This is a genomic window from Lentibacillus persicus (assembly GCF_900112705.1).
Lineage (GTDB): Bacteria > Bacillota > Bacilli > Bacillales > Amphibacillaceae > Lentibacillus > Lentibacillus persicus.
The window spans coordinates 57672-115342 of sequence record NZ_FOMR01000004.1 but is presented as its reverse complement, the minus strand read 5'-3'; the positions used below and the strand labels follow the sequence as shown (position 1 = coordinate 115342).

Genomic DNA, 57671 nt, shown 5'->3' with positions numbered 1-57671 from the left:
ATATGGTTGCATTTTTAATCAATGTGTCATGGGGAACGGAGTATATTCCGCCCATATTAAATATTTTAAAAGAACACAATGTAAAAGCGACGTTTTTTATCGAAGGCAAATGGGCACTGGAAAACTCGGATTACGTAAAAATGATCCAGGAGCAGGGGCATGTCATTGGAAATCATGCTTACAATCATCCTGCGATGTCACGTCTTTCGGCTGATGCTATTGTCGAGCAGCTCAGTAAAACGAATGAAATTTTAGAGGCGATCACAGGTGAAGCACCTGGGTGGTTTGCTCCTCCAAGCGGGGATTATAATGAACAGGTTGTAAAAGCAGCGGCTGAACAGAAAATGGGAACGATCCTATGGAGCGTTGACACAATTGATTGGAAGAAACCTTCCGTATCTGTTATGATGAACCGAGTAAATGATAACATACATCCTGGAGCGACATTGTTGATGCACCCGACGCCTTCAATAAAAGAAGGACTTGGGGATTTAATAAAGGAAATTAAAGGAAAAGGTTACAAAATTGAAACACTTAATACGCTATTAAGCGCTGAAAGATGAACAAAATTGGACATTTAGGGACAGTCAGCTGCCGTTCTTCGGCAGTGTACTGTCCATTACATGCGGGATGAAAATATAGCTGATGATACATGCTGGGAGGAATTACATTGGTAGAAAAGCATACGAGTGATAACGGGCTGCGAATCGTTTTGGAAAACATACCCGCCGTCAGATCCGTAACAATTGGAATTTGGGTGAAAACAGGTTCGCGAAATGAAACTGAGGAGATAAATGGCATTTCTCATTTCATAGAGCATATGCTTTTTAAAGGGACTGAAAAAAGAAATCCTCAAGAGATTGCAGAAGCTTTTGATTCGATTGGCGGTCAAGTCAATGCCTTCACCTCAAAAGAATATACCTGTTTTTATGCAAAAGTGATGGACACGCATAAAGAGCAAGCGTTAGAAATATTGTCCGACATGTTTTTTAATTCATCCTTTGATGAAAAAGAAATGGAACGGGAGAAAAATGTCGTTCTGGAAGAGATTAAAATGTACGAAGACACACCGGATGATATTGTCCATGATATTTTGGCACGTGCATCGTTCGGTGATCATCCTTTAGGATTTCCGATCCTGGGTACAGAAAAGCAGCTTCAATCATTTACCCCTGAAACATTGAAAAACTATGTAAAAGCTCGCTATACACCGGATAATGTCGTTGTTTCCGTTGCCGGTAACGTGGATGATACCTTTATTAAGACGGTTGAAAGCTACTTCAGTGATTTTGAACAAAACACAGGCAAAATTGAAGTTGAACAACCGGAATTTGTAGGAAAGCAAATTGAACGGCAAAAGGATACAGAACAGGCTCATTTATGTCTAGGTTTTAACGGGTTGCCATTGGATAATGAAAACATTTACAGTATGACGATCGTTAATAATGTACTTGGCGGGAGTATGAGTTCACGTTTGTTTCAGGAAGTCAGGGAAAAACAAGGTTTGGCATATGCCGTCTTTTCTTACCATGCCTCATTCCTTGATAATGGATTATTAACTATTTATGCCGGCACTGGGAAGGAACAGCTGCCACAATTAAGAGAGACGGTTAAACGAACAATCGATGACTTGGTACAACACGGTTTAACTGATAAAGAATTAATAAACAGTAAAGAACAGCTGAAAGGCAATTTAATGCTAAGTTTGGAAAGCACAAGCAGCAGGATGAGCCGAAATGGCAGGAACGAATTAATGTTAAATAAACACCGTTCACTTGATGATATGATTGCAGAAATTGATGCGGTAAATCATGCTAAGATTCAGCAAGTAATTGATTCGGCTTTCACCCACGCACCATCAAGCGCACTGATAGCACCTGAAACTGTTGGGCAGGTATAATGATGGTGTCACAGAGCATATAATGTCCATAGCAGTATTATTTCACCGGTTGAAAGCTGAGAGTCAGTGATTAGATGGTTATTTTTCCCGGAAGAGGCTCACAGGAGGTGGTTTTATCAGGTATAAGGAAATCAGTTCCAAAGAGATCGTTGATATTAACCAGGGGACGCGCCTCGGAGTGCTCGGGCAGACAGACCTTGAGATTGATGAAAGAACCGGTCAGATCGAATCATTCGTTATTCCGAATTATAAATGGTTTGGTTTAAAAAAAGAAGGTGCTGACGCAAAAATCAGATGGCGGTCCATCCGAAAAATCGGTGAAGATATGATTATGATTGAATCAGGTGAATAATTTCAAAGGCTGGGATCCTATTATTAGGATGCCGGTTTTTTTTATTTGGTAATCACCAACTGATAATAAACACATAAACTATTTTGAAAACCGATTTAGAAGATGGTTACGGAGGGATATGTCAGCCATGGCACAACGAATTGCTGTAATTGGCGGAGATGCTCGTTACTTGGAGTTGATACGGCAGCTGCAGATACTTCCTGATATTGCTGTTTCATTGGTAGGTTTCGATAAATTGGAGCAGGGATTTACAGGATTGAAACAAACCGATTTTGCCGATTTGCCTCTGCAAGATCTTGATGCCGTTATCTTGCCAATCACGGGCACCGACCAAAAAGGGTACGTGGAAACGGTTTTTTCCGACCGATCCATTCAGTTAACGAAAAACTGGTTTAAGAAGCTGAAAAAGAATTCGATTGTTTTTACCGGGATTTCCAATGATTTCTTGGATGGTTGTGCAAATGAGGCTGAAGTTGAGTTAATGCCGCTACTCAATCGCGACGATGTGGCAATTTATAATTCAATTCCAACAGCTGAAGGTGTCATAATGATGGCCATTGAACATACCGATTATACAATTCATTCATCCCGCGTAATTGTGGTTGGATTTGGCCGTGTTGGGAACACGGTCGCGAATAAATTTGCAGCGCTTGGGGCCAAAGTGTCAGTTTGCGCTCAAAGTATTATGGACCTGGCTCGAATTACAGAATTGGGTCACACCGCCATCCCACTTGATCATTTGAATAAATATACGCAAGACTGTGATTTACTAATTAATACTGTACCTGCTCCGGTTATTAAGCGGGATTCTATAAGGCAATTGCCAGGTCATGGCATTATTTTTGATTTGGCCTCAACGCCTGGAGGAACTGATTTTGAATACGCCCGGCAGCGCGGCATAAAAGCAATACTTGCTAAAAGTCTGCCTGGCATAGTCGCTCCAAAAACAGCAGGTAAGATTTTGGCTGATGTCATTAAACAATTATTGGTTGATAAACCTTAAATCCATTAAATGGAAGGAGACGATATGATGGGACTCGAAGGAAAACGGATAGGTTTTGGTGTGACGGGTTCGCATTGCACGTATGACCAAGTATTTCCGCAATTGAAAAGGTTAATGGATACGGGGGCAGAAGTGATACCGGTTGTTTCTTATACTGTACAAAACACAGATACAAAGTTTGGTAAAGCAGAAGATCATGTAGCTAAAATTGAATCAATTACGGGAAAACGCGCAATTAAGACGATTCCTGAGGCTGAACCGCTTGGGCCTCAGCTTCCGCTTGATTGCATGGTTGTTGCACCATTAACTGGCAATTCTATGAGCAAACTTGCAAATGCCCTGACTGATACACCGGTTTTGATGGCGGTTAAAGCAACAATTAGAAACCAAAATCCGATAGTGCTGGGGATATCCACAAACGACGCGCTTGGTTTAAATGGTGTAAATTTAATGCGGTTAATGGTAAGCAAATATTTTTACTTTATTCCATATGGTCAGGATAATCCGTATAAAAAGCCCAACTCCCTTGTGTCAGATATGAACTTGCTGCCTGAGACAATTGAAGCGGCATTAAATGGTCAACAACTACAACCCGTGATTATTCCTCATATTAATGATAATATGGTAGAATAAATGAAAATAATCTTATTGGGGAGTGTCTTACAGAATGACAGAAAATAATGCAGTTAACGTTGCAGTAGTTGGTGCTACTGGAGCGGTTGGAGAAAAAATCATTGAAATACTCGAGAAAAAAAATCTGCCAATTCGTGAGCTTAAGCTTTTGTCGTCCAGTCGATCAGCCGGAAAAAAACTCATCTATAAAAGTCAGGAAATTACAGTGGAGGAAGCAAAACCGGAAAGTTTTGATAATATAGATATAGCTTTATTCTCGGCAGGCGGATCAATTTCCAAAAAATTTGCACCTGAAGCTGTCAAACGTGGCGCAGTCGTTGTGGATAATACAAGTGCATTCAGAATGGATGAAACCGTCCCGCTGGTTGTGCCTGAAGTTAATGAAACAGATCTTCAGTCCCATAATGGAATTATTGCCAATCCAAACTGTTCAACGATTCAAATGGTTGCCGCACTAAAACCGCTTCAGGAAGCTTTTGGCTTATCACGTGTGATTGTGTCGACGTATCAGGCAGTATCCGGGGCAGGAAATGAAGCTAACCAAGAATTAGAAGAACAAACAAAACAATATTTAAATAATGAGGAAATGAAAGCTGAACTTTTGCCGGTTAAAGGAGATGAAAAACATTTTCCAATCGCCTTTAACGCCTTACCGCAAATTGATGTATTTCAGGAGAACGGTTATACATTTGAAGAAATGAAAATGATCAATGAAACGAAGAAAATTCTTCATGCACAAGATTTGCCGGTAGCAGCAACATGTGTCAGGCTTCCTTTCTTCACCTCACATGCTGAAAGTGTCTATGTAGATGTTGAAAAAGATGGTTTGAACGTTGAAGATTTATGGAATGTATTAGAAAGTGCAGAAGGTGTGACGCTTCAAGATAACCCGGCCACACAGACATACCCGACACCTTTAAGCGCCCAAAATAAAGATGACGTGTTTGTGGGACGTATACGTAAAGATCTTGATAATGACCACGGTTTCCATTTATGGGTGGTATCTGATAACCTTGTCAAGGGTGCTGCCTTGAATACAATTCAAATAGCAGAACGCCTAATCGAAAATAAGTGGCTTTAAGATAGAGGTGACATGATGCAGCACATATTAGTCCAAAAATTTGGCGGCACATCTGTTCAATCGGAAGAAAATCGCAGCCACGTTATGCGGCATATAAAAAACGCGCTTATGAATGATTATAAAATAATTGTTGTCGTATCCGCGCTCGGGCGAAAACCTGATCCATACGCAACAGATTCCTTGCTGGATCTGGTTGATTTTCCCAAAAATTATAATTCCAGCCGTGAATTGGATATCCTTATGTCCTGCGGCGAAAAGATTGCCTCGGTTGTTTTATCAAATGAACTGAAGAAAAACCATATACGTGCTTCAGCTTTAACTGGAGCCCAGGCGGGTTTTATAACCAATGATGATTATAATGAAGCAAAGATAAAAGAAGTAAGGCCCGAGCGTGTTTTTGAAGAATTCAAAGAACATGATGTTGTGGTAGTAGCCGGCTTTCAAGGACAGACTCCTGATGGCGATATTACGACCATTGGCAGAGGGGGGAGCGATACTACCGCTGCTGCCATAGGTGCTGCTGTCGAAGCCGACCGGATTGAAATTTTCACTGATGTAAACGGAATTATGACGGCTGATCCAAATATGGTGTCAGAGGCCAGACCGCTTGACATTGTGACTTACACAGAAATAAGCAATCTTGCTTATCAGGGCGCAAAAGTGATTCACCCGAGAGCGGTTGAAATTGCAATGCAGGCAAAAATCCCTATGCGTGTCAGGTCGACTTACATTGAAGATGAGGGGACCTTGATTACAGCCTCCCGAGTTCAAGAACTTGGGACAGATATTCCTGATAGGCTGATCACCGGAATAGCCCATATGTCATCGATCACACAAATAAGTGTCCAGACAAAGGACGAAACAGAAGGTCTGCAGTCTGAAGTTTTTAAAGCAATGGCTGAAGCCGGAATTTCAGTTGACTTTATAAATATCTCACCTACCGGGGTTTTGTATACAGTGCCCGACTCACAGAGCGATAAGGCTGTTCGCATTTTGAAGACGATGGGTTTCTACCCGGAGACAACGAGCGATTGTGCTAAAGTTTCAGCTGTAGGTGCAGGCATGACGGGCGTCCCGGGCGTCGCTTCTAAAATAGTTCAATCATTGACAGACGCAGGTGTTCAAATCCTCCAATCAGCAGACAGTCACACAACAATCTGGGTGCTGATTCACGAAGATGATCTTAAAACCGCGGTCAATGCATTACACGATGTTTTCGCTTTAAACACCCCTGAGGGGAAACTTGTGTAGTTACTGAACAATTCGTGTGGGGTAAGATGAAACGTCATTCAACAAAGCGATTTTTCTTTGTTAAATGGTAGTTAAACTTACCCTGGTATTTACGATTATGAATGCATATTTAAAAAAGAAAGGTGTTATGCCATGGACTTTGGTAGCGTGTTAACAGCGATGGTAACACCATTTGATGTGGATGGCGGGATTGATTTTGACAAAACTGCGGATCTTATTGAATATTTGATCCGGAATGGAAGCGAGGGTCTGGTTATCGGTGGCACAACCGGTGAGTCCCCGACGCTTACTTCAGATGAAAAAATTGCCTTATTCAAACATACGATCAATAAAGTAAATGGTCGTATTCCGGTCATTGCGGGAACTGGCAGTAATAATACGCATGCATCGATAGCGCTGACAAAAAAAGCTGAAGAAGCTGGTGCGGATGGCATCATGCTGGTCACACCGTACTACAATAAACCTAGTCAGGAAGGGCTTTTTCAGCATTTTTCAGCCATTGCTGAGAACACAAACTTGCCCATTATGCTTTATAACATCCCCGGACGTTCAGTGGTAAAAATGAATGCGGAAACAATTGTTCGTTTGAGTCAAATTGATAATATTGTTGCCATTAAAGAAGCAAGTGGTGATCTGGATTTGACCTCTGATGTTATTGAGCATACGACGGACAGCTTCAGTGTGTATAGCGGTGAAGACAGCAACACACTCCCGATGCTTGCCGTCGGAGCCGATGGTGTTGTATCTGTTGCTTCGCATATTGTTGGTCAGGAAATAAAAGAGATGGTTGACACTTTTCATTCAGGAAACACCGCAAAAGCCGCTTCGTTACACCGAAAGCTTCTTCCTGTTATGAACGGGTTATTCGCTCAGCCTTCTCCATCACCAGTTAAAACAGCGCTGAACATGAAGGGGATAGATGTAGGTGGTGTCAGGCTTCCATTAATACCACTTACTGAATCAGAACAAGAAGCTTTGAGAAATATAATAAACGTATGATGATTACCGGCTGAGATTGCCGGTATTTTTCTTGTCGTTATTGTTAATGACCTGCTTGATCCATTAATTCCTTTTGCATGGTTTTTGCATGTCTGGTTCATACTAGTTTATATAGCTTGCTCAGATAGATATGGAAAAGTATGAAGAAAAGGAGTGCCCTACATGGATAAAGAACCATCAAAAAAAGACAATCAAAATCAGGAACAGGGTGATCAAGCCAATAATTCATCTTTAGTTCAAAAGATTCAGCAACTAGGTCAGTCAAATGTTGCTCAAGCACCTGATTCCAATATTCACGTGCTGTCGATTATCGGACAGATAGAAGGACATGTTCAGCTGCCTGCGCAAAATAAAACAACGAAATATGAACATATGCTGCCACAGATTATTGCTGTTGAACAAAATCCCAAAATTGAAGGGTTGATTATTTTGTTAAACACGGTGGGCGGTGATGTGGAGGCAGGGCTTGCGTTATCTGAAATGATTGCTTCTATGTCAAAACCGACCGTTTCAATCGTATTAGGTGGCGGACATTCCATTGGCGTACCAATTGCTGTTTCAGCCGATTACTCGTTTATCGCACCGACAGCAACGATGACAATCCACCCTATACGGCTGAATGGTCTTGTTATAGGTGTTCCTCAGACATTTGAATATATGGATAAAATGCAGGATCGTGTCATTGATTTTGTCGTTCGTCATTCAAATATGCCGGAAGATAAATTTAAAGAGTTAATGTTTGCCAAAGGCAATTTGACTAGGGATATAGGGACTAATGTGATTGGAACCGATGCTGTGGAGTATGGGTTAATTGATGGGGTCGGCGGAGTCAGTAAGGCGATGATGAAAGTTAATGAATTGATAAACAACAACCAAGGACCAGAAAATCAGGTGATACAATGATTCTGTACACACCATTGTCAGAAACAGACATTTTCCCATCATCAGATAAGGATTTTCAAAAAAGGCAATGTGCATCCCATAACGGCAGACAAGTATACGTCGAAGAGACCCAGGACGGTCAGTATCAATTGCTCCAGCTCCTGTCGACGGATCCACAGGATTTTATGAATCCGGATTACACCCCCGGTACTATGCTGAGGTAACGCGAATCGATAATAACTGTGCTATAATGGTATTAAATGCTAAAATTAAGCTTCCGGCAACGATAACCTTTCGTATTAAGAGCATCTTTATCCTGAAAAGTAGTTAAGTTACCCCCCTGTCAGTATCCGGCAGGGGTTGACTTGACGCTTAAAAGTCGCGATTTTTGAAAAGGAAGGCTTATCGTGTTGTCATGCTGCATATGAGCGAGGTGAATTAAGTGGCTAAGAAAAAAAGAAGAAAAAAAAAGAACCAGCTAAATAAAAAAGTTAAATATGAGTTGCTGGGTCTTTTGTTTATTTTTCTTGCTATTTTTGGCAGTGGAGCCAGCGCTATCAGTGATGGGGTCATACCTGGCGGACTGGAACATATATTTAGATTTTTTCTTGGAATCTGGTATTTTATAGCATCTATATTTTTGCTTATCACGGGTATAGTGTTAATGGTTAAACGCCGGTATCCTGACTTTTCCAACAAAAAATTGATAGGCTTTTATATTCTTTTTACCGGCGTGTTACTGCTTACCCATATCCAAACATATGAAAGACTTTTGCTTTCATCTGAAGAAACATCGATTCTCTCAGCAACGTGGGACCAGTTTTTTGCCTATGTGGATGGCAGTGGTGATGGGCTCCAAACCGGTGGTGGCATGATTGGCGGTTTACTGTTTACATTTTGTTACTATTTATTTTCGTCTGTAGGTGCCAAAATAGTTTCTGTGTTTTCGATTTTAATAGGTATTATATTTATGACCGAATTTTCACTTGGTGAATTCTTCTCCAAAAGTGGTAAGCGTTTGGGGAATATGATAACTTCAACGAAAAAGCGTCTGAGCTATTCCCGGACAAGCAATTCACCTGATGATGAGGTAAAAAATGCCGAAGTGTACGTGCCGCAGGAGGAAATTAATCATAACGAACCTGTGATCCAGGATTTTACTGATGTAGCATATTCTTTCAGTACACATGATACCGAGAATGATAATCAAAACACTGAGGAAACAAACAATGAAAATCCGGAAGCAGAAACAGAAACGAAAGGAGAACAAGGCAATCCGCTGCCTATGACAGAAGCCGAGAATCATGAGTATGAACTCCCGTCACCGAGCTTGCTTGCTGAACCCGCGCAAAGTTCACAACACCAGGAAAAATCAAAAATTCAAGCCACAGTAAGGAAGCTGGAACGCACATTTGACAGTTTTGGTGTTAAAGCAAAGGTTACAAAAGTACACGTCGGCCCGGCTGTCACGAAATATGAAGTGTACCCGGAGGCTGGTGTTAAAGTAAGTAAAATCGTTAACCTGCATGATGACCTGGCACTGGCCCTGGCCGCAAAGGACATTCGTATTGAGGCGCCAATTCCGGGCAAGTCAGCAGTCGGCATTGAAGTTCCAAACCAGGAAATCGCACAAGTTTCGTTGCGGGAAGTGCTGGATACATCTACGCCAAGTCAATCTTCAAAACTATTATTTGCGCTTGGTCGGGACATTTCAGGCGATGCCATCGTATCTGAGCTGAGCAAAATGCCGCACATGCTTATTGCGGGGGCAACCGGAAGCGGTAAGAGTGTTTGTGTCAATGGTATTATAACGACTATATTGATGCGTGCTAAACCGCATGAGGTCAAAATGATGATGATTGACCCGAAAAAAGTGGAATTAAATGTGTATAATGGTATTCCACACTTATTGACACCGGTCGTTACTGATCCGAAAAAGGCGTCGCGGGCTTTGAAAAAAGTAGTTGCTGAGATGGAACGCCGATATGAATTGTTTTCAGAAACAGGCACGCGCAATATTGAAGGGTATAATGAATATATTCGAAAATATAACCAAACAGTTTATGAGGAAGATGAAAAGCAGCCAAACCTCCCTTATATTGTTGTATTAGTAGACGAGCTGGCAGATTTAATGATGGTGGCGTCAAATGATGTTGAGGATGCTATTACGAGACTTGCACAAATGGCGCGCGCTGCCGGTATTCATTTAATTCTTGCAACTCAGCGGCCGTCAGTGGATGTTATTACCGGTGTGATAAAAGCAAATATTCCATCGCGTATAGCGTTCAGTGTTTCTTCAGCGACAGATTCACGAACGATTCTTGATGCTGGGGGAGCAGAGAAACTGCTTGGTCGCGGTGATATGCTGTTTATGCCGGTGGGCTCGTCTAAGCCTACAAGGGTACAAGGAGCGTTTTTATCGGATGAAGAAGTTGAACGGGTTGTTGATCATTGTATTGATCAGCAAAAAGCTTCTTATCAGGAAGAAATGATTCCTGAGGAAACGAATGAAACAGTGTCAGATGTCGATGATGAGCTGTATGATGATGCGGTACAAATGATTACTGAAATGCAAAGCGCAAGCGTTTCAATGCTGCAGCGAAGGTTTCGAATCGGCTATACAAGGGCAGCACGCTTGATTGATGCGATGGAAGACCATGGCATAGTCGGCCCTTATGAAGGCAGTAAGCCGCGTACTGTACTTGTATCCCAGACAAATGAAGAAAGAACGTCATAACGCTGCTATTAACCGGGTCATTCTAAAGAATGCCCGGTTTCTTTAAAGTTAGTATTCAATCTATCTAAAGAACTATTACTTTTAAAAAAATTAAGGAAGTTTACCTATATCTATTTATTTATATAGTAGAACGTGTTATATTTATCTCGAACTACTAAATAGTCATACGTCAGATGTCAGATCTCTAACGTGCCGGGACATAACTAACAAATCAAAGATTAAAGATTCATAAGGGGGGCATCATGTCGTTGCGAATCGATTCACGCCATTTATACTTACAGGTTATTGATCAAATTAAACGCGATATTAAAAGTGATAAGTACAAAACGAAACAAAAGCTGCCTTCTGAATTTCAGCTGTCAAAAGAACTAGGTGTCTCCCGTGCCACACTCCGCGAGGCTCTCCGTATTCTCGAAGAAGAGAATGTAGTGACTCGACGGCATGGTGTCGGTACGTTCGTCAATCCTAAGCCAATTCTTTCTTCAGGGATTGAACAATTAAACAGTGTTACATATATGATTGAGCAATCGGGCAAAAAGGCAGGGTCGCAGTTCCTCTCGACAGAATCTTTAGAAGCAACGGAAGATGAACAGCTTAAATTTGCGCCCAAGGAAATTTCTTCGTTGGCAAGGATTGAACGCGTGCGAACAGCGGATGGTGAGCCCGTGGTTTTTTGCATTGATAAATTGCCGGAAGGCACTATCCCCCTAGACCGTGTTCATAAAGCGGATTCAATTTTCAAATTAATGGAAGAGTTTTCAGGCAAAGAAATCTCTTATGCCGTGGCCTATATAGAGCCTGTTGGTTATCATGAAAGAATTTATGAAATTTTAAATTGTGATCCCGAACAGTCATTATTGCTTTTGAAGCAGATGCATTACACTGACGATGACGAACCAGTGCTGTATTCAGCAAATTTCTTTCGGCCCGATATATTCAGTTTCCATGTTTTAAGAAAACGTATGTAAAGGGTTTCACACTTTGATTAGAGGAGGTGATAGCTACTATTTAAAAATGGTGGTGCTGCAAGTTTTTATTTGGCTTTATTTATCTTAATGAGGGGGTATATGACCGTGAAAAATCGTAAATTATTGTTTTTGTTTGCCATCTTCTTGACGCTTGGGATGCTTTTGGCAGCTTGTGGAGGCGGCGATGATTCAGAAGGGGAAAACGCGGATTCCGAAAGTGGTTCAGACAGTGAAAGCAATGAAACAACCGAAGCCAGTGAAGAATCAACAGACTTTTCATCAGCAATGGTAACGGACGTTGGCGGTGTAGATGATAAATCGTTTAACCAGTCTGCCTGGGAAGGACTGCAGGCATGGGGAGAAGAACATGGCCTGGAAGAAGGCGAAGGGTTTGATTACGCACAATCCAACGATGACTCTGACTATCAGCCAAACTTAAATCGTCTTGTGCGTGAAGATTTCAATATGGTTTTTGGCATTGGTTATAAGCTGGAAGATGCTATCAGTGAGGTGGCCGGTCAATATCCTGATACTAATTTTGCTATTGTTGACTCAGTAGTTGAAGGTGACAACATTGCCAGCATTACATTCGCCGATCACGAAGGGTCTTTCCTTGCAGGTGTCGCAGCTGCAAATAAAACAAATACAGATAAAATTGGCTTTGTCGGTGGAACGGACTCTGATTTGATTAATAAATTTGAATCCGGATTTGTAGCAGGTGCAAAGACAGTTAATCCTGATATCGAAGTTGAAGTCCAATATGCCGGCGCTTTCGATGCTCCAGATGATGGTAAGCTCATTGCCTCGAACATGTACAATAATGATATTGATATTATTTACCATGCTTCAGGGGCTACCGGGAATGGCGTATTTGCACAAGCCAAAGACATTAAAAACAATGACGCTGAGCGCGAAATCTGGGTTATTGGTGTAGACCGGGACCAATATGAAGAAGGTGCCATAGGTGATCAGAATGTTACATTGACTTCTATGATTAAACGTGTTGATAATTCGGTTCAGCAAGTAAGCAATATGGCGATGGATGGTGAATTCCCTGGCGGGGAAGTCCTGGAATTCGGTGTGGAAGATGAAGGTGTTGGATTGGCAGACACTAACGAAGAAGCTTACACTGATGATATTGCTCAGCCGGTTGATGAATGGAAACAAAAGATCATCGACGGAGACGTAGAAGTGCCTCAAACACATGATGAACTGGATGAGTATTTAAACTCTCTATAAACCCTATAGAAAAAGGCTGGTATAGGCCAGTCTTTTTCTTCTGAGGTAAGAGCCGTACATTTGAAATTTTCAAATGAAAGGCAATTCTCAGCCCTTTTCATTTGGAAATTTTAATTTGACAGCCTGATATATAACACCTGGCTGGAACCAAAGGAGTGATCACTCGTGGATTATGTAGTTGAAATGCTGGATATACGCAAAGAATTTCCCGGTGTTGTGGCAAATGATAATATAACACTGCAATTGAAAAAAGGTGAAATTCATGCCTTGCTCGGAGAGAATGGTGCCGGAAAGTCGACATTGATGAATGTTCTTTTTGGCTTGTATCAGCCTGAGAAGGGTGAGATACGGGTGAACGGCAAGCCGGTAAAAATCACTGATCCCAATATTGCAAATGAGCTTGGAATTGGAATGGTCCATCAGCATTTTATGCTTGTGGAACCGTTTACTGTGACACAAAACATCATATTGGGAAGTGAACCGACAAGGTATGGAAAAATCAATATAAGAAAAGCAGAAAGAGAGGTTCAGGAGCTGTCAGACAGGTATGGACTTAGGGTTGATGCCACTGCAAAAATCAGTGACATATCAGTTGGTATGCAGCAGCGGGTTGAAATACTTAAAACGCTTTATCGCGGTGCAGAAGTCCTGATCTTTGATGAACCAACTGCAGTTCTGACACCGCAGGAAATTGTCGAATTAATGGATATAATGCGTTCGCTGACAGCCGAAGGGAAATCGATTATTTTAATTACGCATAAATTGAAAGAGATAATGCAAATTGCTGAACGATGTACAGTAATCCGAAAGGGTGAAGGGATCGATACGTTAGATGTGGCTGAGACGTCCGTAACTGAACTCGCTTCACTGATGGTCGGAAGAAATGTCAGTTTTAAGGTAGAAAAAGAGCCTGCTGTTCCAAAAGAAACAGTGTTAAAGATTGAAAACCTGAATGTAAAAGATAAGCGGAAAGTTGAAATGGTCAAGGGCATGAATCTTGAAGTGCGTGCCGGTGAGATTCTTGGTGTAGCAGGTGTTGATGGAAATGGACAGTCAGAACTGATCGAAGCTATTACAGGCTTGCAAAAATCAGACGCCGGCAAAATTTTGCTGAATGATAAAGATATTACAAATTTTTCTCCGAGAAAAGTGACAGAAAGCGGTGTTGGACATATACCTCAGGACCGGCATAAGTACGGATTGGTGCTTGATTATTCTGTGGGTGAAAACATGGTCCTGCAGACGTATTACAAGAAACCTTACTCCAAATATAAAACACTTAATTATAATGAAATTTATAAAAAAGCCGCGGAACTGATTGAAGAATATGATGTACGAACACCGAGTGTTTATACCAGCGCAAGCTCGTTATCAGGCGGTAATCAGCAAAAGGCGATTATCGGCCGTGAGGTTGATCGCTCGCCGGACCTTTTAATAGCAGCCCAGCCAACAAGAGGATTGGATGTCGGGGCGATTGAATTTATTCATAATAAACTGATTGAGGAGCGGGATAAAGGGAGAGCTGTTTTGTTAATTTCGTTTGAATTGGATGAAGTTTTGGACTTAAGTGACAGGATTGCTGTTATGTTTGACGGCCAAAATGTCGCCGAAGTAAAACCTGAAGAGACCGACGAAAACGAACTAGGGCTGTTAATGGCAGGAAGCACGAAGGAGAAAGCAGGTGATCAGGGGTGAACACCAACAGACTTTTTAATATACTCGTGCCGCTCATATCAGCACTCATCGGTTTAATTGCAGGTGCTCTGATTATGCTTGGTTTTGGGTATAATCCCATAAAAGGCTATGCAGCATTGTGGAATGGTGCCTTTGGTGACATCTATTATTTTGGAGAAACAGTCAGACAGGTGACACCATACATATTTACAGGATTGGCCGTTGCATTCGCTTTTAGGAGCGGGCTGCTAAACATTGGTGCGGAAGGTCAGGTTATTGTAGGCTGGCTTGCTGCAGTATGGATTGGGACGACCGTTGAAGCGCCGATGATTATTCATCTGCCGCTGGCGATTATTGTTGCCGGCTTAGCAGGAGCTATATGGGGATTTATTCCTGGTCTTTTGAAGGCGACACGTGGGGTCCATGAAGTAATTGTGACGATTATGTTAAACTATACGGCACTTTATTCGGCCAATGCCATCGTGCGAAATGTGCTTTCTGATAACGAGGATAAGACCCCTGATGTTGCAGGTACAGCTTCACTTGCATCAGAATGGTTTCAGAATATGACGTATTTTTCACGGATGCATTATGGTATTTTTATTGCTTTATTTGCAGCTGTTATTATGTGGTTCATTATCGAACGGACAACATTGGGGTACGAGCTCAAATCAGTTGGTTATAATGAACATGCATCGAAATATGCTGGTATGAGTGTCAAACGTAATATTATTTTGTCGATGGTTATTGCCGGTGCGTTTGCCGGGTTGGCTGGCGCTATGGAAGGCCTTGGAACTTTCGGCTACATGTCTGTGCAATCCGGTTTTAACAATCTTGGATTTGACGGGATAGCCGTGGCATTGTTAGGGGCTAACACAGCTATTGGTGTAGTGCTTGCGGCTATATTGTTCGGATCACTTAAGGTTGGTGGCTTAAATATGCCGACTGAAGCTGGTGTGCCGACTGAATTAGTTGATATCATTATTGCATTGATTATATTCTTCGTTGCATCCGGTTATATCATTCGCTGGGCTATACTTCGCTTTAAAAAGGAGGAGAAATAAATGGGATTTGTTGATCTATTACAGTCGATTATTCCACCAGCCCTTTTCTTTTCAGCGCCATTGATCTTTACAGCTTTGGGCGGAGTATTCAGTGAGCGGTCCGGCGTTATTAATATCGGGCTGGAAGGTCTGATGGTTATGGGTGCATTTGTCGGTATCGTGTTTAATCTCGCATTTGCGGATGTATTTGGCGCTTGGACACCGTGGGTATCGATAATTGCCGCGGCGATTATATCGGCAATATTTTCACTTATTCATGCTGTGGCTGCTGTTTCATTTCGCGCCGACCAAGTCGTCAGTGGTGTAGCGATAAACTTTTTGGCGCTTGGCTTGGGCGTCTTCCTGACAAAGCAATGGTATGGAAAAGGCCAAACAGATATGGTATCACAGCAATTTTTCACGCGTGACATCCCACTGCTTTCCGAAATACCGATAATCGGGGAGATATTTTTCCAGGGTATTTATTTAAGTTCTTACTTGGCGATCGTTTTGGCAATTGTTGCGTGGTATGTTCTGTATAAAACACCATTTGGCCTCAGACTGCGTTCTGTAGGCGAACATCCCATGGCAGCTGATACGAATGGTATAAGTGTTTACAAAATGCGCTACATTGCTGTGATTTTATCCGGAGCTCTCGGAGGTCTCGGCGGTTCAGTATTTGCTTTAACAATAGCGTTAAACTTTTCACATGCTACGATCGTAGGGCAAGGATTTATGTCGCTGGCAGCCGTCATTTTTGGAAAATGGCATCCACTCGGCGCAATGGGGGCTGCACTATTCTTCGGTTTCGCACAGAGTTTGAGTGTCATAAGCGGAGGTGTACCGGTCCTTGAAGATGTGCCACAAGTATTCCTGCTGATTGCACCGTATGTCTTAACAATTCTTGCTCTAGCAGGGTTTATCGGACGTGCGGAGGCACCAAGAGCCAATGGGGAACCATATATAAAAGGCACACGATAAATGGGCCATTATAATAAAGAACCTGAGTTGCTCAATGATTATGCAACTCAGGTTTTTGCTATAATATTAGGAAGATGATCCACACTATATAAGAGAATTGACCAGTACGGATTATAAGGGAGGATTCCGAATGCAAGAATTTCGTGAAAAAACGATAAGTAAAAATGGCATTAACTTTCATTTTGTACCGACTCAAAAATTTAAAACAATTGCCATTACTGCTAAGTTCAGGGCGCCTTTATCACGTGAGACAATCACACGTCGTGCATTAATCCCTCATGTTCTGCAGCAAGGAACACAAACCTATCCTGACCGTGTCGCGCTTCAACAAAAATTGGATAGTTTGTACGGGGCCCTCTTGTCCATGAATGGTACAAAAAAAGGCAATTACCATATCACAACAATACGCCTTGAGACAGCTAATCAGAAATTTATTTCGAACGAAGCTTCAATTATGGATGAGGCAATCGCATTGTTTAAGGAAGTTATTCTTAATCCGAAAAGTGAAAATGGTTCTTTTCCCGAAGCAACGGTTACAAGAGAAAAAGCAACACTGAAGCAAAAAATTAAAGCTGTTGCAGATGATAAAATGCGGCTGGCTAATATGCGGCTACTTGATGAAATGTGCAGTGAGGAACAGTATAAATTGCACGTTCAAGGGTACGAAGAAGATCTGGAAACCATCACACCTGACAATTTATATAGCTGTTATCAGTCAATGGTGCAAAACGATACACTCGACATTTATATATCGGGTGATATAGACCCTGATACGATTGAGAGTAAAATAACGGGTTCCTTTGTCCGCCGGGAAACTGAAACTTCGATTCCAAAGGAAGAATCAGCCAGTCCGAAAAATGAACCTAAAACAGTAATTGATAAACAGGACGTACAGCAGGCTAAACTTCATCTAGGGTACCGGACAAATATAACATACGGCGATAAAGATTATTTTGCGCTGCATGTTTTTAACGGATTACTGGGAGGATTTCCAAGCTCTAAATTATTTATCAATGTGAGAGAAAAGAACAGTCTTGCTTATTATGCTGCATCAAGATTCGAAAGTCACAAGGGGTTATTATTTGTTTTCAGCGGCATAGCGCCTGAAGATTATCAGCAGGCTCGCGAAATTATCGTTCAGCAGGTGGAAGCCATGAAAAACGGAGATTTTACCGAAGGCGAATTGAATGACACGAAAGAATTGGTCATTAATCAAATGCTGGAAACGACTGACAATGCAAAAGGAATAATCGAGCTTATGTACCAACAGGAAGTGGGAGGTAAAGAGCTGCCATTTAATCAACTGACCGACGGAATAAAAAAAGTCAGTAAGGAAGACGTCATAAAGGTGGCGGAAAAACTGGAGCTTGATACAGTTTACTTAATGACAAGGGGTGATAAGAATGAATAAACACTCATATGAGCATATTGAAGAAATGATTTATAAGGAAAAATTACCGAATGGACTTTCGGTGTATTTGCTGCCCAGACCTCAAATGGCAAAAATATACGGGTTATTCACGACTGATTATGGATCAATCGACCAGACATTTACACCAATTAATGGGAAAGAGCGTATTACGGTCCCTGAAGGCGTGGCTCACTTTCTGGAACATAAGATGTTTGAAAAAGAAAATCGTGATGTCTTTGCCGATTTCAGCAATCAGGGAGCGTCAGCAAATGCCTACACTTCTTTTACAAAAACGGCATACTTATTTGCGAGTACGGACCATACAATGGAAAACATTGAGACATTGCTCGATTTTGTTCAGGATCCATACTTCACGGATCAATCAGTTGAAAAAGAGAAAGGCATTATCGCGCAGGAAATTGAAATGTATAACGATCAGCCGGACTGGCGCGCTTTAACCGGCACATTGAAGGCCATGTTCCATCATCACCCTGTCAGAATTGATATTCCGGGCACTGTTGATTCAATTAACACAATTACAAAAGATGATTTATATACGTGTTATAATACGTTTTACCATCCGGAAAATATGACGCTGTTTATTGCAGGTAATTTTGACGTCAAGCAGATCATGAAGATGATTGAAGAAAATCAGGCATCAAAACACTTTCCGAAAGTGGAGAAAATCGACCGGTCCTACCCACAGGAACCCGATTCAGTTTTTGAAAAAGACAAGACAATTAAAATGCCTGTATCAATTCCAAAATGTACAATCGGCATAAAAGAGTCATCTTCGGAGCTTACTGGCGAAGATTTTTTAAAAAAGGATTTACTGCAGGATATGATTGCTGATTTTTATTTTTCAAAAGGCGGACCGTTTTATCAGCAGCTTTATGAAGCGCAATTGATTGACGCAAGCTTTTATTTTGATACAAACCTTGAAAAAAATTTCGGCTTTACATTAATTGGCGGGAACACAAGTGAACCGGAAAATTTTGCAGCTAAAGTGCGGGAATTGCTTGAAACCACAAAAAGGACTGAGTTCACTGATGAAGAAGTCGATCGAATGAAGAAAAAGAAAGTGGGTCAACTATTAAGGTCGATGAATTCACTCGAGTATATTGCGACTAAATTTACACATTATAATCTGGCCGGTGTGGATTTTTTAAAGGCTGTACCGTTTATTCAGTCATTAACACGTGACGACTTTAACACATTTGTCCAAAATTGGATAAAGAATGACCGTATTGCAGTAAGCAAATTAGTAAATGAGTAGGGGATTAAAATGGGGAGAAACGTTCTTATTATTGGTGCCAGCGGGGGCATCGGCTCAGCTGTTGCCAAACAGCTTGCCGGGGACAACTATCAATTGATATTACATTATAATCAAAATAAACAAGCAATGTTTGAAACCCGCACCAGGATAAATGAGGAAGCCATATTAATGGCGATACAAGCAGACTTAAGTGAGCCCGGAGGTATTGATGATCTTATCAGTGAGATGGTATTTCCTGTGGATGCCATTATCTTTGCCGGCGGAACTGCGCACTATGGGTTGTTTCAGGAGATGGCGGAAACAGACATGGACACAATGCTTGCACTTCATGTGAAAGCACCATGGCTGATCACAAAACGATTACTGCCGGCAATGGTTCAGAAAAAACAAGGAAGAATTATTTTTATCACGTCTGTGTGGGGAGAATCGGGCGCAGCTAATGAAGTCGTTTATTCGTCGGTAAAAGGTGCTCAAAATAGTTTTGTTAAAGCACTGGCAAAAGAAACAGCTCCCTCAGGTATAGCTGTCAATGCCGTCAGCCCAGGATTTATAGAAACGAAGATGAATGAAGTACTGCAAACAGAGGAAAAAGAGCAGATTATTCATGATATCCCTGCCAACAGGGCGGGGACCCCGGAAGATGTTGCTCATACAGTCGGTTTTTTGATGAGCGAACATGCTGACTATATTCACGGTGAAATCATTCATGTGAGCGGTGGCTGGCGTTCATAAATAAATAAAATGCATAATTGACCGTTAAAAGCAGATACTATCCATGAAAAATATTTGAAGGAGGCAGATTCAAATGTCCGTTCTTGATAATTTTGATTCATGGAAAGCATTTCTCGCTGACAGACTGCAACAGGCGGAGTCTCAAGGAATGGGCCAGCAAACCATCTCCAATATGGCATATGAAGTAGGGGATTATCTGGCATCCAATACAAGTGCCAAAAATAGCGAAGAGGCTGTTTTACAAGAAATTTGGAATGCCGGATCTGAAGAAGAAAGACACGCTCTTGCCAGCGCAATGGTAAAACTTGTACAAAACCAGGGAAACTCTTAAGTTACGGATAAGATGAAGAAGCTGTTCATAAATGCAGCTTCTTTATTTTTTGCTGTTTATGACAGTAATCTCTTTTTTTCGCATGTAAAATACTTTATGATAGATATATATGAGTCGAATACAGCATACATGTAAAAGGGGTTTACTATGGAGAAAACTGAATGGTACCTTGAATATGAGATACAACATAATCGACCAGGATTGCTGGGTGACATTTCTTCTTTATTAGGAATGCTTTCAATTAACATCATCTCGATCAACGGTGTAGCAAAGTCACGAAGAGGTATGCTGCTGCTCGCAAAAAAAGAAGAACAAGTTCAGCGCTTGAAATCAATTATGCAAACAATGGATACAATCCGTATAACAAAAATGCGAAAACCGAAACTACGTGATAAACTTGCAGTAAGGCATGGTCAATATATTCAGAGTGAAGGCGATGATCGAAAAACATTCCGGTTCGTTCGGAATGAATTGGGAATATTAGTGGATTTTATGGCAGAGCTATATAAAAAGGAAGGGCATAAACTGATAGGGATCCGGGGGATGCCCCGTGTTGGAAAAACCGAATCAGTTGTTGCAGCGAGCGTCTGTGCCAATAAAAGATGGCTGTTTGTATCAAGTACTCTGCTTAAGCAAACAATCAGAAGTGAGCTCATTAAAGGGGAGTACAGCAACGACAACTTATATATAATTGATGGGATCGTTTCAGCACGACAAGCTAATGAAAAGCATTGGCAGCTTATTCGCGAGATAATGCAGCTTCCTGCCGTCAAAGTGGTTGAACATCCTGACATTTTCGTCCAAACGACCGATTATAAATTGGATGACTTTGATTATATTATCGAACTCCGAACTGATGAAAATGAGGAAATTACATATGAACCGATTAATCATTTTGGTCAGGAAGATGATCTCTCAATGTTTGACTTTTAGCAGACAGGAAGCTGCCTGCAGAAAAGAAGTGCTGCAATAAGCCAAGATTTTAAATGGACGGTGTTATGCATGGGGATTGGTGAAAGACTAAAAGAAGCTAGAGTAGAACAAAATATGTCTTTGGAAAGTTTGCAGGAGACAACAAAGATTCAGAAAAGGTACCTCGAAGCAATTGAACAGGAAAATTTTAAAATATTGCCAGGGACTTTCTATGCCCGTGCGTTTATTAAAGAATATGCCGCAGCAGTTGGTTTGGACCCTAATGGAATACTTGAGGAATACCAGGAAGATCTGCCGCAATCAGAGGAAACTAATGCGGCACAGTATGCTCATATTCAAAGGTCACGAAAAGATGAAAGACCAAGAAAAACACCCTCAATATTTTCATTTTTTCCGACTGTCATTGTGGTATTACTGATAATAGGAATCATTTTTGTCGTATGGTATTTTTACCAGGGATCAGTGGGTGAAGACAATACAGAACCTGCGACAACACAGGAGGATAATGAAGTCATCCGAGATTCGGGTAACGGAAGCCAGGAAGAGGAACAAGCTGATGAGAACGCTGCTGAAGACGAAGAAAATACTTCCCAGTCAGAGAATAGCGACGAGGCAGGTAATGCGTCTGAGCAACCGGAACCTGAGTTTGTGGTGGAAGAAGAGGGTGCTGGCGAGGCGCCTGAGTCCACATTGACGCTTGAAAACGCAAGCAGCAACACTAAAGCCACTATAACAGCGTCAGGAGAATCTTGGCTGGAGGTTGAAAATGGCGAGGGTGAAAGTTTGGAATCAACCATGATCACTGCTGAGAATTCGCCAATTGAAGTGGATTTATCTGAAGCTGACAGGGTATGGTTTAAAGTCGGAAATGCGCCCGTAATTGATATATCAATTGATGGTATCTCATTGGAATACCCTGTTGACGCAGAAGAAGAAGTGTTTCAGAAGATCTGGGTCAATATTAACCAAGCTGACGAATAACGAATGAACTCACTGCCCTTCCTACTCAGGGAAGGGTTTTATATGCAGGAGGGTGAAGTGTTGAACGTACCAAATAAAATTACATTGTCACGCATTATTTTAATTCCGGTTTTTATCATTTTACTTACGGTTCCGTTCGATTGGGGCGAATGGGAGATTGGTGAGAACGTTTTACCCTTTTCCCACTTTGCTGCAGCTTTACTGTTCATAATCGCCGCAGTAACCGATTGGGTTGACGGGTATTATGCGAGGAAATATAACCTGGTCACGAATTTGGGTAAATTTCTTGATCCGCTTGCCGATAAACTGCTTGTTGCTGCTGCGCTCATTTTACTTGTAGAGCAAGGAGCTGCTCCTGGATGGATAGCGATCATTATTATAAGTCGGGAATTCGCTGTAACAGGGCTCAGGCTTGTTGCTGCGGGTGAGGGAATTGTGCTTGCTGCAGGAAGTATGGGGAAATTAAAAACAGCTACGCAAATGATAGCAATAGCGTTGTTGCTGCTCCATAACTTCCCGTTTTCCTTTGTAAGTCTGCCGGCCGGACAAATCGTGCTGTATGCCGCGTTACTATTTACAGTATTATCCGGGTATGACTATTTCGTTAAAAATTGGCATGTAATGAGGGATTCGAAATAATGAAAAATGTTAAAGCTGAAATTGTAGCAGTTGGCACCGAATTGTTATTAGGACAAATTGCTAATACGAACGCGCAATGGATTTCTGATGAGTTGGCTTCAATTGGGATGAATGTTCACCACCATGCGGTCGTCGGGGATAATCTTAAGCGTGTTGAAAACCAGTTTCGAGTATCACAAGAGCGTTCGGATGTCATTATTATTACAGGCGGGCTAGGCCCGACGGAAGATGATTTGACCCGTGAAGCCTTTCAAGAAATAACACGTACGCCAATTATTGAACATAAACCATCGATGGATAAAATCGAATCTTTTTTTGAAGAGCGGAAAATTGCCATGACACCAAACAATCGAAAGCAGGCCCGCGTTTTTGCTGGTTCTGACGTGATTGAAAATCAAACCGGAATGGCACCGGGAATGATGATCTCACATGAGGGTAGGACTTGGATATTTTTGCCAGGTGTGCCCCGGGAAATGAAGCGAATGATGCGAGACAGTGTGCTGCCATATTTTAAAAAACAGCACGGAGCGGGAAGTGTCATTAAATCGGTCATGCTTCGCTTTATAGGTATTGGGGAATCAACGCTTGAACACGAGTTAAGTGATTTAATCAAACAGCAGACCAATCCGACAATCGCTCCTTTGGCACAAAATGAAGGTGTCGCCATCAGATTGACTGCCAAGGCTGATTCGGACGATGAGGCGGCAGCGATTATTAACCGCGCGAAAAAAGAGATTCTGAAAAGGACCGGGCATTATTATTACGGTGATGATGATGAGACGTTAACTGAAAAGGTTTTTAATTTAATGCAAAAAAACAATTTAACAATTGGTGCGGCTGAGAGTCTGACGGGAGGTCAATTCACGGACAAACTTACTTCTGTTCCGGGCGCTTCAAAGGTCTGCAACGGCAGTATTGTCTGCTATGATGCCAAAGTGAAAGAAAATGTGCTGCGCGTTTCATCCGATATTATAAAGCAACAGGGTACAGTCAGTGAAGCATGTGCGCTTGCGATGGCTGAAAATGTCCGTTCATTGCTTGATGCAGATATTGGTATCAGTTTTACTGGTGTGGCAGGACCTGAGTCATCTGAAGGCCAATCACCAGGAACCGTTTTTATTGCTGTGCACGATCAATCAGGAAAACGGCTGGCAGAGAAGTTCAATTTTCAGGGCGATCGTCAGGCGATACGCAGACGGACCGTTTTAAAGGGTTATGAACTTTTATTTAAATTGTTAAATTAAATCTATCGGAGCATAAATATAGAGGAAATTAAATTTTTTCGTTCCATTAGAATGGAAAAGCGCTTAATTGATTTAAAAAACGGGGGAAAACACGGGAACGTTTATTCGCTTTTTGCTTGGCAAATGTATAAAAAAAGAGTATGATGAAACTAGTTCATTTATTATAGGAGGTTAACGCTTTGTCAGATAGAAAACAAGCTTTAGATATGGCGCTGAAACAAATTGAAAAGCAGTTCGGTAAAGGGTCAATTATGAAATTGGGTGAACAGGAAGGTCAAAAGATAGCTTCCATTCCAAGCGGATCACTCGCTTTGGATGTTGCGCTGGGAATTGGCGGCTATCCAAGAGGGCGTGTCGTCGAAATTTATGGACCGGAATCATCTGGTAAAACGACGGTTGCCTTGCATGCAATTGCAGAGGCCCAACAACAGGGCGGACAAGCTGCGTTTATCGATGCCGAGCATGCTTTGGACCCAACGTATGCAAGAGCGCTTGGTGTGGATATTGAAGAACTTCTTTTGTCTCAGCCGGATACTGGGGAACAAGCGTTGGAAATTGCTGAAGCGCTGGTTCGAAGCGGTGCTGTTGATATTATCGTAGTGGATTCAGTGGCAGCTTTGGTTCCTAAAGCGGAAATCGAAGGCGAAATGGGCGACGCACACGTTGGACTGCAGGCACGTTTGATGTCTCAGGCTCTCAGGAAATTATCAGGTGCGATTAATAAGTCCAAAACAACAGCTATTTTTATTAACCAGATACGAGAAAAAGTTGGTGTGATGTTCGGTAATCCTGAGACTACTCCAGGCGGACGAGCTTTGAAATTCTACTCATCTGTCAGATTGGAAGTACGCCGTGCTGAAACGCTTAAACAAGGCAATGAAATGGTAGGGAATAAAACGAGATTAAAAGTCGTGAAAAATAAGGTTGCTCCTCCTTTCAAACAAGCAGAGGTTGATATTATGTATGGTGAAGGGATTTCCAAAGAGGGCGAAATTCTTGATATCGGTTCTGATCTTGATATCGTGCAAAAAAGTGGTGCCTGGTATTCGTACAATGGCGAAAGACTCGGACAAGGACGGGAGAATTCCAAGCAATTCCTTAAAGAAAATGAGAGTACGAGAAAGGAAATTCAACAAGCAGTTCGCGGGCATTATAATCTCGATGAGACCCCGGAGGAAGAACCGGAAACGGAAGAAGCCAATCAAGACAGCCTGGATGTTTGATTCCTCATATAAAAATCCTTCGCCTATTTAGGTGAAGGATTTTTATATGAGCTGTTTTTTGTGTAGAGTGCTAGTTAACTACTCCGTACAGGATGTGAACTGCGACACAGTGAAAATTTTTCTTCTGATTTCACTTAGTGCTATCCCATCGCTCCGAATATACACGTAGGTGCTCGTCGTGTTGCAAGTGATCTCGGTGCAGCAAGCACTCCTCGCAACTCGCAGCGGACTCAGTGGATGTTTTGCTCGTCGCTTTCCGCGGGCGGCTGGTGAGACTTCGCGTGCGATAACACGTGAAGTCTACCTATGCCACTGCTCCCGAGTGTTTATATAAGGAAGGATTGTTACGATTTCTTGACATTGGTGAAAGGTAACAGTAAAATTAAATTGTATAATTTCTATTATATTATACACTAAGTTATTTATTAGTGCGTGTTCAAAAGGACTTGAAAAGACGGGCTGAACCTGCAAACTTTTAAATGTGGGTTGCTGCCGATGCTTTATTTCGCCGAATTTTGAACAACCTCTATTATTAAACACTGTACATGCCGACAATAATGAATCACTTGTACAATTTTATAGCAATAGGAGGTGAAATCATGGACAATCCCTTAATCATCTCCATTTTGCTTGCCGTAATCCTGATCGTCGGTATTGTTGTTGGTTATCTGATCCGTAAATCTATTGGAGAAGCTAAAATATCGAGTGCTGAAAATTTAGCCAAACAAATAGTGGATGAAGCACATCGAAACGCAGATGCTGCCAAAAAAGAAGCACTTCTTGAGGCGAAAGACGAAAACCACAATCTTCGCCAGCAGACTGAAGAAGACTTACGCGAACGGCGATTGGAAGTTCAAAAGCAGGAAAATCGCCTGATGCAAAAAGAAGAAACTTTGGACAGAAAAAGTGAAACACTTGATCAGCGAGAAACTATGCTGGAAGGAAGGGAAGAATCGCTAACAGAAAAACAACAACAAATTGAAGAAATGGAAAGCAAAGTGGAAGCGATGCTTAATGAGCAGCAAACAGAGCTTGAGCGGATTTCCGGTTATACGACCGAGCAGGCCAAACAGGTTATATTAGAACGGGTCGAGCAAGAGGTCAATCATGAATCAGCTCTAATGATCAAAGAAGCTGAAAATCGTGCGAAAGAAGAAGCGGACAAGAAAGCTAAAAGCATTCTTTCACTGGCCCTGCAGCGTTGTGCCGCAGATCATGTTGCGGAAACAACCGTATCAGTTGTCAACCTGCCAAATGATGAAATGAAGGGACGTATCATTGGTCGAGAAGGACGCAATATACGGACACTGGAAACATTGACTGGTATAGATTTGATTATTGATGACACACCAGAAGCAGTCGTGTTGTCAGGGTTTGATCCTATCCGCCGTGAGATTGCCCGTATGGCGCTTGAAAGACTCGTACAGGATGGTAGAATCCATCCAGCCCGCATTGAAGAGATGGTTGACAAAGCTAGACGTGATGTTGACGAGTACGTTCGTGAGGTGGGAGAAGAAACGACTTTTGAAGTTGGTATACACGGACTCCACCCTGATTTGGTCAAAATACTTGGCCGCTTAAAATACCGGACAAGTTATGGTCAGAATGTGCTTAAACACTCTACTGAAGTGGCCTATCTATCAGGACTGCTTGCTGCAGAGTTAGGTGAAGATGAAACACTGGCAAAAAGAGCCGGCTTGCTTCATGACATTGGGAAAGCAATTGATCATGAAGTAGAGGGAAGCCATGTTGAAATTGGCAAAGAACTTGGAGTCAAGTACAAAGAGCATGAAGTTGTTGTCAATTCGATTGCTTCACACCACGGTGATGAAGAAGCAACTTCCATTATATCAGTGCTGGTTGCAGCAGCCGATGCGCTATCAGCTGCCAGACCTGGCGCAAGAAGTGAAACATTGGAAAATTATATTAAACGTCTCGAGCGCCTGGAAGAGATTTCAGAATCATTTTCCGGTGTTGAAAAATCATTTGCTATTCAGGCTGGCCGGGAAGTTAGAATTATGGTTAAGCCTGATGAGATTAATGACATCGATTCTGTCCGGATTGCGCGGGATATCCGCAAACAAATTGAAGGTGAACTTCAATATCCGGGACATATTAAGGTTACTGTCATTCGTGAAACACGGGCAGTTGAATATGCAAAATAAGCGAAAAAGCGGCTGCGAAGTCGCTTTTTTGCTTTACAGAGATAAGTGGTTATGTAACACTGTCAATACTTTAATAGGATAGGGTGAACACAATAATGAATATACTATTTATCGGGGATGTGACAGGCTCCCCAGGAAGAAATATGATTGAGACCTACTTGCCAAAACTGAGAGAAAAGTACCGTCCCGGGATGACTATCATTAATGGGGAAAACGCAGCAGCCGGCAAAGGTATCAATAAAAAGATATACAAACAGTTTTTGGAATGGGGCGCGCATGTCATAACCATGGGTAACCATACATGGGACAAAAAGGAAATCTTTGAGTTTATTGATGACGCGAACAATTTAGTACGGCCTGCCAATTTTCCGGAAGGTACACCTGGAAAAGGGATTGTATATATTAACATAAACGGAACTGAAGTAGCTGTAATAAATGCTCAGGGGCGCACCTTTCTTCCTGCGATTGATGATCCGTTCCGCAAATTGGATGAGTTGGTCGAAACAGCCAGAAAGCGGACAAACATCATTTTTGTTGATTTTCATGCCGAAGCAACCAGCGAAAAGCAAGCAATGGGCTGGTATTTGGATGGAAAAGTAAGTGCAGTGGCGGGGACACATACACATACTCAAACGGCGGACGAGCGTATTCTGCCTCAGGGCACCGCGTATATTACAGATGTCGGTATGACAGGTCCGTACGATTCAATACTGGGTATGGATAAAGAAACCGTTATGAAAAAGTTTTTAACAAGTCTGCCTGTACGTTTTGAAATTGATAAAGAGGGTAGAACACAATTGAATGGGCTAGTTATATCAATTGATGAAAATACAGGAAGCGCTTACAATATTGAGCGCATATTAATTAATGATGATCATCCTTTTATGGAGTGATGATTAAAAAAGCTGGGATAAGCAGTGTTCCTTTGCTGAATATTTGAATGTTTAGAATTATTAGTGCATAATAAGGTAATAAGCTAACATCTCCAAGAATATAGTAGCATTAGAACTACAATAGTAATTTAAGGAGGTACTAGTAGTGGAAGTATTAAAAGTGTCAGCAAAATCAAACCCAAATTCAGTAGCAGGTGCACTTGCAAACGTTTTACGCGAAAGAGGTTCGGCGGAGATACAGGCTATTGGGGCCGGTGCATTGAATCAGGCCGTAAAGGCGGTCGCCATTTCCCGAGGGTTTGTGGCACCAAGCGGCGTGGATTTAATCTGTATTCCGGCTTTTACCGATATTATGATTGAAGATGAGGAACGGACAGCAATTAAATTAATTATTGAACCGAGATAATTGGCAATTATTCATTTTTAGTGTTGTGCACTTGCACAGCACTTTTTTATAATGCTTAGAATCTGGAAGTTCGGGTCATGCTGATAAATTAAGGTGTTTTTTCAATTGGGACCGTGAAAATACGGTAATATGACTCATGTATTGTTTAATTTTGTGTCAGCATTTATAATAAAATAATGTATGGAAATAAACACTAACGAAATTTTACCATAGAGATGAAAGGAGTCTGGTTATGAACGAACAGCAGCGAAAACAGCAATCACAAATTAAACAGACCGACAATCCGGCGGACATAAAATCCGATTCGGCTAATATTGAACGGCTGAAAAGCACAACCAGCGATGATTTGATTGCTAAATATTTTGAAACCACGTATGAACCGCCGAACTTGAGTAAAGCCAGAAAACGAGGTCGTGATGATGTAGCGGTGCATTATGATTTTGGCATTCCGGAAGATATGGAGAATATCGGCGAGGGCAAAAAATTTTTGATTCGTACATATGGCTGTCAAATGAACGAACATGATACAGAAGTAATGGCAGGGATTCTCTCTGAAATGGGATACGAATCGACGGATAATAAAGAAGAAGCGGACATTATTTTACTGAACACATGTGCCATCAGGGAAAATGCCGAGAACAAAGTGTTTGGTGAAATTGGTCATCTGAAAGCTCTGAAAAGAGAGAATCCGGATTTGATTCTTGGTGTATGCGGCTGTATGTCCCAGGAAGAGAAAGTGGTCAACCGCATCCTGAAGAAACACCCGCAAGTAGATCTGATTTTTGGAACGCATAACATTCACCGTCTGCCGCACCTCGTTAAAGAAGCGATGTTTGGTAAAGAAAAAATTGTTGAAGTATGGTCCAAGGAAGGCGACATCATTGAAAATCTTCCAAAGGCACGTAAAGGCAAAACTAAAGCATGGGTTAACATTATGTATGGCTGTGACAAGTTCTGTACTTACTGTATAGTGCCTATGACGCGCGGGAAAGAGCGCAGCCGCCGTCCTGAAGATATAATCCAGGAAGTGCGCCACTTGACTGCTCAAGGTTATAAAGAGATTACACTGCTGGGGCAGAATGTCAATGCTTATGGCAAAGACTTTGAGGACTCGGATTACGGTCTGGGCGACTTAATGGATGATCTGCACAAGATTGATATTCCGAGAATCCGTTTTACGACGTCGCATCCACGTGATTTTGATGATCGTTTGATCGAAGTGCTTGCCAAAGGAGGCAACTTGCTTGATCACATTCATTTGCCTGTACAATCCGGAAGCAGTGAAGTGCTGAAGAAAATGAACCGAAGATATACGAGGGAAGATTATTTAGAACTTGTGAGGAAAATCCGAAAAGCCATGCCTAACGCAACCCTCACAACTGATATTATCGTCGGTTTTCCGAATGAAACAGAAGAACAGTTTGAAGAGACGATGTCACTGGTGGAAGAAGTTGGCTTTGAAGCCGCATTTACGTTTATTTATTCACCGCGTGAAGGAACACCAGCTGCACGTAAACAGGATGATGTGCCTGAAGAAGTGAAAAAACAACGTCTATATCGTTTAAATGAACTTGTTAATAAACAATCTGCTGAATCAATGAAGCAATATAAGGATAAAGTTGTGCCAGTTCTTGTTGAAGGCGAAAGCAAGAAAGACCCGGATGTTCTGGCCGGTTATACAGAACGCAATAAGTTGGTTAACTTTAAAGGTCCAAAATCAGCCATTGGAAAAATTGTGGATGTTAAAATAACTGAAGCCAGAACATGGTCGTTAAATGGTGTTATGGCAGAAACTGCAGCTGAGGTGAAATAATATGGCAGAGTATACACGACAAGAAATATTGGATGAAGCAAAAAAGTTGGCTAATATGCTTGCAAACACAGAAGAAATTGATCGTTTTAAACAAGTGGAAGCCAAGGTTAATGATAATAAAAAGGTACAGCAGTTAATACAGAAAATAAAAACATTGCAAAAACAGGCTGTTAATTTTCAGGCGTATGGGAAAACAGAGGCGCTCAAAAACGTAGAAGAAGAAATTGACCGTCTTCATGCAGAAGTCGATGCCATTCCAGTTGTCCAGGAATTTAAAGAGACTCAAGGCGTTGTAAATGATGTGCTTCAGCTTGTATCCGGCACCATATCCCGTGAAGTTACCAACGATGTCATCACTTCTACCGGCGGTGACCTTCTTTCAGGTGAAACCGGGACGAATTATGAAAACAATTCATCAAGCAAATAGCAGATGGTATCTAACGACCAGGCAGGGTAATTCCTGCCTGGTTTTTTCACGACTGAATATCTTCGCTCCCGTAAGTTAAATTCATTATGCACTTTAGGTATTTGTCTTGCATAAACTGACTATGAGAAAAAGGAGGTAGCGAAGATATGTCATTTCTTGATCACGAATATAGAGAAATTATTACGAAAGCAGTGTGCGGCAAAGGAAAGAAATTTACGCAGGCAACCCATCATATCTCATCGTCACATAGGCCTTCCAGTATCCTCGGCTGTTGGGTAATAAATCATTTATATAACGCAAAGAAAAAATCTGAGGATACTGTTGAAATCCATGGCAGTTATGATGTTAATATTTGGTATTCATATAATGATAATACCAAAACAGACGTCGTTACTGAGCGTGTCACTTATACTGATCATGTTCCGCTGACTGTTAAAGATGATAAATGTATTAACGATGATTATGATGTCATTGCAAAAGTAGTTCAACAGCCAAACTGTCTGGAGTGTGAAATTGCCGGTCATGGGAATAAAATTGCTGTAGAAGTTGAACGGGAATTCGTCGTGCAAATTATTGGGGAAACTAAAGTAGCTGTGAGAGTTGACCCTAAAGGCTATAAATTTGATGACGACGATGACTGGGGCTTTGATATTACCGACGACGAACTTAGTGATGTCAAACCGGATTTTGTGCACAGAACAGGTAAGGATTAGAAGATTACGAGAGGTCATACTCTCGTAATTTTTTTGCACAACGATTCATTTTGTTCATTCGTCGATATTCTCTAAAATATGCTATAATGAAACAATATATCGCATGTTTTTTGGAGGATTATTAATGGCTAAATACACACCAATGATGGAGCAATACTTGAAAATTAAAGCTGAGCAGAAAGATGCATTTCTATTTTTCCGGCTTGGTGACTTTTATGAAATGTTTTTTGATGATGCCGTCCAGGCCGCCCGTGAATTGGAAATAACTCTGACAAAACGTGATGGCGGCGAGGAAGGATCGATACCCATGTGTGGTGTGCCCTACCATTCCGCAAGCAATTATATAAAGAACCTTATAGAAAAAGGCTATAAAGTCGCTATCTGTGAGCAGATGGAAGATCCAAAAGCAGCTAAAGGTGTTGTGAAACGGGAAGTCGTTCAGTTAATAACGCCCGGTACAGTGATGGAAACGAACATGCTCAAGGAACGGGATCATAACTATCTTGCCAGTCTTTCATATTTTGATGACGACTCGTTCGTTATTGTATATAATGATCTTTCGATTGGTGAAAGTAATATTGCACTCATAACTGATGGTTGGGATGCTGTGTTCCATGAATTATACAATCAGCCGGTTAAAGAAATGGTCGTGTCATCTGACTTGCCTGAATCATTCCAGCAGGCTTTACGTGAAAAATTAAACATGACCTTGTCTTTTCAAGACGAGATAACATTTCATGCAGAATACCGGGAGCTGTGTGATGATTTAGATGATGAGCGGCTTGTTAAAGCTTTCAGCAGGTTGCTCAATTACATACAAAACACCCAGAAACGATCGCTTGATCACTTACAGCCCGCTAAAGTAATAAAATTGGATTATTTTTTATCATTGGATATGTACTCTAAGCGGAACCTTGAACTAACCGAGACGATTATGAAAAAAAGCAAGCACGGAAGTTTATTATGGGTTCTCGATAAAACCGTAACGGCAATGGGTTCACGTACGTTGAAGAAATGGCTCGATCGGCCATTGTTAAGCAAAGCGGAAATTGAACAGCGATTTGACGTTGTTGAAGGTTTTTTGAACGACTTTATGACGCGTGACGATCTTAGGGAAGCTTTAAAATCAGTTTATGACCTGGAAAGGCTGGCAGGACGTGTGGCATATGGCAATGTTAATGCCCGTGATTTAATACAACTGAAACAATCACTGGAAAAAATTCCTGAAATTAAGCGTATCTTAAATCAGTTTGACCAGACAGGTATTCAGGAACTGGCAAACAGTCTGACGTTCCCGGAAGAACTTGTGAGCTTGCTTGATTCGAGTCTCAAAGATGACCCGCCGGTATCAATTAAAGAAGGTGCCATTATCAAGGATGGCTACCATGAGAAGCTTGACACTTATCGCGAAGCTTCCGGGAATGGAAAACAGTGGATTGCCGAATTGGAACAGAAAGAGAAGCAGGAAACAAATATTAAATCGTTAAAAATCGGCTTCAATCGAGTGTTTGGCTACTATATAGAGGTGACAAAAGCTAATTTGCATTTGCTTCCGGAAAACAGGTATGAACGAAAACAAACCCTTACAAATGCAGAACGGTATATAACACCTGAGCTAAAACAAAAAGAGCAGCTCATTCTTGAAGCTGAAGAGCAAAGCGTCGAGTTGGAATATCAATTGTTTTTGGAGATACGCGAGCAAGTGAAAGAGTCCATTCCGGAAATACAATATTTGGCTGGGTTAGTAAGTCAAATAGATGTAATGCAAGGTTTTGCCACCGTAAGCGAAGCTAATCAGTATACACGTCCTGTTTTTTCAACTGAAAACTTAGCCATCAAAAATGGCCGTCATCCGGTTGTGGAACAGGTTATGAAAGACGATGCTTTTGTGCCTAATAATATTTCACTTGATCAGGAAACGGACATCCTTCTCATAACCGGGCCAAATATGTCAGGTAAAAGCACCTATATGCGCCAGCTTGCTTTAACGGTCATTATGGCGCAAATTGGCTGTTTTGTGCCATGCGACGAAGCAGAGATGCTTTTATTTGATCAGATTTTTACACGCATTGGTGCAGCAGATGACCTGGTCGCTGGCCAGAGTACGTTTATGGTGGAGATGCTGGAGGCAAATCATGCCTTGTCCAATGCTACCGAAAACAGTCTGATATTACTTGATGAAATTGGACGGGGGACGAGTACTTACGATGGAATGGCGCTTGCCCAGGCTATCGTGGAGCAGATTCATGACCACATTCATGCCAAAACAATATTCTCGACCCATTATCACGAATTGACCGCTTTGGAGGATTCATTGGAGCGATTGAAAAATATCCACGTCCGAGCAGAAGAGTATGATGGAAAAGTTGTTTTTCTTCATCAAGTTAAAGAAGGAGCAGCAGATCAAAGTTATGGCATTCATGTTGCCAAACTGGCTAATTTGCCCCCACCCCTTATTGACCGTGCCACCTCAATTCTCGAACAGTTGGAAACCAATGACAAGCCGCGTCTTGAAGATGCCGGCCAATTATCATTTTTTTCTGATGAGCAATCACAAATAAAAGAGAAGAAAATATCGGCTGCTCAGCCTGATAATCAACTGATCGATGATTTGAAAAATATTAATCTATTTGAGATGACACCGATGGATGCCATGAATGAATTATACCGGCTGCAAAAGCAGGTCAAAGAGTAATCAGGAAAGGATTGTTTTCATGGAAATCTTTCAAATGCCAGATGGACTCGCCAACAAAATAGCTGCCGGGGAAGTTGTAGAGCGTCCTGCTTCTGTTGTTAAGGAACTTGTGGAAAACAGTATCGATGCGGGAAGTACATGGATTAAATTAGAATTTGAAGAAGCGGGATTGCAGCGAATCAAAGTGACCGATAATGGCCATGGCATGCCTGAAGAAGATGCAGAACGGGCGTTTTTGCGCCATGCCACAAGTAAAATTAAAAATGAAACAGATCTTTTCCGTGTTAATACACTGGGGTTTCGAGGCGAGGCCCTGGCAAGTATTGCAGCTGTCAGCAGGTTGACCGTTAAAACATCACAAGGGGAAAGTGCTGGAACGTATTTAACAATTGAAGGCGGGGATGTTACTGATCGGTCAAAAAGTGATGCCCGAAAAGGCACTGAAATAACAGTTGAAGATTTATTTTTCAACACACCGGCCCGTTTGAAATATATGAAGACGATTCATACAGAATTGGGGCATATTACGGATCTTTTGAATCGCCTGGCCTTATCACATCCGGATATTCGCTTTGAGGCGCTTCATAACGGCAAATCCCTATTTAAGACAGCCGGCACCGGGGAACTTCTTCAGGTGATTAGTCAGGTTTATGGTATGAGTGTTGCACGCAAAATGCTGCCGGTAAAGCACGAAACACTTGATTTTTCCATCGAAGGTTATATTGCAAAACCCGAAGTTACAAGAGCTTCCCGGAACTATATTTCAACCATTGTTAATGGAAGATTTATTAAAAGCATGCAGCTGGCTCAAGCGATAAACCGGGGTTATCACACACTGTTGCCGATAGGACGTTCCCCTGTGGTCGTTTTAAACATCGAGATGGATCCAATATTAGTTGATGTGAACGTACACCCAACCAAGCTTGAAGTTCGTTTCAGCAAAGATAAAGCACTATTCGAGGCGATTGAAAATACTATACGTGACGCATTTAAGCAAACATCACTGATCCCTGAAATGGAATCGAAAAGTTCAAGCAATAAAAATGCTAGTGTTCAGGGAAGCATCCAATTTGGAAGAACAGAGCAAAAACCGTCTCAATGGGTCCCTCAGCAACAAGTGAATGAACATGCGTCTGATAGTTATTATAATGCGCCGTCAGGAGACTCCGGCCAGCCTACAGAAGCCTATTACGCGAACACGCAAATTGAGAATCTGACGGATGAACCATTTGAGATGCCTGAGACTGAGTACGGCACAAGTTCTGATAACAACACTGTACAAGAACGGATCCCTGCAATGTACCCAATTGGGCAGCTGCAAGGGACATACATTTTAGCACAAAATGAAAATGGCTTTTATATGATTGATCAGCATGCAGCACAAGAACGTATCAAATTTGAACGGTTCAGGAAAAAGCTTGGTCAAACAGAAAATGAGCTGCAGGAGCTGCTGATCCCATTAACATTTGATTTTTCCAAACAGGAATCAATTTTTATTGACCATCATCGCGAGGAACTCGAAAAAGTTGGTCTTTTTTTCGAACCATTCGGCAATCAGACGTATATCATTCGTGCTCACCCGAATTGGTTTCCAAAAGGCTTTGAGGAAGAAGTTATCAGGGAAATGATTGAACAAGTCATGAAGGATGAAAAGGTTGATATTGAACGAATAAGAGAAGATGCTGCCGCACTCATGTCATGCAAACGATCAATCAAAGCCAACCATCACTTAAGTAATGACCATATGTTCTCGTTGCTGGAGGACTTGCGCACATGTTCTGATCCTTTCACATGTCCGCACGGGCGTCCGGTTATCATTTTCTTTTCTTCCTATGAATTGGAAAAGATGTTTAAACGGGTCATGTAATAGGAAAAACGCCGAAAACCATTGATATATAAAGGTTTTCGGCGTTATTTACATGTCGTGAATTTGAAAGTAGTTTCAACTGACCAAAAACATTCAATAGGAATTTTTTACCATTTTACCAAAAATTGCAAGTATTTGAAATTATCTTGTAGTATACTATAGAAGACGAGTTATATTAGAATGTGCCTTGGTTAAGGCGGTGGAAGAATAACTTCTTTTACTTGGCGACTTCAAATTCCTTATACGAAGGGGGATGAAGTCGTGATACCCATTGAAACGACACTCGAGTTAATGCTAATGTTTGGTACGCTCGTTTTGTTCATTGCTGGTTCGAATGGAAAAGAGTAATTCCACTGCCGTTTTGATGTTCCGGTGCATGTAATTACTTTTTTTCGTTCCCTGGTGAAGTCGCCGCATTCTAATTATAACCGTCCGGGTCGCAAGTGGCAGCTTGCGGCTCGCTTTCGGTCTTTAAAAAATAAGCCATTTTCATTTTATTTCTTTTATTGTGCAAATATTACAGAAAAATTGTTATTACTATATACGTCGAAGTAATTCTTTCGTCTTAATTCGATTGTACCACAAACCTTCAACCGAATCTATAGGAAGCGAGGCAATTCGTATTTCTTTGTTTCTCAATTCCCAATAGTATTCTTATCAAACGTCTTGAAGTTATTTTTTAAATTCCATTTACAGTCTCTCGATCAACTTGTGATATTTTATACATTCCTGTTATAATCAATTGCATAAGTCATCGTACCGCTATCAATAGCATTTTCAATAATACAATATGAGGTATAATAAAGCAGTGCTTCGTTAAAACTGAAAAAAGTGAATGCGAGGTGCTGCTTAATGGCTAATCAAAAACTTATCAATTTTTTAAATCAGCTATTGTCCAATTACTTTGTTATGTATGTTAAACTCCACCGCTATCACTGGTTTATCCAAGGGGCGCATTTTTTTCAATTGCATAAACTATTTGAAGATATGTACATAACGGTCGCCAAAGATATCGATGCGTTAGCTGAAAGAATATTAATGATTGATGGCAAACCATTAGCGACCATGACAAAGTACTTGAAGGAAACAACGTTGGAAGAGGCAAGTGCTGACGATAAAGAAGATGAAATAATGGCTAAATTAATTGAAGATTATAGTCAGATAATAAATGAAATAAAAAAAGAGGGTATTCGGTATGCATCGGACCAAGAAGACGAGCCTACCATCGATTTACTGGTATCATTTCAAGGTAAATTAGAGAAATATATCTGGATGCTGAATGCTTATCGAGCTTACGAACAATAAATAACTAGGGGAATCGCGATGAAAAAAACGATCATAGCCATCGTTGGACCAACAGCTGTCGGAAAAACAAGTTTGAGCCTTGAGGTGGCAAACCGTTTTAATGGAGAAGTTATCAGCGGGGATTCCATGCAAGTTTATCAAGGGTTGGATATTGGCACTGCAAAAGTAACGGAAGAAGAAAGAGAAAATATTCCTCATTATATGATAGACATAAAAAATCCTGCCGAGTCATTTTCTGTGGCTGATTACCAATCATACGTCCAGCACTATATAGAAAAAATAGATTCACGCGGTAAACTGCCGGTTATCGCCGGAGGGAGCGGTCTTTATATTCAGGCCGCTCTCTATAATTATCAATTCTCGGATAAAAAACGGGACCCTGAACTTACCGGCCAGCTTGAAAAAAAGTTGGAAGAACAGGGGAGTGGAGTGCTGTATGAGCAACTGAAGCAGGTTGATCCGGAACAGGCTGCCAAAATTCATCCGAACAATCACAGGCGGCTGATACGCGCACTGGAAGTCTATGAATCAACAGGGAAAACAATGACCGAATTTCAACGGACACAGCGTAACCATTCACCTTATAACCCTATTTTTATAGGGTTGGAAATGGATCGTGAGCGATTATACCAGCGTATTAACAAAAGAATTGACGAGATGCTTGCCAAAGGACTTGTGGAAGAAGCTAAATCACTCTATGATCAAGGCTATGAAAATTATCAGGCGATGCGTGGTATTGGCTATAAAGAGTTCATTCCTTACTTCAAGGGAGAACAGCCATTTAACGAAACCGTTCAATTGCTGAAACGAAATTCCAGACGCTATGCTAAAAGACAATATACATGGTTCAAAAATAAAATGGATGTCAACTGGTACACAGTCTCTCCGGAGCACGCCAGTGGAGTGTTTGAAAATATTTTAGCCGATTTAGCAGGAATGTTACAAAAAATATAGAATTAATTTATAATAGATAGAAAAGAGGAGGATATCGAATGGCACAGTCAGTAAACATTCAGGACCAATATTTGAACAAACTTAGAAAAGACCATGTATCAGTTACAGTATTTTTAACTAACGGGTTTCAACTCCGGGGGGTTTTGAAAGCGTTCGATAATTTCACGGTTTTACTGGAGACTGATGGCAAGCAACAGCTGATTTTTAAACATGCAATATCCACTTTTGCGCCGGTGAAAAATATCTCATTAGATAAAGAGTAAATAAAGAGGCTGAGACATCACCAAAAAGAGAAATAAACTCTTTTGTCTCAGTCTCTTTATTTTTCTATCTTCATTTCACTATGGGCATTTGTCACACGCAATTCTTTTATCACGTATACTATCGTGATGAAGGAGTGATTTTGTGAATACACAACACATCCAAAATAAAAAAGGCCAAATAAATATTATATTGCAGGATAAACAAAATAAAGCTTTCCGTGATGATAGTCAGTCTGCTTTGGCAAATAACCCATTTTCACATATCGATACTGAATTTTCCTCATTTATCGGAATGCGGGAATTAAAACAAATGATTAAAGAAATTTATGCGACGATTGTTATAAATGAAAAGCGGAACGAAATGGGGCTCACAGAGTCTAAACAAGTACTTCATATGCTTTTTAAAGGCAATCCGGGAACAGGCAAGACGACAGTTGCAAGGAAGCTGGCAAGAATGTATTTTGAAATGAATGTGCTTTCGAAAGGTCACTTTATTGAAGCTGAACGTGCTGACCTGGTTGGTGAGTATATTGGTCAGACAGCCCAGAAGACCCGTGCTATTATTCAGAAGGCAAAAGGGGGCATATTATTTATTGATGAAGCCTATTCGCTGGGCCGCGGTGGGGAAAAAGACTTCGGAAAAGAGGCAATTGATACACTTGTGAAGCACATGGAAGACGATCATAGTGACTTTGTTTTAATTTTGGCAGGATATCCATATGAAATGGAACGATTTTTAACGTTAAATCCAGGATTAAAATCGCGATTTCCGTTTATATTGGATTTTCAGGATTATGATATTGATCAACTTATGAAAATAGCTAAACAAATGATCAAAGAACGGGAGTATGAATTGACGCAAGAAGCGGAGCGGAAAATACGGGCTCAGTTATATAAACAAAAGCAACAATCACAATTTAATTTTGCCAATGCCCGTTATGTGCGAAATGTCGTTGAACAATCGATCAGACGACATGCAGTCAGATTATTAAATAGAGAGATGTTCTCAGTCGATGATCTTATCTACTTAACGGGTGAAGATTTCAGGTTTAAAACAGATTAAGCCTTGTCTAAATTGTAGTGCCATGCATTCTTTGCTATGATGATGAAAGGATTGAAATTGTTCTTGAAGGAAGAGGTATCTATATGCCAGAGAAGGTATTAGTTATAGCGGTAAAAATGCCCGAGGATAATGATGAACGCTTTGAATCATCGCTTGCTGAACTGAAATCACTATCGCATACAGCTGGAGGCACGGTAGAAAAGGTAATGATCCAGAATCGGCAACGTATCCATCCAACCTATTATATTGGTGAAGGGAAAATGGAAGAAATCAGAGAGGCTGCTGAGCATCTGGGGACTGAATTAATTATTTCAAACGATGAGCTTTCAGCTGGTCAACTTCGCAATTTAACTGACCGTATCGGCGTCCGTATAATCGATCGGAGTCAGCTTATATTGGATATTTTTGCCCAGCGAGCACGCACGAAGGAAGGCAAATTACAAGTGGAGCTTGCCCAGCTGGAGTACACCCTGCCGAGACTGCGCGGCAGAGGCGAGGAAATGTCCCGCTTGGGTGCCGGTATTGGCACTCGCGGGCCAGGTGAAACTAAATTAGAAACTGATCAACGCCATATCAGAAGAAGAATTGATGATATTAAGAAGCAGTTAAACCAAGTCGTAAAACAGCGTGAACAATACCGCAAGCGCAGAAAATCCAATGATGCGTTCCAGATTGCTATTGTCGGCTATACTAACGCGGGTAAATCGACGCTCTTTAACCAGCTCACTAAAGGTGATGCGATGGTGGAAAATCAGTTATTTGCCACGCTTGACCCCCTGACACGTCAAATTCAGCTACCATCAGGTTTTCAAACATTAATAACAGACACTGTAGGGTTCATCCAGGATTTACCCACATCATTAATTGCGGCCTTCAAATCAACATTGGAGGAAGTCGGTGAGGCGGATTTTATAATGCATGTTGTTGATGTGTCCAATCCTGACTTGGAACAACACCAGAAAACGGTTGATCGTTTGCTCGAGGAATTAGGGGCAAACAAAATTCCGAAACTGGTGGTTTATAATAAAAAAGATCGGCTGAAGACAGACTTTATTCCTATGCAGCATCCAAATATCCTTATCAGTGCCGCTGAAAGCAATGATATCAGCCGTCTTCGGGAACAGCTCGAGGCTGCAATAAAAAGAGAATGGGATGAATACAGCGTCAGTTTAGCACCTGATGAAGGCAAGTTGCTGCATCGTTTTGAGCAGGAAACGATTGTGACACACCGTGCATTTGAAGAAGCGCGTAATCAATATTACGTTACAGGGTATATCAGACAACAACACCCGTTAAGAAGTTTAGTAAAGGAGCATTAAGGAAACGATGCGGAATGATTTGATAACACGAGCCGAGAATGACTGTAAAGCACAACATCAAAACGTCTCAAAAATAGTTGAACAGAATCAAAAGCGGGTGCTCGGAGCTTTTATGAATAATCGTATTAGCGATACCCATTTCCATTCCACAACTGGTTATGGCTATGATGATATGGGGAGGGAAGCGCTGGAAGCTGTCTATGCGGACGTATTCGGTGGAGAAGATGCACTTGTCAGGCCCCAGATGGTTTCCGGAACACATGCCATTGCAACAGCCTTATTCGGGATGTTGCGCCCGGGTGATGAACTTTTATATATCACCGGGAAACCATATGATACACTTGAATCAGTAATTGGGATAAATGATGAACAGAGTGGTTCATTAAACGATTTTCATATTAGTTATAATCAAGTTGATTTGCTTGAAGACGGATCGATCAACTTTGAAGGCATCAAGCGTAAGCTGACAACTAAAACCAAAGTAATCGCTGTTCAACGCTCAAAGGGCTACGATGACCGACCTTCATTTAGCATTGATGCCATTGAAGAAATGATCCAATTTGTAAAATCGATTAACAACAATCTGATTGTTTTCGTTGATAATTGTTACGGTGAGTTTGTTGAATGTCGTGAACCACTTCATGCCGGTGCGGATATAATGGCAGGATCGCTGATAAAAAATCCAGGCGGGGGTATCGTGCGTGCAGGGGGGTACATAGTGGGAAAGAAAGGCCTTGTCGAACAATGTGCCAATAGACTGATGGCGCCCGGGCTCGGGAAAGAAGCCGGGGCTACGTTTAATACGTTACAGGAAATGTTCCAGGGTTTATTTCTTGCCCCGCATGTTGTCGGAGAAGCCTTGAAAGGGGCAATCTTAACCGCCAGATACCTTGATATAGCCGGTTTTCAAACGAGCCCCGCTTATGATGCATTCCGTACTGATTTAATCCAGACTGTGACGTTTAACAATTCAGAAGAAATGATTGCTTTTTGTCAGGCGATCCAGCATAACTCGCCGATTGATGCTTTTGTGACTCCGCATCCGAGTGCCATGCCCGGTTATCAAGATGAAGTGATTATGGCTGCAGGCACCTTTATTCAAGGTGCGAGTTTGGAATTGACAGCAGATGGCCCCATCAGGGAACCATATACGGCGTTTGTTCAGGGGGGGTTAACATATTCGCACGTAAAGATTGCTTTGGAAGCAGCTGTTCAGGTTATGCTCAGGGATACCCCCTCCTATGAAAAAGCTGAGGAGTCTTAATATATTTGTCATATGACATGCATTTCGGTATGATGAAAAAATAGAAAATATCTAGTCCTGTATTTTAAGTAATGACACCTTTTAAGATCAGGCATTGAATTTAAGGAGGAAACTGAATGGGCTCAGGCTTAACAAAAGATGAAATTATGAAACGGATTGAAGAAGAAAATGTCAAGTTTATCCGGCTTCAATTCACGGATATGCTTGGCACGATAAAAAATGTGGAGATCCCGCTCAGCCAATTGGATAAAGCATTGGATAATAAAATGATGTTTGACGGGTCTTCGATTGAAGGATTTGTCCGTATTGAAGAATCGGATATGTACTTGCATCCTGACTTGGATTCATTTGTTGTCTTCCCGTGGACGTCGGAAAAAGGGAAGGTTGCCCGATTTATCTGTGATATATATAATCCCGACGGAACGCCTTTTGCCGGGTGTCCAAGGTATAATTTGAAGCGCAACTTGCAAAAGATGCAAGAATTAGGATTTGATGCTTTCAATATTGGGACAGAACCTGAATTCTTTTTATTTAAATTGAATGAAAAAGGGGCCCCGTCGATGGAGCTAAATGATCATGGCGGTTATTTCGACTTGGCTCCAACAGACTTAGGTGAAAATTGCAGGCGCGATATTGTTTTGGAATTAGAAGAAATGGGATTTGAAATTGAAGCATCACATCACGAAGGCGCCCCCGGTCAACACGAAATTGATTTTAAATACTCAGACGCCGTGAGACATGCTGATGATATTCAAACGTTTAAACTGGTTGTCAGAACGGTGGCCAGAAAACATAACCTGCATGCGACATTTATGCCAAAACCGCTCTTTGGTGTTAACGGCTCAGGGATGCATGTCAATATGTCGTTATTTAAAAATGGAGAAAATGCCTTTTTTAATAAAAATGGAGAAATGCAGTTAAGTGATGTAGCTTATCAATTTACTGCTGGCGTCATCAAACATGCCACCAATTTTACAGCAGTGACGAATCCGACTGTGAATTCTTATAAACGGCTGGTGCCCGGTTATGAAGCACCATGCTATGTAGCCTGGTCCGGCACCAACCGAAGCCCGCTTGTCCGGATCCCGTACTCACGGGGATTGAGCACACGGATTGAGGTAAGAAGCGTTGATCCTGCCGCCAATCCATATATGGCCATGGCTGTCTTGCTCGCCAGCGGGCTCGATGGTGTCCGAAATAAACTTAGTCCGCCTGAATCGGTTGATGAAAATATATATGATATGGATAAGAAAGAGCGGCAGAAACACGGTGTTAAAGATTTGCCGGCTACTTTAATGGATGCCCTTGAGGAATTGCAGAAAGATGAGACGATAGTCGAGTCATTGGGCGATCATTTATATGAACATTTTATGGAAGCGAAAGAAATTGAATGGGATATGTTCCGTACCACCGTTCATCCGTGGGAACGCGAACAATATTTAACAAGTTATTAAAGACAAAATTTAAACAAGGCTTTCTTCAGATAATACTGAGGAAAGCCTTGTTTTTTATGTTATATGCCGATAAAGTCCGATGACGATACCCAAAATAGTTACGTTGTCATATATAAGAGGTTCCATCGTAGCATTTTCCGGCTGCAAACGAATATGGTCTTTTTCTTTAAAGAACCGCTTGACAGTAGCTTCGTCTTCTTCTGTCATGCCGACTACAATATCACCATTTTGAGCAGTGTTTTGCTGTTTGACTATAACCATGTCCCCGTCTAATATACCTGCTTCAATCATACTCTCACCTTCAATGACAAGCACAAACAACGTTTCATCGGACGCTGTCACATTACTTGGCAAAGGTATAAATTCTTCGATATTTTCAACGGCGGTAATAGGAATACCTGCTGTTACCTTGCCGATAACCGGAGCATACCGCGGTTCTTCTTTTGGAATATTGCTTTGCTCTGAGGTATCCAATACTTCAATCGCTCTTGGTTTTGTCGGATCACGTCTGATAAAACCTTTACTTTCCAATCTCGCCAAATGGCCATGAACCGTAGAACTGGAAGCCAGGCCAACTGCTACAGCAATTTCACGGACAGACGGGGGGTAACCTTTCTCGTTTACTTCACCTTTAATATATTCAAGAATTGCTTCTTGCCGCTTTGAGAGTTTTGTCATCTATCAAGCACCTCACACATAGGATTTATTAAAGAAAGTATACCATTTATGGAAACATAACACAAACATTCGTTCGAAAAACTATTGACAAGAACGGTTGTTCGAGTATAATAGAAATTGCGAACAATCGTTCTAAATATAAATTTTGTTTTTAGTATCCGTTTAAAGTTAAAATTAAAAGGGGATGTTAATATGTTTGAAAAGATAACTAAAACCGATTTATTCTATTTAACAGCATTTGCAGCAGCACTCATATTTTTATATATTTCCATGGTAACGAGCGGATAACGAAGGAGTCTTAATTGTGAAAGCTATTATTTATTGCAGGGTAAGCACAGATAAAAAAACACAGGAATCGTCGCTGGAACGTCAAAAAGAAGAATTGTTGAAGCTTGCTGATAGCTATCATTTTACAGTGATAGATTGTATTCAGGAACAGGCAAGCGGTTACGAGATAGACAGAGACGGTATTTTTCAAATGTTGGATTGTTTTTCAGAAAACAGAGCAGATTGTTTGCTCATACAGGATGAAACAAGGCTGGGTCGCGGCAATACCAAGATTGCTCTGTTTCACCAGCTTACTAAACTGAATGTTTCAATTTACTCGGGGCTATATAAAGATGAACTTGAGTTGTCAGAAGCCGATTCCATGGTATTGCAAATAGTCAGTATCGTGGAGGAATATCAGCGGCGAATTCATAATACAAAAATTAAACGCGGTATGCGAAAAGCAATAGAAGATGGGTATGATCCGAGCGGCAATCTTAAAAATCGTGACAAGGCTCCGGGTAAAGAGCGTAAGTATTTTCCTATCGAAGAAGTTGTTCGTTTAAGGGAGAATAACCAAATGACGTTCAGGGAGATTGCAAATACACTTAACGGTCTTGGCTATGATGTTTCCAAAGCCACAGTCCACCGCAGGTATCTGGAACATCACAAAACTTGAATATCCATCAATGGACGTGTAATATAAAAAGGCAGGAACAAGTGTAATGTTCGTGTCTTTTTTTATTGTTCAGGAGGTTCGATTAATGATATCAAACGAAAAGCTGGAACGTATAAATCAACTGGCGAAAAAATCGAAGGAAGAGGGTTTAACTTTAAAAGAACAAACGGAACAAAAGGAGCTAAGACAAGAGTATTTGCAAAACGTTCGAAGTTCTTTTAAAAACCAGTTTAAATCAATGACTGTAAAAGACCCTGAAGGTAATGACGTGACACCTCAAAAGGTACGTGATCTGCAGAATAAAAATAACAAGCATTAACGTATAACTATTGCTTGTTCCAATAATTGATTCATTATAAAATAAACGTGAAAATGAAAGCTAAATATGGAAAGGGGAATTGTTTTGTCAGAATCAGTTGAACAATTATCGATTAATACAATAAGAACGCTGTCCATTGACGCCATTGAAAATGCAAGTTCTGGCCACCCAGGTCTTCCTATGGGTGCTGCACCTATGGCTTATACGTTATGGACCGATTTTATGACTCATAATCCCAAAAACTCGAAATGGTTTAATCGTGACCGTTTTGTTTTATCTGCGGGACACGGTTCCATGCTTTTATACAGTCTTTTGCATCTTTCTGGCTATGATGTAACGATTGATGATTTGAAATCATTCAGGCAGTGGGATTCAAGAACGCCTGGGCACCCGGAGGTACATCATACGGATGGTGTAGAAGCAACCACCGGCCCTCTTGGTCAGGGAATTGCTATGTCGGTTGGCATGGCTATGGCAGAAGCACATTTGGGGGCTACGTATAATAAAGATAATATGTCGATCGTTGATCATTATACGTATGCACTTGTAAGTGATGGCGATCTTATGGAAGGCATTTCCCATGAATCTGCGTCACTTGCCGGACATTTGCGGCTTGGAAAACTTATAGCATTGTATGATTCGAATGACATTTCACTTGACGGAGAGTTAAACCGTGCGTTCTCCGATAATACAGAAGAGCGCTTTAAAGCATACGGCTGGCAAGTGATTCGGGTTGAAGATGGGAATGATTTGGAAGAAATCCGAAAAGCGATTAAAAAAGCTAAGGAAAATACAGATCAGCCGACTTTGATTGAAGTCAAAACTGTAATTGGGTATGGCTCACCAAACAAATCGGCATCAGCAGCTTCTCACGGGGCACCTCTTGGTGAGGATGAAGTTAAATTGACGAAAGAACATTACAAGTGGGAACATGAGGATTTCCATGTGCCTGATGAAGTTTATGCTGATTTCAAGGAAAAGATCGCTAAAGATGGTGAAGAAGCTGAGCAAGAGTGGAATCGCTTGTTCGATAGCTATAAGGAAAAATATCCAGAAGCAGGGGCTGAACTGGAGCATGCCATAAATGGAGAACTCCCGGAAAACTGGGATAAAAACCTCCCTGTTTACGATTCCGGAGACGATGCTAAAGCAACACGGGCAACATCCGGTGAAGTTTTAAATGAGGTTTCTAAAACGGTCCCATATCTTTTCGGCGGAAGTGCCGATTTGGCAGGTTCCAATAAAACAACCATTAAAGAGCAGGAAGATTTCTCGCGGTTTAATTATGCAGGTAAAAATATTTGGTTCGGGGTTCGCGAATTTGCCATGGCAGCTGCCGCTAACGGGATGGCCCTTCATGGTGGAATTAAACCATATGCGGGCACATTCTTTGTCTTTAGTGATTACTTGCGCCCGGCACTCCGTCTCTCCGCCATTATGAATAACCCGGTGACCTACGTGTTCACGCATGATTCAATAGCAGTTGGGGAAGACGGCCCGACACATGAACCTATTGAACAATTGGCATCCTTGCGTGCTATGCCGGGTCTTTCACTTATTCGGCCTGCCGACGGAAATGAAGTACGGGCTGCCTGGAGACTAGCGCTTGAATCAGAGAATCAACCAACCGCTCTCGTTCTAACAAGACAGGGCCTCCCTGTTCTGGATGGTACCAAGGAAAATGGATATGAAGGTGTAAGGAAAGGGGCTTATGTGGTCAGCAAAACCGATAAAGAAACACCTGATGCGCTTCTGTTAGCATCCGGTTCAGAAGTACAACTGGCTGTAAAGGCAAAAGAAGCACTGGATGATAAGGGTATTAAAGTTAACGTTGTCAGCATGCCGTCCTGGGACAGATTTAATGTGCAGGACAGTGCTTATAAAGAACAAGTGCTTCCTGCTGAAGTCAAAAAGCGGCTTGCGATTGAAATGGCATCACCGTTTGGCTGGGAGAGATACACTGGTGATGAAGGTGATGTGTTGGCTATTGACCGGTTTGGTGCCTCCGCAAATGGTGACAAAGTAGTGGAGGAATATGGCTTTAATGTTGAGAACGTTGTAAAACATGTTGAAGATTTGTTAAATAAGTAATTATAAGCAGGTGGCTTACCAGGAAAAGGAAGCCACCTTTTTTTATGTTGAATTATATAAGTTGCTGAATACTCTGCTTAAGCAAACGCTAAATAATACACTTATTTGCTTTGAATGCTTGTTCTCGACAAAGTTAGTAGTTGTTCGCATCATAGAGTGACAAACTTATATGCTAAAATCGGTATAATAGAGGTAAAGGGGAGGGGTTTTGTTGAATAACTACACCATTTACTGGATAAAAGAGGAATTTGCGCTTTTTTTCTATCATAGAAGTGATGTGTTATATCGATTTATTAAAGATTACGAGTCTGATCAATACAGAGATGATCTTGCTATGCAGTTGCAGTATATAACCATCGATCTTCCAAAAACTAAAATTGTATCAAGGATTCTTAAACAATTGCCTTCAACAGTTCATACAGAAGAGGAAGCAGGCACGTTGTACATCTACAGAGATCTAAAATGTATCTCTTTACATATAGAGGAAAAACGTATAAACTTTCGAGGGGATATCATCCATGATGGAGAAGATTTACTTTTCCCTGTCCTGCGCTCTTTACAGCCGTATTTTTATGTTGCCGGGCAAGATTCTTATAACTCCGGGTGGATTTCACCAATCAGGCAGAATAAGGTGGGGCAGAGGACTGGACAAGTATTGTATTCTTACCTTTAGTTTACTATACTGTATGAGAGACAACATGAAGGAGGAAAGCTTTAATGGACGTGATTTGGGTTGTGTTAATTGCAATTTTGGCATTAATTGCGGGAGTTGCACTTGGCTTTTTTATTGCAAGAAAATATATGATGAACTATTTAAAGAAAAACCCGCCAATTAATGAACAAATGCTTCGGACACTGATGATGCAAATGGGGCAGAAACCGTCCCAGAAGAAAATCAATCAAATGATGCGGTCAATGAATAATCAACAACAAGAAAAAAGTAAAGGTAAAGGAAAATAATGGCTATTATTCATAAGAAATGCTCGAAACCCTCTGATTAAATGATTTTTCAGAGGGATTTTATTAAGCCTGTTTAATGAAGTGTTGCTTTATCCACCCTTGTAACTGGCAGTAATCTTCCAAAAAACGGAAGAAACTCCCAGTAAATGTCCGATTCGGTTCGGGCCTGCGGGATGCAGGTCACAAAGGCGTTGGCTATTGACGTGGCGCACTTAGCCTTTGTTCCCCTGATCAGGTGGGAAAGTGCGCCCACTGATTGAAGTTTCACTGTATCCCGCATATAACTGGCACTAGTCTTCCAAAAAACGGAAGACACTGCCAGTAAATGTCCGATTCGGTTCGGGCCTGCAGGATGCAGGTCACAAAGGCGTTGCCACAGGAGGTGGCGCACTTAGCCTTTGTTCCCCTAATCAGTGGGAAAATACGCCCACTGATTGAAGTTTCACTGTATTGTCAAAATGGGATTCAGTCTGTGTTGCATGCATCTGATAAGATAGGTGCAAGGCTTAAAGTAGGAGGCGGAACATGTCAGAAGAAATTAATGTCTTCATAGCTTTTGGTGCGGGACTATTGTCATTTATCTCGCCATGTGTATTGCCGTTATATCCAGCTTTTCTTTCGTATATAACCGGTATGAGTGTAAATGAGCTAAAAGAAGAAAATAAAATGCTCACCAGAAAAAGTTTACTACATACGATTTTCTTCCTGTTTGGTTTTTCAATGGTTTTTATCATGCTCGGATTCGGTACGTCCTTTATTTCAGAATTCCTGCAAGCCAACAAAGACATTATCAGGCAGGTCGGTGCTATACTGATTGTATTTTTTGGACTTGTTATTGTAGGCGTTTTTAATTTTAAATTTCTCATGAAAGACCGGAAAATCACGTTTAAAAACCGTCCAGCCGGTTTTTTTGGGTCCTTTATTATCGGGCTGGCCTTCTCGTTGGGGTGGACACCTTGTATGGGGCCAATATTAGTGATTGTCATTTCACTGGCTGCTACCAATCCTGATTTGGGTATGGTAATGATGATAAGTTATATCCTTGGTTTTTCTATACCATTTCTTGTATTATCTTTTTTTGTCGGAAAAATGAAATGGATCAGACGGAATAGTGCTAAACTAACCAAAATTGGCGGTTATATCATGGTGTTCATGGGGATCGCTTTATATTTTGACTGGATGGCTGATTTAACTGCATTTCTGGCAAGTTTGTTTGGGTTTTCAGGTTTTTAAGACGCCGGATGAATTTCATATTCGCAATATGTTATAATGAATTCAACATGAGAGCGGGTTCAAAGAAATAAAGGAGTAGTAACTAAAATGGATAGACCAAACAATCTTATTTTGCGCACGACGACATCAATAATCGCTTTTATACTGTTGGGTTTTTCAATCTATTTATTATTTGCAGGTCATAACTCCCCCGGTGGCGGATTTATTGGCGGATTGATGACCTCAGCTGCAATCGTCCTGATGTATATGGCGTACGGGACAAACTTACTAGAGAAGATTCTGCCGTTTAACTATAAGAAAATGGCTCCGCTTGGGCTGTTGATTGCAACAGCAACAGGTATAGGTTCTTTTCTGTTTCAACAGCCATTTCTATCACAAACGTTCGGCTATTTTCATTTTCCGGTCTTAGGGGAGCTGGAACTGGCTACAGCAATGCTGTTTGATTTAGGTGTTTATTTGACAGTTTTTGGTGTTACGATGACCATTATTTTATCAATTGCTGAAGACCAGTAAAAACGATTAGGAAAATGAACGAATTCCACACCGAGCGGTTAAATTAAATATAGCCTTGTATTACTGTAATAATATGCACGGACTGATAAGAGAAAGAGTTGGTAAAGAATGTTTTGGCTGATAGCAAGTACCATCGTCGCCACTATAATGGCGATTACGATGATTTTCATACGGTTGAAAGCTTCCAGGAAACCGGCATCTGTTAAAAAAATTATATTGCCGCCGCTGTTTATGAGTACAGGCGCATTTATGTTTTTATTTCCTGTATTTCGTGTAAACATTTTGCAAGTGTTGGAAGCCATCGTTATCGGTGTTATATTCTCTATCTTTTTAATCAAAACATCAAAATTTGAAGTGAAAGAGCAGCATATATACCTTATTCCATCGAAAGCGTTTGTTTTTATTTTATTTGGGCTGCTATTTATCAGGACGATGGTTAAACTGGCGATTGGGTCAACGATTTCGTTTGGAGAAACGAGCGGTATGTTTTTTCTCCTTGCTTTTGGTATGATCGTAACATGGCGTCTGGCCATGCTGTATAAGTTTAAAAAACTTGAAAAAAAGCTGGAAGTAAGTGAAGATATACGTGCGTAACTGAAAACAGATATATAAAAGGCAGCCTCATCTTATTTAAGGGGCTGCCTTTTTATATAGTGCAAAAATGCAGAATAACTTCTTATTTGGAGCGAAGTGACTTGTCAGATGCCATTTTTTTATAACGCGACTTCCAATTATCAGCATAATTGCTGCGGGATAATTCAAATAGATGCTCATAAGGTTTGACATCAATTTCTTTTTCTTTTAGTTTCTTTCTTAAAAATTTATGGTCTCTTTTGGGGGTTGCTAAGATATAGCCTTCAATAAGTGTTTCCTGTGTAATCTCTTTATTTTCCTTTTTTAAAGCAATTTCGCCAATTTTCCCTGCAATTTTATGCCTGGCCACATCTCTGAATAATTCTGGAACGGGAGAAACTAACTCTTCAAGCATGGATTTTTCATTTTCTTGCCACATATCGATGGTTTGGTTCACATAATACTCTTCCCAGTCCATATTTGAACGGCCATCTTCTTTAGGAAGCTGTTTCAGGAATTTACGGAACATAAAATAGCCGCCAATCCCCATTAAGCTGATCATCAAAAATCCCCAAAAAATGATGAAAAGATCGTCTATCATTGCCATAGAATCACCTATTTTGCTTTTGTAATTTATAATTTAGTAATAATTTCCTTTAATTTTTATTTTTTTTGGGCTATTATAGTATCTATCCATATTGATAAAATGATATATGTCGAATAGAAAAAATTTTACACTAATTAAATCTGTATTATAATTTAAGTTGGTTATATCGACTGATTTATACATATATTAGCATATCTTCGTTAAATTTGTCATATGAATGGTTAACATAAACAGCAGGGAGGGTGAAGAATGGACAACAACTACCTAAACGGACCAACAGATTCCAGGGAAAATGAACACCGTTCCACTATACCTCAAAACCTCCACGAATTTTATAATCTTGCTTCATTACCTTCTTCCGTTTTCAAGTGGATGGATCAAAATATGACAGGGTTTATCGTTTTATGGGGCTTAGACGGTACAGCTTTATATATATCAAAAACAGCGGAGGAAATACTGGGCTATCCCATCTCTGAAATGCTTGGTACAAAATGGTATGATTGGATTCCTCCGTCAGCCACCTCGTACATTAAAAACAGTCTTAAACTCACCCAAAATATTAACCAAACCTTTCATCTAAAAGTAAGGGATTTCACCGGTGAAAGCGTGTGGACTGAAAACAAAGTAACAGCTATTGAAGATGCCAACGGCAATAAGTATTATGTATCAGCGACAAAAGATATTACAGATAAAAGAGATGCCGAAGAGCTGATGGCCAGATCCGAACAATTGTCCGTAGCCGGTCAACTTGCAGCGGGCATTGCGCATGAAATACGCAACCCGCTCACATCAATAAAAGGCTTCTTACAGCTCTTACAGGCTGGAGTGAACCGTGAAGAGGAATATTATAAGATCATGGTTGATGAAATTGAAAAGATTGAAAAAATCACATCTGAATTATTGTTCATTTCGAAGCCAATGACTGATTATAAAAAGATAGAGAACGTGTCTGAAATGATTAATGATGTTGTAACATTACTGGCCCCCCAAGCCAAGCTGAAAAATATTATACTGTTGTGGGAACAACATAATGGGCAGAGCGTTATATGTGATCGCTCACAACTCAAGCAGGTTTTTATAAATCTTCTTAAAAATGCAATTGAAGCGATGGATAGACCAGGGTCAATCACAATCAACAATTATCTTAAAAACAATGAAATTTATATTGATATCATTGATGAAGGAACAGGAATACCTGATGAAATCATGACTAAATTGGGAGAACCTTTTTTTACAACGAAGCAAAATGGTACAGGACTTGGTCTGATGATTACAAGACACATTCTCGAACGTCATGGCGGAAAACTTGAAGCATTGCGCAATAAAACCTTAGGGAGCACATTCAGAGTAATTTTGCCGACCCCTTGAGATAAGTTTAATTCTATTGGTCAACACATACATATAAGTAAAATTTATCACATTTAATAATTTATTAATATATTATTTCTACTGTATAACGATTGTCTTATAGAATCATTTCCTATAATATATAGTTGTAGAGACTTATTGCAGATAATGTTAGTTAAATTTATCTGCGTGAAAGATCCCGGGTCAAATTATGAGTTACCGCTGGAATCTGGGATTTTATTGAATAAGCATGCTGTTTTAGAAATGATGAAAGAGGGGAGTTACAGCTTTTATGGGTATTGATGCAAAAAAACAGTTTGAATTGAATGGCAAAACGTATAATTACTATCAGTTAAAAGCCATTGAAAATGCCAACCTTGGAAATGTTTCCCGTCTGCCATATTCTGTACGTGTATTGCTTGAATCGCTCATGCGTCAGAAAGACGGTCATGTCATTAAGGATGAGCATATTGAATCACTGTCAAAATGGGGCAAAAAGAACGATATTAACGCCGATGTTCCCTTTAAACCTTCCCGGGTAATTCTTCAGGATTTCACCGGTGTACCAGCTGTAGTGGATCTGGCTTCACTCAGGAAGGCTATGGTTGATATGGGGGGCGAGCCGGATAAGATAAATCCGGAGGTACCGGTGGACTTGGTTATTGACCACTCGGTACAAGTTGACCAATATGGCACCCCAAATGCATTGCAAGCTAACATGGAACTTGAATTTGAACGGAATATGGAACGTTATGAATTCTTACACTGGGCACAAAAAGCGTTTGATAATTATCGCGCGGTGCCGCCCGCAACAGGTATCGTCCATCAGGTGAACCTCGAGTATATTGCTAACGTGGTGCACGGTTTGGAAAACGATGATGGTACTTATGATGCGTTTCCTGATACACTGGTCGGCACAGACTCACATACGACAATGATTAACGGCCTTGGTGTCCTGGGATGGGGCGTAGGTGGTATCGAAGCTGAAGCAGGTATGCTGGGCCAGCCATCTTATTTCCCTGCGCCGGAAGTTATTGGCGTTAAATTTACTGGCAGTTTCCCTCAGGGAACAACAGCGACTGACCTTGCATTGAAAGTGACACAAGTGCTGCGGGAGAAAAACGTTGTCGGGAAATTTGTCGAATATTTCGGTCCGGGACTCAAAGATATGCCGCTTGCTGATCGTGCAACAATATCCAACATGGCACCTGAATATGGCGCAACGTGCGGCTTTTTCCCAGTTGACGAAGAAGCACTGAGTTATATGCATTTAACCGGCCGCAGTCAGGAACAAATTGACCTGGTTGAAAAATATTGCAAAGAAAACGATTTGTGGTATTCACCTGACCAGGAAGATCCGGAGTATACTGAGCTGGTTGAAATTAACTTGTCAGAACTTGAACCAAATCTTTCCGGTCCTAAACGTCCCCAGGATTTAATTGCGCTTTCAAATATGAAAGAAGAGTTTAACAAAGCTATTACCGCACCTTCCGGGAACCAAGGATTCGGCATGGATAAATCAGAATTCGACAAAGTTGCAACCGTACAGCATCCAAATGGTGAAACGTCTGCAATGAAAACAGGTGCGCTTGCTATCGCAGCGATCACTTCCTGTACAAATACATCAAATCCGTATGTCATGCTTGGTGCCGGACTGCTCGCTAAAAATGCAGTCGAAAAAGGCCTGAAAGTACCTGAATACGTCAAAACATCACTCGCTCCGGGCTCAAAAGTTGTTACGCGCTATCTTGAGGATTCAGGACTTCAAAAATACTTGAATGAGCTTGGTTTTAATCTGGTCGGTTATGGATGTACAACGTGCATAGGTAACTCAGGACCACTCCGTCCAGAAATTGAAAAAGCCATCGAAGAAAGTGATTTAACGGTTTCATCAGTCTTATCAGGTAACCGTAACTTTGAAGGACGGATTCACCCGCTTGTTAAAGCAAACTATCTGGCTTCACCTCCGTTGGTTGTTGCATATGCTTTGGCCGGATCGGTTGACTTTGATTTAACCGAAGAACAGCTGGGAACTGATGCTGATGGTGAACCAATTTACCTTCAAGATATCTGGCCATCAATGGACGATATTAAAGATGCTGTTCAAGCTGTTGTGAAACCGGAAATCTTCCGTAAAGAATACGAAAAGGTATTCGATTCAAATGAAAAATGGAACGAAATCAAAACGACTGATGAACCATTATTCGAATGGGACAGTGAATCAACTTATATACAAAATCCGCCATTCTTTGAGGGGTTATCACGAGAGGCAGGTTCAATTGACTCATTGAATAACTTGCGTGTAATCGGCAAGTTCGGTGACTCAGTAACCACTGACCATATTTCACCTGCTGGCGCGATTGCCAAAGATATGCCAGCCGGTCAATATCTTCAGGAAAAAGGTGTATCACCGCGAAACTTCAATTCATATGGTTCGCGCCGTGGTAACCATGAAGTGATGATGCGTGGCACGTTTGCAAACATCCGTATCCGTAATTTACTGGCACAAGGTAAAGAAGGTGGCTACACAACTTATTGGCCAACCGGGGAGCTGATGGCATTTTATGATGCTGCCATGAAGTACCAGGAAGATGGTACCGGGTTGATGGTTATCGGTGGTAAAGACTATGGCATGGGTTCTTCCCGTGACTGGGCTGCCAAAGGTACAAATCTGCTTGGCATAAAAACAGTTATAGCGGAGAGTTTTGAACGTATTCACCGCTCAAACTTAGTTATGATGGGTGTGCTGCCGCTGCAGTTTGAAAAAGGTGACAGTGCTGATAAACTTGGGTTGACCGGTGAAGAAACCTTCCATGTAGAAGTTGACGGCGACGTTAAACCACATGATCGCATTAACGTGAAAGCGGTCGACGCGAATGGAAAAACAACTGAGTTTCAAGCTATCGCTCGTTTCGATAGTGATGTTGAAGTTGACTATTACCGTCACGGCGGTATTTTACAAATGGTGCTGCGCAATAAGCTGCAAACAGCTGGCGACACAGTACAATAATAAGAATGGAAGAAATAAAGCCGATACACCAAGCCGGGTGTATCGGCTTCTTCTTTTATTAATAAAAATGATGACATATAATTATATGGTCGAAATGCTGGATAAATTATCATAAAAAATGGATAGATCTATAAAGAATTGGTAATACTACTTTTAAAAAGAGGATTTAGTAATAAATTTTCTGTTTGAAAGGAGTGGATTACCATCGCTTTAAAAAAACGTCTCTCATTTGATGAACTGGTCCAGGAAAACCGCAAACAGATCTTACAGGACGAATCTGTTCTCGAAAAAATTGAACAAAATATCGAAACAAAAATGCATAATTCTTTAGGAAATAAGTCTTCCAAGTGAGTAGAAGCTTGTTCTGTTGGTTAAATCACGCCTGATCAGAACAGGCTTTTTAATTTGTATATTATCAGTGCTTCAGTAAAAAATTAAACGAGAAACGCCTTTTAAAGGTGTGTTTAAATGAATGAAGGAGGATTGAAATGTCGGACAGGGATAAATATGAAGCTAAACCGGACGACCGCAGTGACAATGTGGAAAAAATACAAGGGATGGTTCAGGACACGATTCAAAATATCGAGAAATCCCATGACACGATGAAACACAGTTCAGGTGAAGACAAAGAACAAATCAAAGCCAAAAATAAGCGGCGGGAAGAAGCTATTGAAGGTATGCGCCAGGAGATTAAAGACGAAGCGGATCGCTAATATTAAACCTCAAACCATCATATGATGGTTTGAGGTTTATCATCGTATGCAATTATTCCGGCTATTGAATGAATTTGTGGTAAAATGTGTAATGGAGAATCGACCTTAGGGGGAAGCATAATTGCATAAAATAAATACACCAGTTGAAGTAAGATATCAGGAAACCGATCAAATGGGTGTGGTCTACCATGCCAATTATCTTGTGTGGTTTGAGATTGGCCGGACGAAATATATTGAAAGTCTTGGCTTTACATATACCGATATGGAAAAGAATGATATTGTCTCACCGGTAGTTGATGCTCAAATCAATTTCAATAAACCTGTCCATTACGGTGAGCAAGCGTTTGTTGAAACATGGATTGAATCATATGACGGCATACGAACGGTGTACGCCAATAATATTTTTCGTGAAGACGGTGACGTTGCTGTAAGTGGCACAACAAAACATGTGATTGTTAATAAAAAATCATTTCGCCCGCTCTCATTAAGAAAGGCTTTTCCGGAGTGGCATAGGGCGTATCTTCGGCAGGTAAGCGGTGATGCATAATGGCTTTTGGTATTAACCGG

At 41.1% G+C, this 57671-nt stretch carries 56 protein-coding genes (2 of these 56 cut by a window edge); 54 read left to right on the top strand and 2 right to left on the bottom strand.

Annotated features, from left to right (window positions below):
- From BMZ22_RS06715 to glnA, 40 genes are all read left to right on the top strand, one after another.
- Positions 1 to 563: the 3' portion of a polysaccharide deacetylase family protein gene (locus BMZ22_RS06715; RefSeq protein ID WP_090083430.1), read on the top strand. 394 nt of this gene lie to the left of the window's left edge; the window shows 563 of its 957 coding nt (coding positions 395-957); its start codon lies off the left edge, out of view; the stop codon is at positions 561 to 563.
- A gap of 107 nt (positions 564 to 670) precedes the next feature.
- Positions 671 to 1900, top strand: coding sequence for a M16 family metallopeptidase (locus tag BMZ22_RS06710; protein ID WP_090083427.1), 1230 nt, complete (start codon positions 671 to 673; stop codon positions 1898 to 1900).
- A 115-nt stretch (positions 1901 to 2015) separates the two neighbouring features.
- Positions 2016 to 2252, top strand: coding sequence for a YlmC/YmxH family sporulation protein (locus tag BMZ22_RS06705; protein ID WP_090083423.1), 237 nt, complete (start codon positions 2016 to 2018; stop codon positions 2250 to 2252).
- Positions 2253 to 2379: 127 nt separating this feature from the next.
- Positions 2380 to 3255 carry a dipicolinic acid synthetase subunit A gene (gene dpaA, locus BMZ22_RS06700; RefSeq protein ID WP_090083420.1) on the top strand — a complete coding sequence of 292 codons (876 nt, stop codon included), beginning with the start codon at positions 2380 to 2382 and terminating at the stop codon, positions 3253 to 3255.
- 27 nt (positions 3256 to 3282) lie between these two features.
- Positions 3283 to 3888, top strand: coding sequence for a dipicolinate synthase subunit B (gene dpaB / locus BMZ22_RS06695; protein WP_090083418.1), 606 nt, complete (start codon positions 3283 to 3285; stop codon positions 3886 to 3888).
- Between the two features lie 34 nt (positions 3889 to 3922).
- Positions 3923 to 4969 (top strand): aspartate-semialdehyde dehydrogenase, encoded by a 1047-nt coding sequence (asd, locus tag BMZ22_RS06690; RefSeq protein WP_090083415.1) that lies wholly within the window; start codon positions 3923 to 3925, stop codon positions 4967 to 4969.
- 15 nt (positions 4970 to 4984) lie between these two features.
- Entirely contained in the window at positions 4985 to 6220 is a 1236-nt protein-coding gene (gene dapG / locus BMZ22_RS06685; protein WP_090083412.1) for an aspartate kinase, read from the top strand.
- Positions 6221 to 6352: 132 nt separating this feature from the next.
- Positions 6353 to 7219: a 4-hydroxy-tetrahydrodipicolinate synthase gene (gene dapA, locus BMZ22_RS06680; protein ID WP_090083410.1), complete on the top strand. Its 867-nt coding sequence runs from the start codon at positions 6353 to 6355 to the stop codon at positions 7217 to 7219.
- 162 nt (positions 7220 to 7381) lie between these two features.
- Entirely contained in the window at positions 7382 to 8122 is a 741-nt protein-coding gene (locus tag BMZ22_RS06675) for a ClpP family protease (RefSeq protein WP_090083407.1), read from the top strand.
- Positions 8119 to 8325, top strand: a complete 207-nt coding sequence (locus tag BMZ22_RS06670) for a YlzJ-like family protein (RefSeq protein WP_245745247.1) — start codon at positions 8119 to 8121, stop codon at positions 8323 to 8325. The genes BMZ22_RS06675 and BMZ22_RS06670 overlap by 4 nt, the downstream gene beginning before the upstream one ends.
- A gap of 218 nt (positions 8326 to 8543) precedes the next feature.
- A complete protein-coding gene (locus tag BMZ22_RS06665) occupies positions 8544 to 10838 on the top strand; it encodes an FtsK/SpoIIIE family DNA translocase (protein ID WP_090083404.1) in 2295 nt (764 codons plus the stop codon).
- 242 nt (positions 10839 to 11080) lie between these two features.
- Positions 11081 to 11806 carry a GntR family transcriptional regulator gene (locus BMZ22_RS06660; protein WP_090083400.1) on the top strand — a complete coding sequence of 242 codons (726 nt, stop codon included), beginning with the start codon at positions 11081 to 11083 and terminating at the stop codon, positions 11804 to 11806.
- 105 nt (positions 11807 to 11911) lie between these two features.
- The gene (locus tag BMZ22_RS06655; RefSeq protein WP_090083397.1) at positions 11912 to 13045 is read left to right on the top strand and encodes a BMP family lipoprotein; all 1134 of its coding nucleotides are present in this window, start codon (positions 11912 to 11914) and stop codon (positions 13043 to 13045) included.
- A 165-nt stretch (positions 13046 to 13210) separates the two neighbouring features.
- On the top strand, positions 13211 to 14740 hold the full coding sequence (locus tag BMZ22_RS06650) for an ABC transporter ATP-binding protein (protein ID WP_090083394.1): 1530 nt from the start codon (positions 13211 to 13213) through the stop codon (positions 14738 to 14740).
- Positions 14737 to 15783 (top strand): ABC transporter permease, encoded by a 1047-nt coding sequence (locus BMZ22_RS06645; protein WP_090083392.1) that lies wholly within the window; start codon positions 14737 to 14739, stop codon positions 15781 to 15783. Before BMZ22_RS06650 ends, BMZ22_RS06645 begins: the two co-directional genes overlap by 4 nt.
- On the top strand, positions 15784 to 16743 hold the full coding sequence (locus BMZ22_RS06640) for an ABC transporter permease (protein ID WP_090083389.1): 960 nt from the start codon (positions 15784 to 15786) through the stop codon (positions 16741 to 16743).
- Positions 16744 to 16873: 130 nt separating this feature from the next.
- On the top strand, positions 16874 to 18154 hold the full coding sequence (gene yfmF, locus BMZ22_RS06635; protein ID WP_090083386.1) for an EF-P 5-aminopentanol modification-associated protein YfmF: 1281 nt from the start codon (positions 16874 to 16876) through the stop codon (positions 18152 to 18154).
- Positions 18147 to 19430, top strand: a complete 1284-nt coding sequence (yfmH, locus tag BMZ22_RS06630) for an EF-P 5-aminopentanol modification-associated protein YfmH (protein ID WP_090083383.1) — start codon at positions 18147 to 18149, stop codon at positions 19428 to 19430. The genes yfmF and yfmH overlap by 8 nt, the downstream gene beginning before the upstream one ends.
- 9 nt (positions 19431 to 19439) lie before the next feature.
- Entirely contained in the window at positions 19440 to 20162 is a 723-nt protein-coding gene (ymfI, locus tag BMZ22_RS06625) for an elongation factor P 5-aminopentanone reductase (RefSeq protein WP_090083380.1), read from the top strand.
- 73 nt (positions 20163 to 20235) lie between these two features.
- Positions 20236 to 20493, top strand: a complete 258-nt coding sequence (locus BMZ22_RS06620) for a DUF3243 domain-containing protein (protein ID WP_090083377.1) — start codon at positions 20236 to 20238, stop codon at positions 20491 to 20493.
- 147 nt (positions 20494 to 20640) lie between these two features.
- Positions 20641 to 21426 carry a DUF3388 domain-containing protein gene (locus BMZ22_RS06615; protein ID WP_090083374.1) on the top strand — a complete coding sequence of 262 codons (786 nt, stop codon included), beginning with the start codon at positions 20641 to 20643 and terminating at the stop codon, positions 21424 to 21426.
- A 69-nt stretch (positions 21427 to 21495) separates the two neighbouring features.
- Positions 21496 to 22407, top strand: coding sequence for a helix-turn-helix domain-containing protein (locus BMZ22_RS06610; RefSeq protein WP_090083371.1), 912 nt, complete (start codon positions 21496 to 21498; stop codon positions 22405 to 22407).
- 60 nt (positions 22408 to 22467) lie between these two features.
- Entirely contained in the window at positions 22468 to 23046 is a 579-nt protein-coding gene (gene pgsA, locus BMZ22_RS06605; RefSeq protein ID WP_090083958.1) for a CDP-diacylglycerol--glycerol-3-phosphate 3-phosphatidyltransferase, read from the top strand.
- On the top strand, positions 23046 to 24290 hold the full coding sequence (locus BMZ22_RS06600; protein WP_090083368.1) for a competence/damage-inducible protein A: 1245 nt from the start codon (positions 23046 to 23048) through the stop codon (positions 24288 to 24290). The genes pgsA and BMZ22_RS06600 overlap by 1 nt, the downstream gene beginning before the upstream one ends.
- 179 nt (positions 24291 to 24469) lie before the next feature.
- Entirely contained in the window at positions 24470 to 25513 is a 1044-nt protein-coding gene (gene recA / locus BMZ22_RS06595; protein ID WP_090083364.1) for a recombinase RecA, read from the top strand.
- A 599-nt stretch (positions 25514 to 26112) separates the two neighbouring features.
- Complete coding sequence (rny, locus tag BMZ22_RS06590) at positions 26113 to 27678, top strand: ribonuclease Y (RefSeq protein WP_090083361.1); 1566 nt, start codon at positions 26113 to 26115, stop codon at positions 27676 to 27678.
- Between the two features lie 95 nt (positions 27679 to 27773).
- Positions 27774 to 28571 (top strand): TIGR00282 family metallophosphoesterase, encoded by a 798-nt coding sequence (locus BMZ22_RS06585; RefSeq protein WP_090083359.1) that lies wholly within the window; start codon positions 27774 to 27776, stop codon positions 28569 to 28571.
- A 145-nt stretch (positions 28572 to 28716) separates the two neighbouring features.
- Positions 28717 to 28977, top strand: a complete 261-nt coding sequence (locus BMZ22_RS06580) for a stage V sporulation protein S (RefSeq protein ID WP_090083356.1) — start codon at positions 28717 to 28719, stop codon at positions 28975 to 28977.
- Between the two features lie 232 nt (positions 28978 to 29209).
- A complete protein-coding gene (gene miaB / locus BMZ22_RS06575; protein WP_090083353.1) occupies positions 29210 to 30790 on the top strand; it encodes a tRNA (N6-isopentenyl adenosine(37)-C2)-methylthiotransferase MiaB in 1581 nt (526 codons plus the stop codon).
- 1 nt (position 30791) lies between these two features.
- The gene (locus BMZ22_RS06570; RefSeq protein WP_090083350.1) at positions 30792 to 31217 is read left to right on the top strand and encodes a YlbF/YmcA family competence regulator; all 426 of its coding nucleotides are present in this window, start codon (positions 30792 to 30794) and stop codon (positions 31215 to 31217) included.
- 146 nt (positions 31218 to 31363) lie between these two features.
- Positions 31364 to 31930 carry an outer spore coat protein CotE gene (locus BMZ22_RS06565; RefSeq protein WP_090083347.1) on the top strand — a complete coding sequence of 189 codons (567 nt, stop codon included), beginning with the start codon at positions 31364 to 31366 and terminating at the stop codon, positions 31928 to 31930.
- Positions 31931 to 32054: 124 nt separating this feature from the next.
- The gene (mutS, locus tag BMZ22_RS06560) at positions 32055 to 34625 is read left to right on the top strand and encodes a DNA mismatch repair protein MutS (RefSeq protein WP_090083344.1); all 2571 of its coding nucleotides are present in this window, start codon (positions 32055 to 32057) and stop codon (positions 34623 to 34625) included.
- 19 nt (positions 34626 to 34644) lie between these two features.
- Positions 34645 to 36492 carry a DNA mismatch repair endonuclease MutL gene (mutL, locus tag BMZ22_RS06555; protein WP_090083956.1) on the top strand — a complete coding sequence of 616 codons (1848 nt, stop codon included), beginning with the start codon at positions 34645 to 34647 and terminating at the stop codon, positions 36490 to 36492.
- An 852-nt stretch (positions 36493 to 37344) separates the two neighbouring features.
- Positions 37345 to 37797, top strand: coding sequence for a Dps family protein (locus BMZ22_RS06550; protein ID WP_090083342.1), 453 nt, complete (start codon positions 37345 to 37347; stop codon positions 37795 to 37797).
- Positions 37798 to 37815: 18 nt separating this feature from the next.
- Complete coding sequence (gene miaA / locus BMZ22_RS06545) at positions 37816 to 38751, top strand: tRNA (adenosine(37)-N6)-dimethylallyltransferase MiaA (RefSeq protein ID WP_090083340.1); 936 nt, start codon at positions 37816 to 37818, stop codon at positions 38749 to 38751.
- 38 nt (positions 38752 to 38789) lie between these two features.
- Positions 38790 to 39014 (top strand): RNA chaperone Hfq, encoded by a 225-nt coding sequence (gene hfq / locus BMZ22_RS06540; protein ID WP_090083337.1) that lies wholly within the window; start codon positions 38790 to 38792, stop codon positions 39012 to 39014.
- 142 nt (positions 39015 to 39156) lie between these two features.
- Positions 39157 to 40077 (top strand): stage V sporulation protein K, encoded by a 921-nt coding sequence (gene spoVK / locus BMZ22_RS06535; protein ID WP_090083334.1) that lies wholly within the window; start codon positions 39157 to 39159, stop codon positions 40075 to 40077.
- 83 nt (positions 40078 to 40160) lie between these two features.
- Positions 40161 to 41396: a GTPase HflX gene (gene hflX / locus BMZ22_RS06530; protein ID WP_090083332.1), complete on the top strand. Its 1236-nt coding sequence runs from the start codon at positions 40161 to 40163 to the stop codon at positions 41394 to 41396.
- A gap of 7 nt (positions 41397 to 41403) precedes the next feature.
- A complete protein-coding gene (locus BMZ22_RS06525) occupies positions 41404 to 42660 on the top strand; it encodes a methionine gamma-lyase family protein (RefSeq protein ID WP_090083329.1) in 1257 nt (418 codons plus the stop codon).
- Positions 42661 to 42776: 116 nt separating this feature from the next.
- Positions 42777 to 44114: a type I glutamate--ammonia ligase gene (gene glnA / locus BMZ22_RS06520; RefSeq protein WP_090083327.1), complete on the top strand. Its 1338-nt coding sequence runs from the start codon at positions 42777 to 42779 to the stop codon at positions 44112 to 44114.
- Between the two features lie 54 nt (positions 44115 to 44168).
- Here the strand turns inward: glnA and lexA are convergent, their stop codons facing one another.
- Complete coding sequence (gene lexA / locus BMZ22_RS06515) at positions 44169 to 44792, bottom strand: transcriptional repressor LexA (RefSeq protein ID WP_090083324.1); 624 nt, start codon at positions 44790 to 44792, stop codon at positions 44169 to 44171.
- A 304-nt stretch (positions 44793 to 45096) separates the two neighbouring features.
- Between lexA and BMZ22_RS06510 the strand changes: the two genes are divergently transcribed.
- The 8 genes from BMZ22_RS06510 (at position 45097) to BMZ22_RS06475 (ending at position 51448) form a co-directional block, all read left to right on the top strand.
- Complete coding sequence (locus BMZ22_RS06510) at positions 45097 to 45738, top strand: YneB family resolvase-like protein (RefSeq protein ID WP_090083321.1); 642 nt, start codon at positions 45097 to 45099, stop codon at positions 45736 to 45738.
- 85 nt (positions 45739 to 45823) lie between these two features.
- On the top strand, positions 45824 to 46057 hold the full coding sequence (locus BMZ22_RS06505) for a DUF896 domain-containing protein (RefSeq protein WP_090083319.1): 234 nt from the start codon (positions 45824 to 45826) through the stop codon (positions 46055 to 46057).
- An 84-nt stretch (positions 46058 to 46141) separates the two neighbouring features.
- Positions 46142 to 48148: a transketolase gene (tkt, locus tag BMZ22_RS06500; protein WP_090083317.1), complete on the top strand. Its 2007-nt coding sequence runs from the start codon at positions 46142 to 46144 to the stop codon at positions 48146 to 48148.
- A 211-nt stretch (positions 48149 to 48359) separates the two neighbouring features.
- Positions 48360 to 48821 (top strand): sporulation inhibitor of replication protein SirA, encoded by a 462-nt coding sequence (gene sirA, locus BMZ22_RS06495; protein ID WP_177183364.1) that lies wholly within the window; start codon positions 48360 to 48362, stop codon positions 48819 to 48821.
- Between the two features lie 44 nt (positions 48822 to 48865).
- Entirely contained in the window at positions 48866 to 49108 is a 243-nt protein-coding gene (locus BMZ22_RS06490) for a YneF family protein (RefSeq protein ID WP_090083311.1), read from the top strand.
- 525 nt (positions 49109 to 49633) lie between these two features.
- Positions 49634 to 50341 carry a cytochrome c biogenesis CcdA family protein gene (locus BMZ22_RS06485; RefSeq protein ID WP_090083309.1) on the top strand — a complete coding sequence of 236 codons (708 nt, stop codon included), beginning with the start codon at positions 49634 to 49636 and terminating at the stop codon, positions 50339 to 50341.
- 87 nt (positions 50342 to 50428) lie between these two features.
- Complete coding sequence (locus BMZ22_RS06480; protein ID WP_090083307.1) at positions 50429 to 50854, top strand: Na(+)/H(+) antiporter subunit B; 426 nt, start codon at positions 50429 to 50431, stop codon at positions 50852 to 50854.
- A 108-nt stretch (positions 50855 to 50962) separates the two neighbouring features.
- A complete protein-coding gene (locus BMZ22_RS06475; RefSeq protein ID WP_090083304.1) occupies positions 50963 to 51448 on the top strand; it encodes a CcdC family protein in 486 nt (161 codons plus the stop codon).
- A gap of 82 nt (positions 51449 to 51530) precedes the next feature.
- Here BMZ22_RS06475 and BMZ22_RS06470 read toward each other — a convergent pair whose 3' ends face one another.
- Entirely contained in the window at positions 51531 to 52034 is a 504-nt protein-coding gene (locus BMZ22_RS06470; protein WP_090083302.1) for a DUF2621 family protein, read from the bottom strand.
- A 249-nt stretch (positions 52035 to 52283) separates the two neighbouring features.
- Here BMZ22_RS06470 and BMZ22_RS06465 point away from each other — a divergent pair, with 249 nt between their 5' ends.
- The 6 genes from BMZ22_RS06465 to BMZ22_RS06440 all read left to right on the top strand — a co-directional run.
- On the top strand, positions 52284 to 53402 hold the full coding sequence (locus BMZ22_RS06465) for an ATP-binding protein (protein WP_245745244.1): 1119 nt from the start codon (positions 52284 to 52286) through the stop codon (positions 53400 to 53402).
- Between the two features lie 271 nt (positions 53403 to 53673).
- Entirely contained in the window at positions 53674 to 56391 is a 2718-nt protein-coding gene (acnA, locus tag BMZ22_RS06460; RefSeq protein ID WP_090083299.1) for an aconitate hydratase AcnA, read from the top strand.
- A gap of 198 nt (positions 56392 to 56589) precedes the next feature.
- Entirely contained in the window at positions 56590 to 56742 is a 153-nt protein-coding gene (locus BMZ22_RS06455) for an FbpB family small basic protein (protein ID WP_090083951.1), read from the top strand.
- 137 nt (positions 56743 to 56879) lie between these two features.
- Positions 56880 to 57104 (top strand): small acid-soluble spore protein Tlp, encoded by a 225-nt coding sequence (gene tlp / locus BMZ22_RS06450; protein ID WP_090083297.1) that lies wholly within the window; start codon positions 56880 to 56882, stop codon positions 57102 to 57104.
- 121 nt (positions 57105 to 57225) lie between these two features.
- On the top strand, positions 57226 to 57651 hold the full coding sequence (locus BMZ22_RS06445; RefSeq protein ID WP_090083295.1) for an acyl-CoA thioesterase: 426 nt from the start codon (positions 57226 to 57228) through the stop codon (positions 57649 to 57651).
- Positions 57651 to 57671, top strand: the beginning of a protein-coding gene (locus BMZ22_RS06440; RefSeq protein ID WP_090083293.1) for a hypothetical protein. It continues 279 nt past the right edge of the window; the window shows 21 of its 300 coding nt (coding positions 1-21); the start codon lies at positions 57651 to 57653; its stop codon lies beyond the right edge, outside the window. Before BMZ22_RS06445 ends, BMZ22_RS06440 begins: the two co-directional genes overlap by 1 nt.

Coding starts and splice junctions, on each gene's coding strand:
- BMZ22_RS06505 (WP_090083319.1), top strand. CDS start 45,824: ATGATATCAAACGAAAAGCTGGAACGTATAAATCAACTGGCGAAAAAA.
- BMZ22_RS06475 (WP_090083304.1), top strand. CDS start 50,963: ATGTTTTGGCTGATAGCAAGTACCATCGTCGCCACTATAATGGCGATT.
- rny (WP_090083361.1), top strand. CDS start 26,113: ATGGACAATCCCTTAATCATCTCCATTTTGCTTGCCGTAATCCTGATC.
- BMZ22_RS06525 (WP_090083329.1), top strand. CDS start 41,404: ATGCGGAATGATTTGATAACACGAGCCGAGAATGACTGTAAAGCACAA.
- mutS (WP_090083344.1), top strand. CDS start 32,055: ATGGCTAAATACACACCAATGATGGAGCAATACTTGAAAATTAAAGCT.
- BMZ22_RS06550 (WP_090083342.1), top strand. CDS start 37,345: ATGGCTAATCAAAAACTTATCAATTTTTTAAATCAGCTATTGTCCAAT.
- BMZ22_RS06675 (WP_090083407.1), top strand. CDS start 7,382: ATGGATAAAGAACCATCAAAAAAAGACAATCAAAATCAGGAACAGGGT.
- BMZ22_RS06615 (WP_090083374.1), top strand. CDS start 20,641: ATGGAGAAAACTGAATGGTACCTTGAATATGAGATACAACATAATCGA.
- BMZ22_RS06470 (WP_090083302.1), bottom strand. CDS start 52,034: ATGGCAATGATAGACGATCTTTTCATCATTTTTTGGGGATTTTTGATG.
- BMZ22_RS06465 (WP_245745244.1), top strand. CDS start 52,284: ATGGACAACAACTACCTAAACGGACCAACAGATTCCAGGGAAAATGAA.
- BMZ22_RS06585 (WP_090083359.1), top strand. CDS start 27,774: ATGAATATACTATTTATCGGGGATGTGACAGGCTCCCCAGGAAGAAAT.
- hflX (WP_090083332.1), top strand. CDS start 40,161: ATGCCAGAGAAGGTATTAGTTATAGCGGTAAAAATGCCCGAGGATAAT.
- glnA (WP_090083327.1), top strand. CDS start 42,777: ATGGGCTCAGGCTTAACAAAAGATGAAATTATGAAACGGATTGAAGAA.
- dapA (WP_090083410.1), top strand. CDS start 6,353: ATGGACTTTGGTAGCGTGTTAACAGCGATGGTAACACCATTTGATGTG.
- miaB (WP_090083353.1), top strand. CDS start 29,210: ATGAACGAACAGCAGCGAAAACAGCAATCACAAATTAAACAGACCGAC.
- dpaB (WP_090083418.1), top strand. CDS start 3,283: ATGGGACTCGAAGGAAAACGGATAGGTTTTGGTGTGACGGGTTCGCAT.
- acnA (WP_090083299.1), top strand. CDS start 53,674: ATGGGTATTGATGCAAAAAAACAGTTTGAATTGAATGGCAAAACGTAT.
- BMZ22_RS06490 (WP_090083311.1), top strand. CDS start 48,866: ATGGACGTGATTTGGGTTGTGTTAATTGCAATTTTGGCATTAATTGCG.
- BMZ22_RS06670 (WP_245745247.1), top strand. CDS start 8,119: ATGATTCTGTACACACCATTGTCAGAAACAGACATTTTCCCATCATCA.
- BMZ22_RS06620 (WP_090083377.1), top strand. CDS start 20,236: ATGTCCGTTCTTGATAATTTTGATTCATGGAAAGCATTTCTCGCTGAC.
- ymfI (WP_090083380.1), top strand. CDS start 19,440: ATGGGGAGAAACGTTCTTATTATTGGTGCCAGCGGGGGCATCGGCTCA.
- mutL (WP_090083956.1), top strand. CDS start 34,645: ATGGAAATCTTTCAAATGCCAGATGGACTCGCCAACAAAATAGCTGCC.
- BMZ22_RS06485 (WP_090083309.1), top strand. CDS start 49,634: ATGTCAGAAGAAATTAATGTCTTCATAGCTTTTGGTGCGGGACTATTG.
- tlp (WP_090083297.1), top strand. CDS start 56,880: ATGTCGGACAGGGATAAATATGAAGCTAAACCGGACGACCGCAGTGAC.
- BMZ22_RS06565 (WP_090083347.1), top strand. CDS start 31,364: ATGTCATTTCTTGATCACGAATATAGAGAAATTATTACGAAAGCAGTG.
- BMZ22_RS06640 (WP_090083389.1), top strand. CDS start 15,784: ATGGGATTTGTTGATCTATTACAGTCGATTATTCCACCAGCCCTTTTC.
- BMZ22_RS06480 (WP_090083307.1), top strand. CDS start 50,429: ATGGATAGACCAAACAATCTTATTTTGCGCACGACGACATCAATAATC.
- lexA (WP_090083324.1), bottom strand. CDS start 44,792: ATGACAAAACTCTCAAAGCGGCAAGAAGCAATTCTTGAATATATTAAA.
- dapG (WP_090083412.1), top strand. CDS start 4,985: ATGCAGCACATATTAGTCCAAAAATTTGGCGGCACATCTGTTCAATCG.
- hfq (WP_090083337.1), top strand. CDS start 38,790: ATGGCACAGTCAGTAAACATTCAGGACCAATATTTGAACAAACTTAGA.
- BMZ22_RS06600 (WP_090083368.1), top strand. CDS start 23,046: ATGAAAAATGTTAAAGCTGAAATTGTAGCAGTTGGCACCGAATTGTTA.
- asd (WP_090083415.1), top strand. CDS start 3,923: ATGACAGAAAATAATGCAGTTAACGTTGCAGTAGTTGGTGCTACTGGA.
- yfmF (WP_090083386.1), top strand. CDS start 16,874: ATGCAAGAATTTCGTGAAAAAACGATAAGTAAAAATGGCATTAACTTT.
- miaA (WP_090083340.1), top strand. CDS start 37,816: ATGAAAAAAACGATCATAGCCATCGTTGGACCAACAGCTGTCGGAAAA.
- dpaA (WP_090083420.1), top strand. CDS start 2,380: ATGGCACAACGAATTGCTGTAATTGGCGGAGATGCTCGTTACTTGGAG.
- BMZ22_RS06570 (WP_090083350.1), top strand. CDS start 30,792: ATGGCAGAGTATACACGACAAGAAATATTGGATGAAGCAAAAAAGTTG.
- BMZ22_RS06660 (WP_090083400.1), top strand. CDS start 11,081: ATGTCGTTGCGAATCGATTCACGCCATTTATACTTACAGGTTATTGAT.
- yfmH (WP_090083383.1), top strand. CDS start 18,147: ATGAATAAACACTCATATGAGCATATTGAAGAAATGATTTATAAGGAA.
- BMZ22_RS06610 (WP_090083371.1), top strand. CDS start 21,496: ATGGGGATTGGTGAAAGACTAAAAGAAGCTAGAGTAGAACAAAATATG.